Below are 57,671 nucleotides of genomic sequence, written 5' to 3'. Positions count from 1 at the left end.
GGTGACTTCGCGGTCGATCTCTGGCCTTACCGACGAGTCGAAGACCTTCACCTCTTCTGTCGGTGAGCCTTTTATGCCCGATAAAACATGCGTTTCCTTGATCATCGGAGTTTTGCCGGTCTCTCTCGCTATTTTCGCCCACTTCAGGAACATCTCATTCGTCGGCCAATTGCTCTCGTCGGTCGAATTGGGGATGCCATACCACTCATCGAAACCCTGATTGGTGGGATAGCGACCCTCTGCTTGGCCGAGGTTCCACTTGCCGAAATGGGCGGTGGCATAGCCCACATCGCTCAGCATCTCAGCCATGGTGTATTCCCACTGGGTCAAACCATAATTCACGGTTTGGAGCGGTACCGTACCGTTCCCCGTACGTACGGCATAACGGCCTGTCAGTAGCGCTGCACGGCTGGGCGTGCATTGCGCCTCGACATTGAAATTCAGAAGCCGCATCCCTTCAGTGGCCAGCTCGTCAATGCGCGGCGTGGCGCCGCCCCGGACAATACCCCCGCCGTAGACGCCAAGCTCGCCGTAGCCGAAGTTATCCATATTGATCAGAACGATGTTGGGTTTTTCCTGCTGTGCAAACGCACTCGAGGCTGCGGCGATGACGCAAGCCGAGGCCATCAGCCTCAGTCCCGTTCGCAAGCCAAAACGTCCAATCGCGTCACTTGTGGTGTCTGTCATGTGAGTTCTCCTTGTTCACATCGAGAGGAAAAAAGTGCCGGGACTGGGGCCCCAGCAATCGGCAACCCCTTATCCGCCCTTCAGATCTTCCGCATGCGCACGGGCTCCGACGGCTTCGATCGCAATGGCCTGCGCCTCATTGGCGACCAACTGGGCATAGGCGACCGCGGCAGCGGCATCCGCCTCTGCGTTTTCTGCGTTCCTCTCGGCCTTCGCCAGATCGTGTTCCGCTTTCCAAGCGTCCCATTTCGCTTTCTGCTCGGCCTTGTGGTTTTCGTAGTTCGACTGGATGCCGGACCACCACGCATTCATGCTGCTGTCGACCTCGGCAAAGGCGGTGTTCCAGTCCTGCTCGGCCTTTGCGTATTCCGCGCTCCACTTTTCTTTGAGCGCGTCGCGTTTGGCCTGTTCCTCCCGCGTATATTCATCAACGCGTGTTTCAACATTTTTCGCCTTCTCGGCGAGTGCGGCAAGCCCTTCAGAGAGTTTCATTTCTTTTCTCCTTTTAGAAATTGAATGATGGTCGAATCATCCCATTCGCCGGGGGTTGGTTTTGGTCCGACTGCGCCAAACGCACAGGTTTTAGGTCCGCGGGACTGGACCGCCAGCACAGCGCTGGCGGTCTCAACCCTGTGGCCTTATTCGCTGACCACTTCGACATCGCTAGGCTGCCATTCGCCATCGTACCAAGCCTGTTCGGGGCCATAGATGCGCCACAGCATGTTCCAACCTTTGCCGGGAATAGTCTGAATCCAGTTGTCCGCACCGTCCGGGCGTTCTGGTCCGAAGTAGACATCCCAAGATCCATCGTCGTTCTGCACGACAGCCTTATCGATGCTGGTGACAGCTGGGTAAGGGCTGTCGACCTGAAGCATGGACCGGGTCATGTTGTCGTAGACTGTGATGTCCCAGAACCGGCGGGCCGGAACATTTGGCGGCACATGCACGCGATACGTTTTTGCGCCGTCAAGTGGCGCGCCTTCGGCATCGCGCAGACCGATCACATATTGCGACCCAGCGCCGATCGGAGGTTTCACCATTGCTGGCGTGATGCCTGTCGCGTAAAAGTGGAACCGCACGCGCGAGTTGATCAGGCGGATGCCGTCATCAAGAAACTCGTGGCTGCCGCCGGCAAAGCCCCTTTCCCAGCTTTTGCTGTCCGGCCAGATGATGCGGTTTTCATCGCGATTGGCCCAGATGATCGAGCGCTGCGCGGCGGTGCCGACCGCCGCCGCCTCAGCCAGAATTTCCTGCATCCGCTCATCCGGTGCAAAAGGCTTGCCCTTTTCGATGCCGATGGACCGCATCAAGCCGAGGACTTCTTCGCTCCACGCAGAATTCGGCTCCTCCTGAACAATTTCGTTCACTTCCTCAAAGAACGTTGCGTCCTGCGCGTGCAGTGTGTTGACTTCTGTCATCGCCATATCGACCCAGTTCACTTCCTCGGGGTCTTCTCCCATCGGGTATAGGCGAAAATGGGATTTCATGTTGTCGACAACCGGATCAGCCTCGAAATCGGTCATAAAGCCGCGCATTGCGAGCCAATGACCGTAGGTCTCGGAATGGCGCACGATATAGCCTTCGGGCAGCTCGCCCTCATATCCCGGTGGCACCAGAAGGTATTTGCCGCCCTTGCCTTTGTCGGGTCCGGCGTTGCCAAAATCGGTCAGGTAATGGAACCAGGCGTTGTCGATGATGCCCAGAACATCCGGCGGCGTTTCCATGATCATCGGCCCGTCTTTCAGGTCGATCCACATGAAGGTGTAAATCACGGTCGTGTTGCCGGTCAGCAAGAGACCCTTTGAATCAAGGCGACCATGCCAATACATCATGGTTTCATTGTCAGGACCAAATTGGCGAAGGCCCTTACGGAATCCGGCCAACGACGCCGCTGGTGTGGTCATGATCATCGTCTCGACCGCGCGGCTGAAGTCCAGGTGATCCCATAGCGCTTGTGACGTGGCCGGGGTTGGAACACCGTCCACAAATTCCAGCGTCCCGATCCGCGTTTCCGTGCGATCCGGTGTAACGACGTTTGCGGGGATATCGGTTGTGTTCTGGTACGTGGGGCTCTCGGCCAGTGCCGGGGTGAATGCGAAAGCAAGAGCGCTTGCGCCGCACATCAGGGTCTTGATGGATTGATGTCTCATGGTGATCTCCTCAGTTGTGAAAGCCGACACCCCTGCGATCAGGCAGGGATCGATTCTTTCTTCAGACTAGGTTTTCCCTCCAAGCCGTTTTGGTCCGATCACGCCACCTGAACACTTAATCGTGCCTTTCAAAGCGGAAAGCTGAGCGTGAACATCACGCCGCCGCCCTCGACCCGGTTCTTGACATTGAATTCCTTGTAGCCCCGCAGGTTGGCAAATATCTCCTTGCCGCCTGCTTCAAAGATCCCGCCGATTTGCGGGCCGATCCCAAAGGTGCGGCCCTTGAAATCACCAAGGATGGCAGGCTGTCCGCTATCAGCCGTAAGCTGCTGATAGGCAAATCCGACAAGCCCCACATACATCTGCTCGGTGATAAACTTGGACGCGCCCAGATCGATGTGAAAATCGATACCGTTCTGGTAGTCCGTGTCGCTGTTCTTGAAGTTGTATGTCAGACCAGCCGTGGCCGAGAACTCCCACCCGGTTTCGGGGTTGAGAAAGGTATATGCACCGCCGATATCGATTGCCGCGTGCCCCAGTCCAAGATTCGATAGACGGTTCGGATCATAACTGCCTACCGGAATGCTGCCGGCGACATAGGCCATATAGTTATGCACGCCACGGTTCCAGAACAGTTGAGCAGTGGGATACAGATCGCTCATGCCTGTCACTTCATCCGACGCGGCCGCACTGACTCCGCCAACTGAAATATCCGCTGATACCTTGCTGCGGGCAGGAATGAACGCCAGCGAAAAACTGGGACGCCCGCCAAGAATTGTGGCGTCTGGTGTATAAGCCGGAACGATAAACTGACCGAAATAGTCAGCATCGACGCCGAGTTTCAGGTCGTTGCCAAAGCTCAGAGGTTCACTGGCACTCGCATTTGCCGAATACCAATAAGAGACCATCGCCAGAGACGCACCCGGCTCCGGAGCAACGGCGGCAAAGCTGCCGTATTGTCCGGGCAGCCAGAAACTGGTGCCGCCCTCGTCGGCCTTCGTGGATGATCCGCTTGTTGCATAAAGAAGCAAGGCAGCTGCCAGGATGGTCCATCGTGGAAAGCGAATGTCAGGGTTCATATGAAATATTTTTTCCTCCTCAAAGCCGGGCCGTGATTACGGTGGAACATCGCAAGAAGAGCCCAATGTTGCGGATCTCGCCGCTGGCGGTTGCCCGGCGGACCAGATCAATCAGGCAATATCCATCCACGCTCGCAGGCTGCGCGGTTTTGCCGAATTCAATTTCAGTCATGACGTCTATTCACCAGTTTGCTTTGGGGCCGGTCCTGCGACCGGCCCCAAAGTCACACCTCATTCCACCAGTTCAATCTCACCGGGTCTCCAGCTTTGATCGATCCAGGCCTGTTCCGGCCCGTAGATGCGCAGAGCGGCCCACCAGCTTTTGCCCGGAATGGTCTGCAACCAGTTGCCTTCCTGCCCCTTGGGGGCTTCGGGCGCGAAGTAGATGTCGTAGGATCCGTCGGCGTTGGTCTTGATGCCGTCGGTCTGGCTGCCCAGTGTCGGGAATTGCTGATCAGTCTGAAGCTGCGACCGGGTCTGCGTGTCGTACATCGTCAGCGCCCAGAAATCCTTGGCCGGAACGTCCTTGGGCATCGTCAGCTTGTAAGTTTTGGCTCCGTCCAATACCTGCTTTTTCGCATCCACCGCGATCATGGCGTAGTCTGATCCCTGGCCCGCAACTGTGACAGCCATGGCAGGCGAGACAACGATATAGCCAAAGTGGAACAACGCACGCGCCTCAAGGTTGTATGCCCCATCCTTCAGGAAGGCCGTGTCCTTGTTTGCAAAAGCCGTGATCCAAGCGCTGTCCTCGCCGTAGGTCATATTGCCGGGATCGCGCGGGAAATAGCTGATTGCACGGGCGGCGGTATTGCCGATGGCAGCCGCGTCGGTCAGGATTTTCTTCATCCGATCGTCCGGCGCAAAGGGCTGGCCTTTGACGATCCCAATCGCCGCCATCATACCTTTGGCTTCCGGCCCAAGAAACTCATCAGGCTCCCCCTGAATCAGATCATGAAGTTTCTCGAAAAAGCTGTAATCGTTGGGCACGATCACATTCATGACCTTGCCCGAAAGATTGATGAATTCTGTCTTCGGCGGACTGTCCTTGGCCGAAAGCGGATAGACTTTCAAAGCGTCGCGGATGTTCTTTGAAGCTGCGGCAATTGCTTTATCCAACGGCATTTTCTTGTCCAGATACCCACGGCTAAAGACCCAGACGCCGTTGGTCTCGGTCTGCACCACAAAATATCCGTCCGGTACGTCACCTGTGTAGCCCGGCGGCAATACCAGGTACTTGCCACCTTCACCTTTGTCCGGACCAGCAACGCCGAGATCGGTCATATAGCGGAAGGCCATGTCATCAAGAACGCCCAGCATTCCCTTTGGCAATTCGATCACGGTCGGCCCATCCTTGTCGAGCGCGAGGAACCCGACCGCGTACATGGTAGAGGTATTGCCCGTCAGCAGGATCGTCTTGGAATCCATCAGGTTATCCCAGATACCGATCTTGTGGCTCGCATCAAGGCCCATGCTCGCCTGACCTTCGCGCAGCATGTAAGCAGACATCATCGGGATTGAGTTGATGAAGACGTTGACGGCACGGGACCGGTCCAGAAAGTCATAACTCGCCGCAACACTGGCACCGTCTGGCACACCATCAAAGAACTTCATCGTTCCGATTGACGTATCAACACTGTCCGGCGTCGTGATCGACGATGGGATATTGGTAGTCATCTTCATTTGCGGGGCGTCGGCAAGTGCCGAAACGCTACTCAGCGCAAGCAGACTTGCGCTCAGCAACATGGATGTCCGTCTGAATGTTCGCATTACAATCTCCGATTTATTTTTGGGTCCGAACGAATCAAGCGACCGTTGGATGTGACCGTAGAATTGCCGATTCTGTTCGGTTTGTTTGGTCCGATCGCGCCACCAGACTGATCATGCGTGATAATGAAGCGGCGCAGTTTCAGGCGATGGTCGCAGGTTGAAAATCGACGGTGGGCCGTGTTGCGAAAAGGATGCCGCACAAGAGAAAACGGGCCGGGAAGACCCCGGCCCGCTGACACTGATCTCGTGGTTAATCCTATTCGACCAACACCACGTCATTGGGCACCCGGATCTTATCGCTGAAGACCTTGAGGGGACCGTAGAAGCGCGGCGAAACCAACGTCATTCGACCTTCTTGATCGGCGTCATCGGGAAGGTCTGGTCGAAATATTCCTGTTCGGGGCCATAGAGCCGCAGATAGACAAAGAAAGACTGACCCTCATTGGTCTGTACCCAGTTGATTTCCTTACCGTCCGGCGCTTGGGGGCCGAAATACAGATCAACCGACCCATCGTCGTTTGTGATAAGCCCCTCTGAACGCGAAGACCGGTCCGATCGTTTCTGTTCGTTGCGGATAATCAGACGGTTCTCCATGTCATAGACCGTGACCGACCAGAAATTGGCCGCCGGCGGATTCGGCCCGACCGTCAGCATGTAGTTCTCGCCACCCATCAGCGCGTTGCCGTCCGCATCGTAGTAGCCTCCCAGATAGGCCGAGCCCACGCCGGGTGTGCGTGACACCATGCCTGCCGACGTTGTCGTCGCCTCAAACCCGTAGGAGGCCCGCTCGTTGAACATCGAATAGGTCGGCAGATCGATGGCGGGGTTCATGCCGGCCATGGCGTCCTCGAACCCGGAGTTGTCGCCGTAGAGCGACGTCGGGAACATCTCGCGCGTCTTGTTGAACGAGATCGCCTGGGACATCGCCATGCCAACGTCGAGACCGGCCTGAAGGATCTCCTTCTGCGCATCCGTCGGGTTGAACGGCTTGCCTTTTTCGATGCCAAGGTCTTTTAGCCACGCATAAAAGAACCGATCACGGTCAGCCATCGGTTCACGCTGAACATAGGTGTTCACCAACTCCCAGAACTGTATATCGCGCGGCTGGGTATTAAGCGCGATCGCGTCGTCCGGTTTGGGTTCGTATTTGACAAACTTCGTATCCGGCGGATTGTCGGCGTCCGACAATTTATAGGCCTTCACTGAGGTCCTGAGGGCCTTGGCTTCGTCACCAGTCCCCAGAGCACGGTAGAAGTAGACCACCCGGAACGTATCGGACTGAATAATCGTGCCATCGAAGTCAATCTGAGCATTCTGTCCCGGCCCGACGAGCAACAGTTTTCCGGGTGTTCCGTCGATCTCGTGAATGGGCTGCATCCACGCGTTGTCCACCACGCCGAAGATCGCGCCGGGGGGCAGATCGACCACAATTGGTCCGGTTTGCGACAAATCCGAGAACCCGATGGTGTAAGGTGTTGTAACGTTGGCTGTCATGAAAGGATAAACGCCGTCATATCCGTCATAGAGGCCAAAGAAGATATCCTCGTCAGAGATATCCATGCCTTGAGAGGTTTTCAGGTTGGCATGAAGCGCCGGGTAGAGCTGCTCGAAATTCATCATCGGCATCGCCCAGGTGACAAGCTGGGTGGCGCGCTGTTCCAGAATCCGGCGATGCAGGAAAGCGGCGGTGTCCTTGGTGATCGTCTGTCCCTGGAACTGGAGTTCGCCCGCGTAGGTCATAGCGGTGGACATGCCGTCCTGCGCCAACACCGGTTGGGTGCCGGCCAGAGACATCAGCGCGAATGCGCCCGCGACGGTTGAGTTGAGTAACAGAGGTTTTCTCATTGTCTTCTCCTTGAAGGTTGATGCAGGACGACGCGTGATCTCGTCGTATTCTGCAAACATGGTATGTCGTTGCCGGGGCGCGTTTTGGTCCGATCGCGCCAAAAGAAAGGGCCGGAACATGTGCTCCGGCCCCGGTTCATTCGGTCACTCGACCAGTTCGATCTCGCCCGGCACCCAGGTCTTGTTCAGCCAAGGCTCAAGCGGGCCGTACATGCGCAGGATGATGAACCAGCTCTTTTCAGGAATGGTCTGGATCCAGTTGTTCTCCTGACCCTCGGGGGCCTCGGGAGCAAAGTAGATGTCCCAGGATCCGTCAGCGTTCTGCTGCATGTTCTCGTTGTAGCTGTCGAGCGCCGGGAACGTCTGATCGGTTTGCAGCATGGACCGAGTCTGCGGATCATAGACTGTCACTGACCAGAAATCCTTGACCGGAACATTCGGCGGCAGGGTCAGTTTGTAGGTCTTGCCACCGTCGAGGATCTCTCCCCCTTTCGCCATTCCGGCGATGCCGTAGTCCGACCCCTTTCCGGGTGCGGTGACGGCCATCGCGGGTGTCACGACCACAGCGTTGTAGTGCATCCACAGCCGGGAATCGTACCGGCGTGCGCCATCGACCAGGAAGGTCGAGTCCTTGTTGGCAAAGGCCATAACCCATTCGCTGTCTGGCCCATAGATCCGTTGGTCGCTGTCTTTCGGGACGACCGTGTTGGCACGGGCATAAGCGTTGCCGATAGCAATCGCGTCGGTCAGGATCGCCTTCATGCGCGCGTCGGGTGCAAAGGGCTCGCCCTTGGCGATCCCAAGTGCCGCCAGCAGCCCACGCGTTTCCGGATCATGTGCCCCGATGGGTTCTTCCTGAACAAGCTGGTTCAACATCTCCCAGTAGCTGTAGTCGTTTGGTAGAACGGCATTGTAGTCTCCGCGCCCCGACATGCCGATAAACTCCGGCTCCGGCGGGTTATCCGCCATCGACAGTGGATAGGTTTTCAGATTGTCCCTCACGCCCTGGGCCGCCTTGTCGACACCGTCGCTGATATAGGCGCGCATGAAGATCCAGTTGCCATAGGTTGCGGGGCGGACCACGAAATAGCCGTCGGGCACCTCGCCGTCATACCCGGGCGGCAGGATAAGGTATTTCCCACCCTTACCCTGATCGGGGCCGGCGATGCCAAGGTCGGTGACATAGCGGAACCACATGTCATCGACGACGCCCAGCATGCCCGGCGGCAGTTCGATCACTGTCGGCCCGTCATTGGCGAGATCAGTGTAGGTCCAGGTGTAAATCGTCGAGCTGTTGCCGGTCAGGAACAGCGACTTTGAGTCCGCCAGCTTGTCCCAGATCAGGATCTGATTGACCTTGGTGGCACCAATGTCGCGCTGGCCCTGTCGCATGGCGAACTGCGACACCCCGGGAACGGTCGAGACATAGGCCTGCACGGCGCGCGCACGATCCATGTAGTCATAGACCGTGTCGATCGTTTCTTCGGTCGGCACGCCGTCGAAAAAGTTGAGAGTCCCGATCGAGGTGTCCACGACATCCGGTGTCGTGATCTCCGGCGGAATATCCGTGGTCATTTTCATTTTGGGTGCTTCGGCCATCGCAGTTGTGGCCGCTAGGCAAACCCCCATTGCCGTTGTCAGAATTAGTCGCATATCGTGTCTCCCTTGAGATGATAAAAATGAGAAAGTTTCCCGACCCATACGAGGCTTCTGAGCCGGGAACTCTTGTCACACACCAATTAAAAACCGGCGCACAAATTCGTTTTGGCAGCAGCATCTTCAAAAATGCTCCGCGTTAGATTGCTAACTGCTGATAAGATTACATGCGATTCGACCGCGGTTTTGGTCCGATCGCGCCAAATCAGGCGACTTGTTCCCGCCCGATCAGCTCACGGCGATATTTGCCGGGGCTGATCCCGGCGATGCGACGAAAACTGCGTCCGAAATTGGACTGGTTTTCATAGCCAAGCGTCATCGCCACGTCGATCAACGGAGCATCTGATTCCGCCAACATCTCGGCCGCCATTTCGAAACGTGTGGTTTCGATCAGGTCCGAAAAGCTGGTTCCCGCTAGCTGGAGTTTGCGTTGCAGCGATCTTGGACTCACGTCCAGCATTTCGGCGAACGTGGATATTGGGTGGAGGCCGCCACGAAGGTAAGGGCGGATCAGACGTTTCATATTTTCTATCCCGTCCGGTTTCTCGGGGATGTTTGGCTCTGGCACGTGTGCCGCCCCGCAGGTCAGTTGGCTGGCCGCAAGAACCGCAGTTGGCACGACGATCGACGTGTGGGCCGAACGCGAGAGGAAACGTGTATTCGGATTCGCTTCGCGCGCGTCATCGCAGACGCTGAAATCAGACTTGAACCTTATCTCGTCAGGAGACCACATGTCGCCAGTGACACTGCGAATCGCATCAATTAAAACAGTGACTTGCGTCCATTCCGAGATAGGATCGTCCGGCCTATCAAGCGACATGGAGTCACAATAAATTTCGGCACTGCCATTGAATCCGGCAACGCCAACACGGACATTGGAATCTTCGAGCCTGATCAGGTTACTCAGGCAGTCGAGACGTGCCTTGACGGTGGGCAAGGGTCGCAATGCCGCCAGCAGTTCCGCACTGAAGTCCGACGCCGAAAACTTCTGAACCCAAAGCCAACCCAGATCGTCGATACCTTCACGGAACGCGCTTGTGTCGAGGAAATCCATGGCAAGGGTACTACAGATCAGATCGTCTGGCGTTTCCTCGACCATTGCCGGCAAGTGCGCCTTTTCCAACTCCCGGGTGACCGGGGCGCCAATGTCGCGCAGGACGTCAAGAAACGGTATGAGATACGCCGCTCGGCATGTTGCAATCTTGTCCATCTTTCCCCCCACCGGCTACTCCATTGCGGAGTGAGCCGGGTTATTCCTCAGAAACCGTTAGCGACCGAACGAGGGCCGTTTTGGTCATTTCGCGCCAAACTCAATTTTGGTTGATGTGGCGCACGCAGACCAAAACAAGCCCACAGGACGCTCTATGTTGGAGTGGTAATCTAACACTGTGGAGAGGCTACCGCTTTGATCCAGCGCAATCCAGCCAAAGTCGTCGAGATGGTCGAACAGGCCGTACGACATGCGCCAAAAAATGCGGATCCACGCATTGCAGAGGTTGCAGGTGCTGTGGGCTTGAGCGCTCGGTCTCTCCAGCGTCACCTTGCCCAACAGGGGACGTCGTTTTCCAAACTAATCGAACGTACCCGACGCCAGCATGCGCTGGAACTGCTGGTCCAAGACGACCTGAACATTTCAGAGATCGCACAGGCCCTCGGATACACAGACCCAAGCAATTTCTGTCGCGCATTCCATAAATGGACAGGCCAATCGCCCAAACGGTGTCAGAGCAAGTTGCTGGAGCAGGCCATGCCTGAGAGACCCAAAAGCTGACCCTGCTTTAGCAGAGCGATCGGCGTCTGGCCGCATAACGGTACACAATCCGCTGGTCTGCCAATTGCGAAGACTCCACTGAACGAAGTAGCGCGCTGAAAAGGTTTGCACAAAAATCACGAATTTTGGCGCGACATGACCAAAACCAGAGAAGGACTTCCTTCCTATCATAATCTGAGCGGTCGACTCCGCCGCTTGGGGACTTGGACACCAATCACCTTCAAAGCGATCGATGGACCAAGCAATGAGCCAGATGGCCTGAGGGATAAGACATGGCAATTTCAAGATTTCTGCTGGTGGTTTTTGTCGCGCTGTCCTGCACATCTCAGGTCACAGCACAGGAGGCGAACCAGGGAACCATAGCCAACGAGCTTGAGTCGATGCTGGAGAAGATCGACACCCCCAAAATCACGCCAATACGCACAGAAAGCCCGCGCAGTACTTTGCAGTCACTATACAACTTGCGCGACAACCTCGAAAACTCGTTGGGCGCATATTGGCAGCAACAGAACACCTCGAACGAGATACAGATTGTATTTGTGATCGGGCAAATCAGGGCCCTGATTGATCTGTCTCAAGTGCCACCGGCCACTCGCCGCGAGACCGGAACACAAACGGGTTTGTATCTTCTGGAAATCCTTGGGCGGGTCAAACCCATTGACGCCTCGGCCCTTCCCGGGCCTGACGACCTTGATGCGCAATCCACCACCGCATTTCGTCTGCCCGGCACACCCCTGCGCATCATTGAAATAGTCGAAGGTAACCGCGCCGGGGAGTACCTGTTTTCTGCGGACACGGTCCACAGCGCGCCTCGGTTTTTTGCTGGCTTGAAAACGCTTCCGCTTCGATCATCTCTGCCCATAACATCATGGGATGATACGAGCCGCCAGCTTTCCGGTCCATGGATCCCGACCGCCGGAATCGCGAAACTGCCAAATTTCATGAAGCGCTCTATTCTCGACACTCCGATCTGGAAGATCCTTTTAGTCATCTTGTTGTCTTTTGCGTCAGGCGTTGTCCTGCGCGTCTGGCATCGATTGTTGGTTGAATGGCTGACAGACGACCCGGTCAAAATTGTCCGTCTCAGGATCCTGAGCCCTATTGGCATAATGATTGGACTGCTCTGGCTTCAACACGTGTTTTCGTTTCAGGTCAACACCACCGGACGCTTCTTCGATCTGACTGAAACCTGCCTTCTTGTGGTGTTCTACATCGCTGCCACAGGGGGCTTCTGGACCATGTCCAGAGCCTTCTTCGAAACCGTCATAGTGGACCCGAGGCGCACCAATCGAAGCCTCGATGACAGTTTTATCCGGTTGGTGGGGCAGATCATCGGCTTTATCGGCGGCGTCCTGATCCTGGGGTACGGGGCTCATGAATTGGGCGTGCCCGTTCTCAGCATGATTGCAGGTTTCGGGATCGGCGGCATTGCCGTGGCACTCGCAGTCAGGCCGACGCTGGAGAACCTGATCGGTGGGTTCATCCTGTTCATTGATAAACCGGTCCGGGTTGGCGACTACTGCACCTTCGGCGATCAGAGCGGAACCGTCGAAAACATTGGCGTGCGCTCGACCCAGCTCCGTGCGATCGATCGCACACAGATTTCCATTCCAAATGCGCAATTTGCCGACATGCAGATCGTCAACTGGGCCAAATGCGACACGATGTTGATCAACGAAACTCTGGGCCTGCGCTTCGAGACGGATGCAGAGCAAATGCGGTATGTTCTCGCAAAAATCCGCGAGATGCTGCACTCACATCCACGGATAGAGGCCGAAACGATCCGCGTTCGGTTCATTGGGTTTGGTGAATCGTCCAAAAACGTTAATTTACGCATCTATGCCAAGACAAGGGAGTGGAACGATTTCTACTCTATCAGAGAGGACGTTCTCTTGCGGATTGATGATATCGTGGAAGCGTCTGGCACAGGCTTCGCGTTCCCGTCCCAGACGCTCTACTGGAGCCCTGATCCCGGCCTGGATAGCGAACGCACGGAACAAGCGCATCAGGAAGTCGCGACCTGGCGCAGGCGGAGGGAACTTCCGTTTCCACGCTTTTCCAGCACAGCGCTTGAAAGCCTTTCGGGCAAATTGAAATACCCGCCACCAGGTTCACCGGATTATTTCGCGACCGATGAGGAACTCGCCGAGGGCGGCGAGACGCTTTCGGCGGATGAGCCGCAAGACCCGGTTTCGGAAAGTAATCCGGACGAGAAATCCGGTGATTGAAACTGCGGATACGACGGCCCCGGGAAACGCGCCGGTATTGTAAGGACATAGGGGTCATGAAACTCGCTGCGGTCGAAACCAATGACCGCTTTCTTGGCTGCGGCTCAGAGCGCCTTTCTGCTGAACTGCGGCGACTTTTTTTTCTGCACGAGCGAAAGAGCCGATTTCAATCCGGCCGCATTGGGCGGTGGCCTCAACTGGTCGACGCAACACTTTAATCTTTAGAAAGAGATGGAGTGTTTTGAATGAAGTATCGTCGCAGGATTTACTATTCAGCTGAGCAGCGTGCCGAGATCTGGGATCGATGGCAACGTGGGGAGTCGATGAGTTCGATTGGGCGGGTCTTTGATCGCCAATCGTCGTCGGTATTTTCGGTCATCTCACCTACGGGCGGGATACGGCCGCCGGATCGCAGGCGTGGCAGTTCTGCATTGAGCCTCTCTGAGCGCGAAGAGATATCCCGCGGGCTGAGTACCAAGCAATCCTTGCGTGCGATTGCACGCCAGTTGCGACGTGCGCCCTCAACGATCAGCCGGGAGGTGCGGCGCAATGGCGGATCAGTCGGCTATCGTGCGTCTAGTTCAGATCAGGCTGCTTGGAACCGGGCTCTGCGTCCAAAGATATGCAAGCTGGCTTGTCACCCGACATTGGCCCGCGCAGTATCAGCAAAGCTACGGCGCAAGTGGTCTCCCGAGCAGGTTGCGGGTTGGCTCAAACGGGCGTTCCCGGAGGAGGCGCACAAACAGGTGTCACACGAGACTATCTATCGAAGCCTTTATATACAGGCACGTGGCGTTCTCAAAAAGGAGCTGCTGGCGCACTTGCGCGCAAAACGCACAGTCAGGCGTTCCCAGCATGCCAGCCTAAAGCGCAACGGTAATGGCCAGATTAAAGATGCTGTGTCCATCAGCGAAAGGCCTGCATCCGTCGAGGATCGCGCTGTTCCGGGTCACTGGGAAGGCGACCTGATTGGCGGATCGAAGAACAGCTATATCGCGACCCTGGTCGAGCGGCATTCACGATACGTGATGTTGGTGAAAGTCGCGAACAAGGACACTGAAAGCGTCGTCACTGCGCTGATCAAGTCGGCTCAGAAGCTGCCGCGAGAACTTTACAAATCCTTGACGTGGGATCGTGGCAAAGAGCTAGCAGATCATCCGCGCTTCACACTGGCCACGGATGTCGATGTCTACTTCTGCGACCCGCAGTCACCTTGGCAACGTGGATCAAACGAGAACACCAACCGGCTTTTGAGGCAGTATTTGCCAAGAGGAACCGACTTATCCGTTCATTCTCAGGCAAAGCTCAGCGCAATTGCAAGGCAACTTAACGAACGTCCTCGCAAGACCTTGCAATATCAAACCCCAGCAGAGAAGTTCGCTGAGTGTGTTGCATCGACCGGTTGAGGTCGCCGCTCTTTGCAGTCATTCGCTGCGGAGCGCACCAAGGTCCGGTTTTGGCCGGAAGCTGCCGTCTGCATCTTCGATGGTTTAGGTAAGTAAGGGCGGATTGCGGACCTTCGCTGCGCCATGCGTGGAGCATGCGAACCGGCTTTCACGGTTTTCACGACAGCATCGATCCCATCGATCAACAGCTACACAATGACTCCCTGTTGACGTGCTGTCGATGCGGCCATGTTGGTGAGCGCGCCAGAGCATTTATGCATAATGAGTGTGTGTGCAATTGCTGCGCGGTTTTCGCTCGTTACGGGAAAAGTGACGCCTGAGAGTGCAAGGTTTGGCAATCGTGATCGTCATGTACGCAGCTGCTAATTCCATATTATGCCGAAGCCATAGGACTGACTCTTCGTCGTCCGACTTCAAGAATGTGAAAGTAGCCAACTGCGGTGACTTTCGGAAACAACCAACGCTTCTTCGATGCATCCGCAAATTGAGCATTCAAGTTCCACGGGGTCATCTGATCCTCCCGAACTGGGCACAATTACTTCATGCGGCGTAACTTCTCCGATGCAACGGCATCTGGCATCGACAAATCTGGTTTTCATAATACTGCCTCCTGTTGGTGTGCCGTATGAATATAACAAAAAGGTTTCGCTGGAATTTATGCGAATGCACAGAGGCAGACCTCAAAGAGGCCTGAGTGAAATGCGGCTTATTCTACCCTTCCGGCACGTATTGGGAAGTCGACTCTGATATTCTGTAAAAGGGTTTTTCAACCAAATTACGACTTTGATCGCTTGGATCCGAGATTGCGGAAAGATGCCAGAATTGACGAGCTTGAACTGGAAAGTACCTCGGCGATGCGTGCGCTATTGATCCGCTGAGGATCGTCAATATCTTGTTCATGTAGTGTCGCGACTTCAGCCCATGGTGACCGATGCTGCGGTATGCACATTTCGACAATAAGGGCGGATTGCAGACTTTCGCCGCAAGTGCGAAATCGAAAGAGCAGTTCGAAGAAAGCGGACGCTCAGAGCATCGACCAGTTTTTTCTGTCGTGCAACCGCAGCGACAGTCGGCAGTGAGCCAATAGTTACAATCTTCTACGGCAAGGTGGACGTCAGCTTTACTCTGGCTCGTGTAAAGCGAACAATTCTTGTGGCCTAGAAACGCCTCAAAGCAAGTGTCGTCCGCAAGTACCGCGACCTACATTCCGGGTTTGCGAAGCTGGGCTCGGTTCCAAGGAAACCGAATCAAGCGCAAAAGTCGCCGAACTGCGTTGATCCAAACATCTTCCACCATTAACGTTTTAGGCCCGCCAACTGTAGGGGTATTTCGTTTCTCTGGCAGTGTGGCATGTAGCTATTTGATCCTAAACAAAAACCTCACATGGGCCCCCTATGTATTTGAAATTAAATAGTAATACTGTTGACTCTCCTTAATGTTGAAGCCACGCTTTAGGCAGCAAAATACAGGAGAGCGACTATGAAAAACAAACCACACCAAAGTAACGGACGCTGGTGGCGTGACACGCAAGTCGCTGACCACTTTGCGGTCAGCAGGCCGACTGTTTGGAACTGGACGAAAGATGTTCCGGGTTTCCCGCAACCCCGGCGTTTTGGGGTTCAAGCAAAACGGTGGGATAAAGTCGAGGTTTTGGCCTATGAGGGTGACGAACCGGGTTACTTGCAGTGACCAACCGCGAAGTACGAGTTCGATAAAGCACTCGCCTAGAAACCTGCCGAACAGCAACCGCCGTCAGTTGCCGCATCGCAGGGCCCAATATTTCCGAAAACAGCAACACCAAATAAAAGAACCCCCGCCGAAGTTCATCAGCGAGGGCTCTAAATGAAGATGCCGCTGCAGGGTCAAATTCAATCTCTGAGACGAGAAGAATAATTGACAGAGCGACGGCTTTAAACAAGGGCTCTGTTGCTATGAAAGACCACAAGACCTCCGTCGCTGATTTGGTAGGACGCGATCAAACAGGCTTAAAAGCCACCGGCGACGTCGTGACGATTTTGGAATGTCACGAACACATGAAACAATGCAAAAGTTTCGAAACCGGACCCGCCGGAATTGTTCTGATCCAGAATTACGATTTAACGAAAAACTACCGAACAACGCAGGCCGCCTTCGCCGACATTTCGGATCTTTTCCAAATTCTAAAAACGGTTTCGGCTTGCGACAGAAAAGCAATCATTCGCGGCGAACCGACATTCGATATTCGGGAAACCGGGTACCGGCCAAAAACAAAAAATCCGCAACCGGTCAGAGTGAAGGGTATACCGGCTTTAAACGCTGACCGGAATTTGGTCACCGAGCCGCCGACCTACAAAGACGCGCCGCGGCGCTGGCATGTGATTGACGCAGATAACATTGGCAGCGAATTTTGGCAGGGCCTGGACTTGATCCAAGACGCCGAAAGGATCGCGCGACGGTTCAGGGCCGGATTGCCGGAATGGCTCCGCGGAACGGCAATGATTGTTCAACTGTCCAGCAGTCACGGAGTCGAGCACTACGTTGTGCCGACGGACCCCGACGGGAATGTCGGCGAACCAGAACTAAAAACAGCGAAGCCGAAACTGCACTTATTTTATTTAACCGATCGCGCGTTGACGGCCGACCAAGGCGATTTGCTTGCAAAAGAAATCGGCACCGACCCAGCACCGGCACGCACGGTTCAGCATGTCTACACTGCAACCCCGGCATTTTTTGACACCAAGAATAACAGCGTTGCAGACCCGTTAGGCCGTGAACGGTGGTTTCTGTTGGACGGCGATGCACATGCCACTCTGCCGGGGCCGTCAGCGGCGATGTGGGAACACAAAAGCGGGATTGGTGGCGGTAAACGCCACTTCCGGACCTTTACTTCGACTGGGTTAACCAAGTTTTAGCCTAAAACTTCAGGCGAATCTGGGATGGAGGATAGTTTGGGGGGTTATAAGTTGTGATGTCTATATTATGAATTAAATTCAAATACTTAAAAGCCTTGGTGGCGGTGCTGTCAACCAATGCAAACCAGTCTAGGCAAGGACAATGAAGCTGCCCTTTATGCCATGCCCAACTGACGCCACTCAGCGAGAGCGGCAGCGCGGTTCAGCTTGAAATTGGCGCGTGAGTAGAGGTGGCGTTCCTGGTTGAAATGATTGTGGACGGATGAATGCACAGAGGAGAATTTCTGCAATGTTCGCGTTCGTCTGAAGCGCAGCATCGCTCGCTCTCTTCGTCGAAAAGGCTGATGTGAATTCTCGGCCCTGTTGTTCAGCCAGCGTCCCGTTTCCTGTTTGTCTGCGTTGCCGATGGCCTTCATCGCGGCACCGTAAGACCGCAGTAGATCGGTCACGATGACATATGGTGGACCATATCGTTTCATGGTTTTTCTGAGAAATTTCAAGGCGGCCTTACGACCCCGGCGCTTGGTAACATAGCTCTCCAGCACCTCGCCTTCGTGATCTACGGCCCGCCATAAGTAATGCGTTTCACCGTTGATCTTCACAAAAACCTCGTCCAGATGCCATTGCCAGTTCGAATGAGCACGAAGTTGCTAATTCCGTTTCTTTCGGATCTCAGCGGTAAACAATGGGCCGAACCGATTCCACCAAAACCGGATCGTTTCATGGCAAATATCAATACCGCGTTCGTGCAGCAAATCCTCCACATTTCGTAGTGAAAGTGGATAACGCACATACATCATAACCGTCAGGCGGATGATTTCGGGGGACGTCTTAAAGTAGCGAAAAGGGGACCGTTTTATCATCCGGCGACGCTAGGCGTCCCCCCTGCCCGCCTCAACCAGTTTTATTCTGACAGTGCCATCATTTCTCCTTTCTATTCTGCGTAGGCGTGGGTGAGGTCTTGCATGGGCCAGCCCGCTTTTGCTGCCGCGCCCTGATAGACGCTTTCCAGAAATTTCAGCAAGGCTGCAGATGGATCATCGGACAGACGCATGTCGTCATAGGTCAGAATAGCCAGCGCGCCGCCGTTCTTTTCGATCCATTCGGCCTCGACAGGCTGCAACGGTATACCATTCATGCCAGCGGGTTCTGGATAGGCGTAGCCATAGAAGGCCGCCTTTGAAAACGTGTCGTCGCCCGGCCAAAACCCAACCGAAATGACCTCGTGCGAATAGGCCTCTCGATCCGAGTTCGTGCCGCCCTCTAGCCGATGCGCACGGCCCGAGAAGCGTGTTGAGACGAGATCGAAGGAATGCCAGTACAGATGCACCGGCGTTTGCTTGCCCGTAAAGCGCCCGCGGAACCGCTCAAATATGTTGGCGATGGCGCAAATAGCTTTCCAGAAGTCCGTGACCGCCTGTTTGTCATAGGCACGCAGCGCGGTGTCTTGGGGAAAAGGGACGGTGGATTTATTTTCATAGGGCTTCACGACAATCTTGACCTCGATGCCAAGGCCCTTAAGAACTTGGAAGAGCGTGTTGTAAAACGCGGCCACGGCTAAACCAGCAACATCGAACTGCTCTGACGTGCCATCATTGCAGCTAACGATAATCTGGTGGTCCAGCATGTCGTAGAGGATTTCAAAACTGTCAGCGCCATGGGGAATGCGACCAGTCGTCAGGCCACGCACGGAAGGATAAAGCGTGACATGCCACCAATGGTTCTGCTTGGGATGGGCCTTCAACCGGATCTTCCCGATGATCTGCAGGAACAGATGCAGAGTGTCTTTGGTTTCGGACCATTTGTCGTAATCAAGGGCTGGTAGCATCGGTTTCTCCTTAGGGCAAATCAAAGACCAAGAGTTCGGCATCGGTCTCAGACCTAATCATACAGGCGTGGACGCCTTCAAATTGCAAGGCGTCACCACCCGATAGCGGTTCGTCCTCGATCCTCACCTTGCCGGAGACGACATGCAGAAAGCCGCCCCGACCAGGTGCCAGCATGTGTGAAACGGTTGCGCCCTCATCAAGGTAGGCACGATAAAGCCGCGCGTCGGAATGAAGTGGCAAGGCGCTGGCACCCCCAGCAACAAGCTCGAAGTCACTCGCTGATATGTTATGATCCAGCTTGGTTTCGGCATATCTTGGCGCGACCCCAGATTCTTTTGGGATGAGCCATATTTGAAGAAAATGCACAGGCTTTGCATCAGAGGCGTTCATCTCGGAGTGGGTCACACCAGTGCCTGCCGACATCAGCTGCATCTCGCCCGCGTTGATCACCGACCCGTTGCCGATGGAATCCTCATGACGCAGCGCGCCCGAAATCACATAGGTCAGGATGTCCATATCGGCATGTTCATGCGTGCCAAAGCCACCGCCGGGGATCACGCGGTCTTCATTGATGACGCGCAGATTGCGAAAGCCCATGCGGGTCGGATCGCTGAACCCACCGAAAGAAAACGTATGGAAACTGTCGAGCCAGCCCATCTGGGTGCGGCCCCGGTTCATGCGTTCATGGATCAGGGCCATCAGCGGTTCTCCGGCAGCGGCGTGAACTCTGCGTTGTCATCTGGTGGCAGTTGGAACCGTCCATGTGCCCAATCACCCGCGCGCCACGCCTCTTTCGCAGCGTCAATCTTGTCTTGCGAGGAGGCCACAAAGTTCCACCAGACATAGCGCGAGGAATTCATCGTCTCACCGCCCAGCAACATCAGTCGCGCGCCCTGATCGCCCGCTTTCAGCGTGATCGCGTCGCCTGGGCGGAACACCATCATACGGCCTGCTTCAAACACATCACCCGCAATCGTTACGCTGCCCGCAACGACATAGACGCCACGATCTTCGTGATTGTCAGGCATCGGGATCAGTGCGCCGGGTTGCAGGATCGCGTCGGCATAGAACATCTCCGAGAATGTCTTGGTGGGTGCTGCTTCGCCCCATGCGTTGCCAATGATCAGCCGGACCTCCTTACCTTCACCCTCAATGAAGGGCAGCGCCTCTTCTGCGTGATGTTCAAACCCGGCGTCAGTTTCTTCGTCCTTTTCCGGCAGAGCCACCCATGTCTGGATACCAAACAGGCTGCTTGCGCCCTTGCGCGTCTCGGCGCTGGTGCGCTCAGAATGGGTGACGCCATTGCCCGCAATCATCCAGTTCACCTCGCCAGGATAGATCATCTGGTTGTTGCCCAGACTATCACGGTGCTGGAATTCGCCTTTGTAAAGGTACGTCACCGTGGCCAGCCCGATATGCGGATGCGGGCGCACGTCGATGCCCTGATCCGTCAGGAACTCCACGGGACCCATCTGGTCAAAGAAGATGAACGGACCAACCATCTGTCGCTTGGGTGCGGGTAAGGCGCGGCGTACCTCAAACCCGCCCAGATCGCGGGCGCGCGGGATGATCAGCGTCTCGATCGCATCGATATCGCCTGCTTCAGGGCAATGGGGTTCAATTGTGGGGTTCCAGCTCATGACGGACCTCTCTGATTTTGTGACAATGGGGTGGGTTTGATTTTTTCAACAATGTCGGCACGATCCTCGGACGCGGTGAACAACGTGGTTTTCTCTTTCAGCCCGCGGATGTCGTCAGCTCGGACCTGATCCAAAATACTAGAAATCTCGCTCTTGGACAGGCCTATCTGCGATAGGACAAGACCACCACCGCTCAGCGCACACTCGGCAGTTTCCCCTATGACATGGGTTGCACCAAACCGCCACGCACCAGCACTTGTATCAATCTGCGCCCAAAAATGTCGCCGCGCATCTCCCAAAGACGTGCAGGGCGAAACTCAAGTCCGATCACGAAGAGAAAAAGAACAATGCCAAACTCTGCGAAATGCAAAAGCTCTTCGGGGTGATCGGAAAAGCTGAAGGACAGAAATGCGCCAGCAGCGACACCCGCCAGCAGGTAGCCAATGATCGTGCCCAATTTTAGCCATTTGGCAATGAGCACGAAGAAGCAGGCCAGTGCGATGATGGCAAATGCTTCAAGGAACCGCATTTCAAGACCGCTGAACTCAGGCATTTTGATCCTTTACCCTTGGCATGTGAGTGATCGAACATATTGGATTAACGTAATTAGCGCATTTGAGCGTGGGGCCTGTGAATGGGTCAGATTGTCTCGATCCAACCCTTTCGTCTGGTATTAGGCCGACACTGACTGCGGATGTAGAAACGAGGCTACCGCCTCAATCTCAGATTGGCGCAAATCATGACCACCCTCGTGCCAGACCAGCTGTGTCGCGCTGCCCTGTGCTGCGTAGTAGTCCGCCAGCTTTTGTGTCGTTGCAGCGGGGCCAATCGGGTCGCGCTGCCCGGCGGTGATCAGCACGCGTTTGCCTGCCAAGCTCGGCTGAGGCTTGGGGGCCCACGGTATCAGCGGGTGCATCAGGATCAGGTCGTCGAACAGGTCCGGCTTCTTAAAACTAAGTGCTGCAAGGATGTTCGCGCCATTCGAATAACCTATCCCAATCACGCGCGAGGGTTTGCCATCCGTGATCATTTCCTGCACGAACGCGCCCATCTTGGCGACACGCTCGGCCAGATCATCCATGTCATAGACGCCTTCGCCGGTGCGTTTGAAGAACCGAGCGGCACCCATCTCCGACACGTCCCCCCGAGGTGAGACAACGCCTGCCTCGGGGATCAGTTGTGCCGCAAGGCCAGAGAACTGATGTTCGTCCCCGCCTGTGCCGTGGAAGGTAAAGATTAGAGGCGCGCCGGGGACGGCGCGCTTCTCTGTATGGATGTAAGTCATCTTGTTTCTCCTTTCATTGCCTGCTTAAGCAGCAAGCGGGGGCAGGATAGCTTCAATGCGATCACGCAGTTGCTCATGCTGTGAAGGCAATTTAAGCGCCTCACCCAGATGGGCCGTGTCTTCGTCGCGGTCGAAGCCGGGTTCATTGGTAGCGATTTCGAACAGCACACCGCCCGGTGTGCGGAAATAGATCGCCCAGAAGTAATCGCGGTCGATCACGGGCGTGACCTGATAGCCGGTGTCCAACAATGCGCGCCGGACCTCCAGCTGGGCCGCACGATCCTCAACGGCGAATGCGATGTGGTGAACTGACCCCGCCCCTTGGCTGGCGTAGTCAACGCCCGGTAAGGTTTCCAGATCGATCACATCCGCGCCATTCCCGTTTGGGATGGCAAAGCGCTTAATGCCACCGGACGTGTCCACGGGTTGATAGCCCATGAAGCCAAGCAGGTCCGCCGTCGCGCCCTCATCGCGCAACCGCATGGAGGCTCCGTAAAAGCCCCGAATGGCTTCGTCTCCAGCAACGCTGCCACCTGTCCAGGGCGCACGGGTGTCGTTCTTTGCTTCAACCAGAGCAAACTGATCGCCGTCTGGTGCGTCGAACAACACACGTGTCTCGCCAAAACTCTCGTCCGAGTGGATATTGGCCACGGATTTGGCGGCAAGGCGATCTGTCCAAAACGCAGCACTGCCTTCGGGGATAGAAAACGCGGTTGTGCCGACCTCTCCGGTGCCGTGCTTTGCCTTTGGCATGCCGGGAAAGGGGAAGTAGGTCATAACCGACCCTGGCGTGCCGACTTCGTCCCCGTAATAGAGGTGATAGACGTCTGGCGCGTCGAAGTTCACGGTTTTCTTCACCCGACGCAGGCCAAGCGTGTCCGTAAAAAAGCGGTTATTGATGGATGCGTCACCAGCCATCGAGGTGACGTGGTGCAGGCCTTTGATTTGGTTCAACATAAGATGTGTCCTCGGTTTAATGTTCTTAAGGATAAGATAGCGATGGCGACATATATGATAATACGCAATAATAGGATGATATTATTGCGCAGGATGAAGGAATGGCTGGACAACTTGAACAGATCATCAGTTTTATCAGCGTCGCCGAACAGGGCGGTTTTGCCGCAGCGGGTCGTATGCTTGGCCTGTCGCCCAGTATCGTCACACGTCAGATTGCCGAACTTGAGGCAAATTTGGGTGTTCAGCTTTTTACCCGCACGACCCGTCATGTTGCATTAACGGACGCAGGGCGGCTTTACCTGGAACGAACCTTGCCGATATTGTCGGCTCTGAAAGAGGCGAACACCGCTGTAGTCGAACGTCAGATCGGGCTGTCTGGGCCGCTGACGATTACGGCACCCTTGTCCTTTGGGATGCGCGTGCTGCCGCAGATCATGTCGCAATTTCGCATCATGCATCCGAATGTCTCCGTAAACCTGCAACTGACGGACCGTTTTGTTGATATAGCGCGGGACGGGTATGACATGGCGTTGCGCATTTCTGGCCCTCCGACGGATCAATCGACCATCTGGCGCAAGATCTGTGTGGTTCCGCGTATAATTGCTGCATCGCCCGATTACCTTGCGCGTCGTGGCACTCCCGCGGCCCCGAAGGTACTGCAAGACCATGACTGCCTGCACTACGCCGAACGCGGGGGTAACGCCGTTTTGACGTTAGCGCGTGGGGAAGACACAGTGCAGGTCGCACTGAAGCCTTGCCTGACCTGCAACAATGGCGACACTTTGGTCCGTCTGGTCTGTAACGATGAGGGCATTGTTCTTCTGCCAGCGTTCCTGATGCAGGACGCGTTGGACGCTGGCGCATTGCAGCAAATCCTGCCCGACTGGAATGCGCCCGAAATTTGGTTGACTGTGACCTATCCAAATTACGAGATACTGCCAGCAAAAGTTGCTGCATTCACAGCACTCGTTGAGGCAGAAATGTCGTCCGAAATTTGATAGCTGCATAACCATTGGAAAAGTCGTTGATGACGGGTCTATTCGTCTGGTTCACCATAGACAGTTCCGACTCCGTTGCGGCAGGCCACTGGGAGAATGCAATCTGTAACATCGCTGTCTGATCGTCTCGATGATGTTGTCACCGAGCGCGCGCCATCCTTCAATCCTTTCGACGGCTTTCATCGCCTCTTCATTGCCCATGATACGGCGAAGGGTCTCGTTATCAACATTGACCAGAAGTGCGCTTGGTGCTGTCAGACGAATGCGAACCAGTCTCTGCAAGGACAATGAAGCTGCCCTTTATGCCGCACCGAGTTGACGCCACTCGGTGAGAGCGGCGGTTCGGTTCAGCTTGAAATTGGCGCGTGAGTAAAGGTGGCGTTCCTGGTTGAAATGGTTGTGGACCGAGGAGTGGACGGAGACGAATTTTTGCAATGTTCGGAGAGTCTGAAGCGCAGCATCGCCCGCTCTCTTCGTCGAAAAGGCTGATGTGAATTCTCGGCCCTGTTGTTCAGCCAGCGGCCGGTTTCCTGTTTGCCCACATTGCCGATAACCTTCATCGCGGCACCGTATGACCGCAGTAGATCGGTCACGATGACATATGGTTGACCATATCGTTTCATTGTTTTTCTGAGGAATTTCAATGCTGCTTTTCGATCTCGGCGCTTCGTAACGTAGCTTTCCAACACTTCGCCTTCGTGATCCACAGCCCGCCAGAGATAGTGGGTTTCTCCGTTGATTTTTACGAACACTTCGTCCAAGTGCCATTGCCAATTCGAATGAGCGCGAGGGTGCTGAACCCGTTTTCTTCGGATCTCCGCAGCAAACAACGGGCCAAACCTGTTCCACCAGAACCGCACCGTCTCATGGCTGATCTCGATGCCGCGTTCGTGCAGCAGATCCTCCACATTTCGTAGTGAAAGTGGATAACGCACATACATCATAACCGTCAGGAGGATGATCTGCGGGCTCGTCTTGAAGTACTTGAATAGGTCGGGTTTGGTCATCACTGGACGCTACGAAACCACCCTGCCCTGCACAAGCCAGTTCCCTATGACACTGCCCCAGTTAGCGAAAGCAAGGCCCGCCTCCTATTTCCAACCCTAACGAGACCATCCTCATGAAGGCCACCATGACAAAACGGAATCCCATCGATTTATCCGTTCGGCTAAACAATCCCACTGCTTGCGCTGCTCTGCCTTGGTCGCTTCTGGGCAACTTTTTCTCGGTAGCCAGCCGCCCGATATGCCCTAACCGGGTCAATTGCGCCGCCCGCCTCCAAACGTGCCATGGCGAGGATTGGTTCCACGTCAGTGCGGAAACCCTGTTTAAGGGTGTTCGATGCCATAAGAGCATCGTTATCATCTTGAAATCCTGAAAGAGCGTTGCGGTCGACCAACAGCGCTTGGGCATATGCGCGTTGCACTTCGGTGGCGGAGCTCATCAAGCTTTCGATGGGATCGGTCACGTTGTGGCTTTGGTCGAGCATGTGCATAGGATTGAATTCGGGATCAGCCTCAGCTTCGACAAGTTCGTTGAAGACCAAGAACAGCCGGTACGGATCGATGCTACCGGTATCGAGGTCATCATCACCGTATTTACTGTCATTGAAGTGGAAGCCGCCGAGTTTTCCAAATTGGTTCAGACGCGCCACGATCATTTCGATGTTCACATTTGGTGCGTGGTGGCCGAGGTCGACAAGGCATTTGGCTTGCGCTCCGAGTTGTTGGGCAATCAGTAAATTCGTTCCCCAATCCTGCACAACCGTTGAATAGAATGCAGGTTCGAACATTTTGTGTTCTGTAAGAAGCGTCCAGTCGGCGGGCAGTGCGTCATAGACCTGCTTGGCCGCATCAAGATAGCGCTCAAACTGACGCGTGAAGTTGGCTTGCCCCGGAAAGTTGGAACCGTCCCCGACCCAGATTGTCAGCGCTTTTGAGCCGAGCTGATCGCCAAGCTCTATGCATGCGATGTTGTGATCGATGGCTTGCTGGCGAGTAGCTGCGTCGGTGTGAGATAACGACCCGAATTTGTAACTATATTCCTGATCGGCTTGATCCTGAAATGTGTTCGAATTCATTGCATCGAACGTAAGTCCGACCTCTTCAGCCTTTGCATTGAGGTCTGACGCGGGTGCGTTGTCCCACGGAATATGCAATGAAACGGATGGTGTTGCGCTTGTCAGTTGGTGGATCACACCGCAATCATCGAGTTTGTCAAAAATATCGCGTGGCTCGCCTTCTCCTGGGAAACGCGCAAAACGTGTCCCGCCTGTCCCGACGCCCCAACTTGGTACAGCGACGCCATATGCAGCCACCTTTGCTTTGATGTCGGCGATCTGGATGCCTCGGCGATCCAAATGCTCCCCGAGAGTTTCATAGTCTGCTTGCAAATCCGCGCGTGCTTTGTCGTTGGACTGGGTGATGGAGTCTTGTTTGATCATCGAAATTTTCCCTTAACGCGTGAAGGCTTGGACGTTGCCAGAGTCTACATTGATGATGTTCCCAGTCGACTTTGATGAGAGCTCTGAAGCAAGGAAATAGGCAGCTTCGGCAATATCCTCAGGCAAGACTGAGCGTTTTAGCAAAGACCGGTCGCGGTACATTTCTTCAAGGCCATCCTTGTCAGTGCCATATGTCCCTGCGCGTTGATCAAGCCAATCACCTTCCCAGATTTTCGACCCCCTCAAGACGGCATCAGGGTTTACCACGTTCACGCGAATGCCATGCGGCGCACCTTCGAGAGCCAAACAGCGCGCAAGATGAATTTCCGAAGCCTTGGCCGTGCAATACGCAGCGGCATTGGGTGATGCGGCAAGACCATTCTTGGAGGCAACAAAGACAAGAGCACCCCCCATGTCCTGCACCTTCATCACTTTGAACGCTTCACGGCTTACAAGGAAATATCCGGTAGACAAAATTTCCATGTTGTTGTTCCACATGGCGAGGCTCGTTTCCTCAACCGGTGCCGAACTGGCAATGCCAGCATTTGACACAAGGATGTCAACGCCACCAAATTCAACAGAGGCGTTCTTGTAGGCCGCTTGAACTGCAGCCTCATCAGTAACATCCATATTGAGGTACCTAACGACATCAGCCGAGTAGCGATCAGTAAGGTTGTCGACAGTCTTGATAAGCGAAGCGTCATCGATGTCAGCGAGGATGACGCAGGCACCTTCTTTCAAATAGCGTTCAGCGGTTGCTGAACCGATGCCCCCTGCCCCGCCAGTGATAAGCGCGACGCGACCAGCCATTGATTTTGGCGCAGGCATGCGTTGGAGTTTTGCTTCTTCCAGCAACCAATATTCAATGTCGAATGCTTCTTGCTCTGGCAAGCCTTGGTATTGGGAAACACCGTCCGCGCCGCGCATCACGTTAATGGCGTTGACGTAGAACTCTCCGGATATACGAGCAGTGGCTTTGTCTTTTGCAAAAGTGATCATGCCAACGCCCGGTACAAGATAGACTACCGCGTTTTGATCCCGGATTGCAGGACTGTCTGGCTTCTTGCAGCGGTCGTAATAGGCCTGGTAGCCAATCCGGTATTCAGCGACTGCGGCCTTTAGTCCGGCCAAGGTTGCTTCTACGTTCGGTTTCGCGGGATCAAAATCTACGACAAGTGGGCAAATCTTGGTGCGAAGGAAGTGGTCTGGACATGATGTGCCAAGGGCGGCGAGACGCTGCATGTCTCTAGCGTTGACGAATTCTAACACGGTGTCGCTGTCAGTGAAGTGGCCGACCATATGGTGATGCTCTGACACCATACCGCGGATCGCGGGCATAAACTCCGCGGCGATTGCGCGGCGGTCTTTTTCAGGCAGGCTTGTATGTATCTGACCACCGAAGGTGTCTTGGCTAGTCGTTTGTTCCGCGAACCAATCAATGGCTGTTTGGATGACCTCGAGGGTTAATTCATAGCAAGTCTTTGCGTCGTCATCCCATGTAAACAACCCGTGGCTTTCAAGAACAACACCTTTGGCGTCTGGGTTCTTTTCGCAGAAGTCTGACAACCAAAGACCAAGTTCAAACCCCGGTTTTTTCCACGGCAGCCATCCGATGCTATCCCCAAAGATTTGCTGGGTGAGCGACTTGCTATCCTTAGCCGCTGCAATCGCAATGATCGCGTCCGGGTGCATATGGTCAACGTGTTTGCGTGGGACATATGCATGCAATGGTGTGTCGATAGAAGCAGCGCGCGGGTTTAGATTAAAAGTACAATGCGGCAGATAGCCGACCATCTCATCTTCGAACTCCAAACCACGATAGAGACCGCGCAGCGCGTTCAGCTTTTCCATATAAAGCGATGAGAACCCATCCATCTTGATCGAACCCAGATCACCGCCAGAACCCTTGACCCAAAGGATCTCAACAGTGTCGCCGGTGAGCAAATCTTTCTGCGCAACTTTTGCAGATGTATTGCCGCCGCCATAATTGGTGATTCTCTTATCTGCCCCCAGAAGATTGGATCGGTATAGCAAAAGCTCAGGCTCACTCATTCCATTGGTGCTAGACGCGTTCCATTTGTTTTCAAGGCGTTGCGCAGAAGTCGTGGGGCTCATTGGTGTCTCCATTGAGAGAAAGTGCATGGGGTCGAGTTCGCTTTAAGCTGACGCCAGGATGCGCGTAAGTCAATCAACTTCAATCATTAACGATCATGCTGCGCCGCAGAATGACGCCTTATGACAATTAATGATTGACTTTGATTGACGACTCACGCCACGTTGATCAACAATAGGGAGCGTCCGGATGCATGAAAAAGACCGTCACCGCGTAATTCTATCTGCCGTTCAGGACCGTTCATTGGTCACGGTTACGGACTTATGTTCGCTGACGGGCGCGTCCGAGGCGACTGTGCGCCGCGATATCAACACGCTTGACGATCAAAACCAGCTTCGCCGTGTGCGCGGTGGGGCCGAAGCGCTGACCACGCAGCCTTTTGTCGGTTTAGCTGGCCGGCCGTTTTCATACAATGAGACACAGAACATCGCTGAGAAGCAGGCAATCGCAGCCGCTGCGGTTGATCTATGTAAGGATGGTGAACCGATTATTATCAATGGCGGCACAACAACGTTCCAAATGGTGCATCCTCTAGCTTCGCGTCAGATGCAGGTCTTTACCAACTCCTTCCCTATCGCTGAACGTTTGTTGAAAAACACCAACAACACCGTCCTTCTTTCTGGTGGCGTGATCTACCGCGAGCAGAACATTATCCTTTCACCCTTCGACAACGACGTAACCCGCAATTTTTATGCGAAGCGGATGTTCATGGGTGCCCAAGGCATCGGTCCTTTGGGACTAATGGAGCAAGACCCGTTGCTGATTCAGGCAGAAGAGAAACTCATTGGCCAAGCTGAAGAACTTATCGTTTTGGTCGACAGTTCAAAATTCGCCAATCGCTCCAGCCTGATCCTTTGCCCACTCGCTCGGATCGACACAATCATTACCGATGAAGGCATCGATGACCGCACCGCGGCGATGCTTGAAGCGGCCGACATTACCCTTGTCGTCGTGCCAGTTGGCGCGGCTCAAAAAGAAGGGGCGGTATCTTAAACCGCCCAATCATCACCACTCCAGGGAGGAAACCATGAGTGTACTTAAGAAAGTAATGACATCTGCAGCGCTCGTTGCTGCGATGTTCGCGACGCCTGTAATGGCCCAAGACGATGTGCGTATTGCGATCGTCGTAAAAGCACTAGGCATCGGATTTTTCGAAGCTGCGGCAAAAGGCGCTGAAGAAGCGGCAGCTGAACTTGGCAATGTTGAGATCATCTATACAGGACCAACCGATACAACCGCTGAGGGCCAGATCGAAGTGATCAACGCCCTGATCGCACAGAACGTTGACGCGATCGCAATCTCCGCAAACGATACAGACGCTTTGGTTCCTGCACTTAAGAAAGCCATGAGCCGCGGCATCACAGTTATCAGCTGGGACTCAGGCGTTGCGGCAGACGGCCGTCAAATGCACCTGAACCCCTCTTCAAACGCTTTGATCGGCAACATGATCATCAAGATGGCTGCCGATCATCTTCCGGATGGCGGTGACGTTGCAGTTCTTTCAGCGACATCAACATCAACGAACCAGAACATCTGGATCGAAGAAATGAGCAAGGTTGTCGGCGACTATAACGGCATCAATGTTGTTGCGACTGTTTATGGTGATGATTTGGCCGACAAATCGTACCGCGAAGCGACTGGCCTGATGCAGTCCTTCCCTGATCTTGACGCAATCATCGCACCAACATCTGTTGGTATCGTTGCTGCGGCTCAGGCTGTTGTCGATGCGGGCAAAGTTGGCAAAGTGAACGTCACGGGCCTTGGTCTTCCATCTGAAATGGCTGGGGCCATCGAATCTGGTGCATCGCAGTCATTCGCAATCTGGAACCCAATTGATCTGGGTTACTCAGCAACAATGTTGGCCTATGAGCTGTCACAAAACGGCGTTGAAGCGGCACCCGGTGCAACCATCCCAATGGGCCGTATGGGTTCTTTGACGTTGGACGAAAACACCGAAGGCGCAATGGCTGACCCCTTCGTCTATGATGCAAGCAACATCGATGAATTCAAGTCGATCTTCTAAAACCTCTCGTCAAAGTTGGTCCGGCACAAGAACAGTGCCGGACCATTCCACTTCCACGACCTAAACGAGCCGAAAGTTGAAATGACCAAGCCAGATACGCCTGTCGTCTCAATGGACGCAATCACAAAGACTTTTCCAGGCGTGAAGGCGTTGGATGCTGTTCACCTCAACCTTTACCCGGGCCAAGTCACGGCTTTGGTTGGTGAGAATGGTGCCGGCAAATCCACGACGGTCAAAGTACTCACCGGAATTTACCAACCAGATGGCGGAACGATCCGCATTGATGGCTCACCCGTTGTGTTTTCGAACGCGAGCGCGGCCTCAAAAGCAGGCATCACCGCCATTCACCAAGAGACAGTTCTGTTTGACGAGCTGTCCGTGGCTGAGAACATCTACATCGGGCACGCGCCCAGAACGCGCTATGGCCTGATCGACAACGCAGAGATGCTGCGTTCCGCTTCTAAACTGCTTGAAGAAATTGGTGCGCCGTTTGATGCGCGCACCCGACTTCGCGATTTGGGCATTGCAAATAAGCACCTTGTTGCGATCGCCCGCGCGTTGTCCGTCGACGCCCGTGTTGTGATTATGGATGAGCCCACTGCCGCCCTTTCACACAAAGAAATCGAAGAGCTGTATGAACTTGTTGAGACGCTGAAGTCACAGGGCAAAGCAATCCTTTTCATCAGTCACAAGTTTGATGAAATCTTCCGCATTGCTGATCGTTTTACCGTTTTTCGGGATGGCGCATTCGTCAGTGAAGGGTTGATCGAAGACATTGATCAGGATGAACTCGTCAAACTCATGGTCGGTCGGTCGATCGATCAAATCTTTCCTCCACGTACAGCGACAGCGGCGGAAGAAGTGTTTCGGGTTGCCGGCTACGCACACCCAACAGAGTTTGCCGATATTGGCTTTGGTCTCAAACGCGGCGAGATATTAGGGTTCTATGGCCTTGTCGGCGCAGGTAGATCCGAACTCATGCAAGCGTTGTTTGGCATAACCAAACCATCAAAGGGCGTTTGCCAAATCAACGGCGAAATCTGCATTATCCGCTCGCCTGCGGACGCCGTGGCCAATGGCATTGTCTACGTTCCCGAAGATCGAGGCAAACAGGGTACAATTATTGGCTTGCCGATTTTCCAGAACATCACCCTGCCCTCAATCCGTCGCACCTCGCGGTCTGGCTTCATCAGACTGGCGGAGGAATTCAAACTATCGCGCGAATATGCCGAACGTTTGGATCTACGTGCCGCGTCTTTGGACCAGGACGTCGGCAACCTATCTGGTGGCAACCAACAAAAAGTTGTCATTGCTAAATGGCTCGCCACGCAGCCGCAGGTCATTATCCTTGATGAGCCAACGAAGGGCATTGATATTGGATCAAAAGCCGCCGTGCATTCCTTTATGACTGAACTTGCTGCTCAGGGACTTTCGGTCATCATGGTTAGCTCAGAAATACCCGAAATCATCGGGCTGTCTGACAGGGTCATTGTAATGCGCGATGGCCGTATCGCGGCCGAACTGGAAGGCGATGAACTCTCGCCCGAAACGCTCGTGCGCCACGCGGCCGGGATCGAAACCTCTCAAATGAAACAGGAGGCCTGAGATCGTGCAAAAACTTCTTCCCGTCCGCGAACTAATCCTTGCCTCTGCGATTGTCGCTTTGCTTATTTTGGTGGCTACTCGGTTTCCCGGATTTGTGGCTCCCGGCAATATGGCGAACGTGTTCAATGATACGGCCCCATTGATCATCCTAACCCTCGGCCAGATGGTCGTTATTCTAACCCGCTGCATCGACCTTTCGGTTGCCGCCAACCTAGCCCTGACCGGCATGGTTGTGGCGATGTTAAACGTTGCGATGCCGGGCCTCCCAATTCCTGTGATTATCGTTGTTGCAATGGGGCTTGGCGCAATCATGGGCGCGGTCAACGGCATCCTTGTTTGGAAGCTGGAAATACCGCCAATCGTCGTGACACTTGGAACAATGACGATCTTTCGCGGGATCATCTTTCTGATTTCGGACGGTAAATGGGTGAACTCGCACGAAATGAGCCCCGCATTCACAGCCTTCCCAAGGGCCGCGTTCATTGGGCTGCCCATCCTATCTTGGGCTGCCATCATTACGGTCATCTTCTTTGGCATCATGATGTCACGTACTGCATTCGGTCGGTCGATCTTTGCAGTCGGCGGCAATCCGAACGCCGCCGTTTATACTGGTATCAATGTTGGCAAGACCCAGTTCCTTGCATTCGTTTTGTCCGGCGCGCTGGCAGGCCTAACCGGTTATCTCTGGGTATCTCGATTTGCCGTGGCCTACGTGGACATCGCGGGCGGATTTGAACTCGAAGTCGTTGCTGCATGTGTCATCGGAGGCATCTCGATTGCAGGTGGTATCGGTTCCGTTGGCGGTGCGGTGCTGGGTGCAGTGTTCCTTGGCGTGATTAAAAACGCCCTTCCTGTGGTCAATATTTCACCGTTCTGGCAGCTGGCCATTTCCGGCAGCGCAATCCTGATCGCTGTGGCCTTCAATGCCCGCTCTGGACAGAACAAAGGCCGGATCATCTTGAAATCGGCGGAGGCTACGAAATGACCGATACAAACGTGACCGCCCGACAAATTCCCGACCGCCTTCACACCCGCGCGGCACGTATCCTGCGCAGCTGGGAGGCGTTGTTGCTCGCTGTAGCAATCGCCATTTTCGTCCTCGACAGCTTTGCTTCACCCTACTTTCTGAACGTCTGGAACCTAAGCGACGCGACGTTCAACTTTACTGAAAAAGCGATGATCGCCTTTGCGATGGCGCTTCTCATCATATCTGGCGAAATCGATCTATCGGTTGCTGCCATCATAGCGCTCGCCAGCACAGCGATGGGCATGGCTGTTCAATACGGTGCAGGCACGCCAGAACTTGTGGTCGTCGGGCTAACCGTTGGGCTTTTGTGCGGGGCCTTTAATGCGGTCTTCGTGACCATCCTCGGGCTGCCCTCGATTGTTGTCACAATCGGCACCATGAGCCTGTTTCGCGGCATCAGCTATATCATCCTCGGAGACGAGGCATACCGAGGGTATCCAGATAGCTTCGCTTGGTTCGGACAAGGCTACATCTATTGGGTTTTCACAGTGGAAATGGCTCTCTTCGTTGGGATCGCGATTATCTATGGGATCCTTCTGCACAAAACGAACTTTGGTCGAGCGGTCTACGCCATAGGGAACAACCCAACTGGCGCATTGTTTAGTGGCATTCGCGTCCAACGCGTCAAATTCATCTTGTTTCTTCTGACCGGCTTGATGTCCGGCGTCGCAGCCATTTGCCTGACCTCACGCCTCGGCTCGACCCGCCCCAGCATCGCTACCGGTATGGAACTTGAGGTCGTCACGATGGTCGTCCTCGGCGGCGTGAATATCCTTGGTGGTTCCGGATCGATCCCTGGCGTCGTGATTGCTGCGTTTGTCATGGGGCTCGTGACATTTGGCTTGGGCCTACTCAACGTCCCCGGTATCGTCATGTCGATCTTCATCGGCTTGCTGCTGATCGGGGTGATTGCTTTACCAAGGCTATGGGCCATGTTGGCATCACGGAAGGGTACGTCATGAATGAACGGCACGTTTTCAAAATGCAGCTCAACCCCGGGCAAACCGATGAATATAAACGGCGTCATGATGGAATATGGCCAGAGCTTGTCACACTGCTGCATGACGCCGGAGTGAGTGATTACAGCATCCACCTTGATGAACCGACAGGCCTGTTGATCGGTGTCTTGATCCGAACCGACCGCCACACAATGGACGATCTACCATCTAATCCCATCATGCAAAAATGGTGGGCGCATATGGCAGACATCATGGAAACTGACCCCGATAACGCCCCTGTCGCGACTGCGATACCTCGCGTTTTTCATATGCCATGACACACCCACGCCACATCGCAGTCATTGATATCGGCAAGACCAACGCCAAACTCGCTTTGGTTGATCTCGAAACCCTTACCGAGATCTCTGTCGTTACCCGCCCGAATGTTGTCATCAACGCATTCCCATGGCCTCATTTCGATACCGACGGGAATTGGTCTTTCATCCTTGATAACTTGCGCGAATTTCATCGTGAGCACCGTGTTGACGCGATCTCGGTCACGACACATGGCGCAAGTATCGTTCTGCTTGACCAGAGCGGCAACCTTGCTACGCCAATCCTTGATTATGAGCACCCCATTCCAGCAGAAGTCGAAGCACAATACGATGCCATTCGGCCATCGTTTGCATCGACGGGTTCACCACGGCTCGCAGGCGGTCTGAATGTCGGCGCACAGTTGCATTGGCAATTTTTGACTGACCCCAAGTTGTTGGAGCGCACGGCGCATGTCATCGGGTATCCTCAATATTGGGCCTATCGTCTTACTGGAGAAGTGGCCAACGATGTCACGTCTATCGGCTGTCACACGGATTTATGGTTACCCCACCAAGGAAAGCTATCAGAACTTGCGGCGACCCTTGGCATTGCCGAGAAGATTGCACCGGTCCGGAAATCGGGTGACGTTCTAGGAACAATCTTGCCCGAGATCGCAACCGCAACTGGTCTTGCGAAAGATACACCAGTCGTCTGCGGAATTCACGATTCAAACGCCTCCCTCCTCCCTCATCTCCTGACGCAGGATGGGCAGTTCTCAGTTGTGTCCACTGGCACCTGGGTCGTCGTTCTGACAGTCGGTGGTGACGAGGTCGTGCTCGACCCAAACAGAGACACGCTCATCAACGTCAACGCGTTTGGTGATCCCGTGCCCTCGGCTCGCTTCATGGGCGGGCGCGAATTTGACCTTATCCAAGGGGAACACCCTTTTGAGGCATCCGAACAAGATGTTGATACGGTTCTATCCGAAGGTATTATGCTCATGCCCGCAGTCGAAAATCTAACCGGGCCTTTTCAAGGCCAACACATGCGATGGATAGGCACGGAACCGCCCGAAGGATCAGGCTCACGTGCAATCGCGCTTTCCTATTACCTCGCACTCATGACAAGCACATGCCTGAAGCTAACTGGCGCAAGTGGCCCATCCATTATCGAAGGCCCGTTTGCCCAAAACACCCATTTCCTCGCCATGCTGTACACAGCAACTGGCCGCCCTGTCTTTGGTGTTAAGTCAGCAACTGGTACGAGTGTTGGTGCAGCACAGCTTTTTGGGAATTCAGTAACTGGCATCGCTGGTGAAATCACTCAAAGACCGGGCAACACAACCGAGCTTATCAAGTATGCTGCAGCCTGGCGAACTTCGGTTGGAAGATTGAAACAACTTGAAATTGGCTGATAGATCGCCTTGCGGAACAACACTCTCGCAGAGTAGTTGCTGCATACGCCGGACGGCCAATTCACCGTTGGACCGGATCGCTTCGCGGACCTCTTTCGGCATCGGTGGGCGTCCGGAGTAATTGCCACTTTGGCCTTTTACAAACGTCATTGCGTTCTCCTGTTTCAGCCCTGTTACCTAGCCGGATCTCAAACAACCCCACATGCGCGCGAAGTTGGTGTGTGTACGCGGTTTCCCCACCTCAACGCCGCAGCCCAATCAGGCGTCACTAGCAGCCGTTACGTATGTTCACTGTATGTTTTATATTGCTGTCGTGCTGTGGCCGTCAACAATTCCGCATGATTTAGCCCGTCAGTTAGATCCAAATAAACGCCAGCAAGGCTGAGTGCCGAGATTGGCTTAGGTCTGGACCTATAAACTACTTACAGCGGCCATTCGCTGCGCTTTGCACCAACGACTGCTATGCGAGACAAAACGCCAATTCGCTGCGCCTGCGCCAAAGTTCGCTATTTAATTTGGGACCAAATGAAAAGGCCCCACGAATTGCGGGGCCTTTTCTCCTACCGTTGCCGGGAGGTCCCGAGATTTGGTCTTAGTTCACCAGCTTTGCGTTGCATTCGCGGGCCATGGCGATAGCCTTTTTTGTCCCAGTCAGATCAATGACGAAAACGTAGTCGGTTTCCGGGAAAACGACCATCTCGTATTGCTGCTCAATGTCCTTGACGAACTGTGGAAGGTTGTTGGTGATATAGCCACCCGAGTAGCCTTTGGTGATGTTGCCACGCATCCCAGTCGCTTCCCCATAGTAAGTGTTTTCTCCAATCACGATAACAACAGCCTCTCTGTCGTCCTTCTTGAGATTGGTTTCACCTTTGGTGAAAACACCCAGATAGCCGAGGCTGCGGTCCTCGGTGAGGCCCATCTGAACGACGTTTTCAGCGCTGTCCACGGCTTCGATAAGGCAGGACATCTTGTCTTTGTCCGCAAAGATTTTCCAACCTTCGACTTCACCGTATTTTTCAAAAGTATCGGCACCAGCGGCTGTCGCAAGTGCCGCAGTGATGATTGCAGCTGCGGCAATCGATTTCATTTTGAGCATGGTATAAAACTCCTGTTTTGAAATTACGCCTTGGGGCGTCGATACTATTTATTCGTTATCCTATTCGTTATCCAGTCTCATTTTCGTCTCCAATTCTCTCGGCTTACCGTCTGGATTGCAGGGACTGTCCACGACCCATCGAGGATCTGTGGCTCCGGCTGGTAGCGGTCGCCCACGCCCGGCAATGTCAAGGTTGCTCCTACGCGATGTCAATGACCGCAGTGCTGTAACCGCCCTTAGTGTCGAAATGTGCATACCGCAGCATCGGTCAGTTTGGGCTCAAAGCTGCCGTTCGCCGCAACGCGCACCAACGACTGCTCTGTGGACAGAACAGCCGGTCGGCTTCCTTTTGTGAACGGCTGGTATCCGCGGTTCGCGACCAAGACGCACATCGATTGAAGCGGTGGTTGATAGTTTGCTGCGGGCGCGAACGGGAGCACGGGAAAAAGCTGACATCCAGGCCCGAGATAACCGACTGAATTACTCAGGTGACCGAGCCGAGCCCCAAAGCGGCAATCAATTATTTACAATTTGAGCAACGTGCGACAGCCTAGGCCAAGCTCAATCACAGGCAGGCAACGTTATGTCCACTTCTCGCATCTCCGGTTTCGCTAGGAACTTTGTCACTGTCATCCTTTTCTTGATTGGTTCAGCCGCTTTCTCGCAAAACGCCGTGTACGACATTGGCAACTATGTCAGGGATATCGAGGTATCCCAGAATTTCTACACAAGCGTCTTCGGGTTTGAAGTGGTTATGCGCTGGGACGAAATGGAGGTCAGCGAAGATGGTGTTGATTATAAAACTATTCCGCACAAAGGCGTATACATGAGAGATGATAACGGGACGCATCTTGAATTCATAGAAAGCGGAAACCCAGAAAATTACCGAGAGGTTCAAGAACCGATTAATCACTTCGCGATCCGTGTAGATGACGTTGAGCAAACCATTGATCGCGCGATTGAAGCCGGAGCTAAATTGGCAATCCCAGTCTCTCATATACGCATTGGCAGCCTAAACGTGAGGAGCGGGTTCGTTTTTGGTCCTGACGGGGAGCGCATTCAACTCGTTGAAATTTTGGAGGAATAAAGAATGACGGCTTCGTCCCACGTCTCGGTCGTTCGACCTGCCGACCACACTGATGCCTGACAGAACCCCTCAGATGACTGAGTCGAGCCCTTGGCAGCCGGATTGAATTCGCATCCTTCGCTCACGCAGCAAACCGGTTGTCCTGACCATTCCGATAATTTCGACGCACCACAGCAATGAATGTGGACGTTTGCCAAAAGTGCAGCGATGTAAGGGAGGCCTATTACCGCGTTGCAGACTTTTCTGCCTAATGCTGATAAAGGTCACGACCGAACCACATTGGTTAGGACGTGACCTGAGAACAGATTGGGAGTGTATTCACCTTGAAGCAGCTCAAACGCCCACTTTTACTCACTGTAAGTGCCGCCGCCGTCGCACATGTCGCAACAGTATCCCTTGCTCAAGATGCTGAGCCCCTGTGGGCGCACGCGCCGGATACAATCTCGTCTGAATGGAGCGCAGTGCTTTCCGCACTCGGCCAAGGGCGGGACGCGGCGGTGCCTTCCCCGGATGATGTGCAAGCGTGGCAAGCACTGCAGGACACCGACATTACCGCAAAGATCAAAGCTGCGGCACCGTTCGTTGAGGCGTTCAACGGCACGCTTTGGGATATCACACTTGGCGGCGTCCCAACGGTCGAAGTCACACCTGACAAACTGGCACGCAACGACAAGATCGCAGTTTACCTACATGGTGGTGCCTATGTCTTCAACTCCGCCAGAGGTGCGATCACCTCGGCGATCTTACTTGCTGATGAAACGGGTCTGACAGTCATGGCCGTAGACTACACTCTGGCGCCACATTCCAGGTGGCAAGAGACCACAGATCAGGTCCTATCCGTTTTCACCGCTCTTGATGAGCAAGAATTTGCGGCTTCCGATATCGTGCTCTACGGTGACTCTGCAGGCGGTGGCCTCTCGGCCGGCAGTGTCTTGAAGATGCGTGATCAGGGCATGGAAATGCCCGCAGCATTGGTTCTCTGGTCGCCTTGGGCCGATATCTCTGAGACTGGGGATAGCTATGTGACGCTCCGGGATGCCGAGCCGTTCTTCACATACCAGGACGTCCTCGGTCCTTCGGCTCTGGCTTATGCCGATAAAACGGACCACCGGCACCCTTACGTCTCTCCGGTTTACGGCGACTTTACAAAGGGCTTCCCGCCAACGCTTATCCAAGGTGGCATCAAGGAGATTTTCCTCAGCAATTTTGTAAGGCTCTACCAAGCATTGGATCAGGCCGGGCAGGTAGTGAAACTCGATCTTTATGAGGGGATGCCGCACGTCTTTATGGCGGCTTTGCCGAAATCACCCGAGTCAAGAGTTGCTGTTAGCAAAGCGGCCGATTGGGTGTCTGAGCACTTGCTCAATGATTGAATTGAACCGTAGGAAGCGAACTGGTTGAAAGCCAACAGCAATTAAGGCTGGAAATGAGCGCTTCGTTTGGGTCATGCGTTTGAACGGAGATATTCCGCTTACCGCGCATAGCGCCAGTTCGAGCGAGACGCAGCATTCGTCGTTATGGGCTTATTTTGTTGAAAAACTATTGTTGATTTGAGGTCCGTTCGCTGATTCAATTCTCCTATTCTGTGGGGGGAACTGCGATGTTGGGACCGAAGCAAGAGGCGCAAGGCGCGTTGTTCTACGAGTTCTCGCTTGAGGGTCACGTCCCGCAAGACCACCTGCTTCGATCCATCGACCGGTTCGTCGACCTGAGCAGCATCCGTGCCCATCTTGCAGATTTTTACAGCCACACTGGCCGTCCGTCGGTCGATCCTGAATTACTGATCCGTATGCTGCTGGTCGGATATTGCTTTGGCATCCGGTCTGAACGGCGTCTATGTGATGAAGTGCATCTGAACCTTGCTTACCGTTGGTTCTGCCGCCTCGATCTGAGCGATCGCGTTCCCGATCACTCGATTTTTTCCAAGAACCTACATGGGCGTTTTCGCGATAGCGAACTGCTGCGGCATCTGTTCGAAACAACCGTCGCGCGGTGCATCTCTGAAGGCCTAGTCAGCGGTCAGCGGATGGCGATTGATGCCAGCCTGATCGAAGCCGATGCGAACAAGCAGAACTCCACGCCGAAGGAAGAATGGGACGCAACGCACATCGATCCGGCTGATGCGTCGCGCGCCGTGCGCGAGTATCTCGACACGCTCGACGAGGCCGCATTTGGCGCTGCCAGCAGGGTCCGGCCGAAGTTCACCTCGCATTCGGACCCGGCCAGTCAGTGGACGGCGGCGCGGAAAGGTCCTGCTTTCTTTAGCTATTCCGGCAATTACCTGATCGACACGGATCACGGTGTTATCTTGGACGTAGAGCCCACCCGATCCATCCGGCAAGCCGAGGTTGGATCAACAAAAATCATGCTGACGCGGGTGAAAGACAAATTCGATCTGGTCCCGGATTGGATGATCGCCGACACCGCCTATGGCTCAGGCCCAATGCTCGGCTGGCTCGTTGATCGTAAGATCGACCCTTACATCCCGGTGAACGACAAGGCTGGACGCCCCGATGGCACGTGGATACGTACAGATTTCGACTGGGATGCCGAGAACGATCAATACATCTGCCCCGAGGGTCACGCGCTCAAGCAGTTTCACCGCAACTATTCTGATCCGAACCAGGGCCCGACGGGCAAAGGCACGGCGAAGTATCGTGCGCTGAAACTGACGTGTCAGGTCTGTCCCTCAAAATCGAAGTGCTGCCCCAACGCAGACGCCAGAGCGATCACCCGTGAAGAACACGAAGAAGCCCGCCAAGTTGCTAGGGATTTGGCCAAAACTGATGAATACGCGATTGCGATGAGGCTCAGGAAGAAGGTCGAAATGCTCTTCGCACACCTCAAACGTATTCTCGGCCTCGGTCGACTCCGATTACGTGGCCCATGCGGTGTAAATGACGAATTTCTACTCGCCGCCACCGCCCAAAACCTCCGCAAACTGGCCAAGATCTTTCCTGCACCGCAGCAAGCGCGAAAAACCTAACCAGAAAGGCGCTTGCACTGTGTTTCAGAGCTGACTTTCTGCGCTCGCAACACGTTGTTTTTCAACAGAATGGGCTCGTAGCGGCCTTACGCACCGGCAGAAATACCGCATTCAAAGCGCGTCTGAGAACGGCCATTCAACTCGATGCTATGATCTGGTCGTCAGCGCCGTGCTGACGTCTGGGCATGGAGGGAGGATTGGAGGGCATATTATGCCAAGAGTACAACTTCCAGCAGTGACCCCGAAGCGCAAAGCATGGAACAAAGGTCGGATCATCGGTCAGAAACGACCGTTGCTTCCCAAACAAGTATGGGCCATCCGCGCAAGGCTCGAATTTGCAGGTTTTCTTCGTGATCTGGCGCTGTTTAACGTTGCGATTGATAGCAAGCTGCGTGGCTGCGATCTGGTCAAACTCACCGTGATCGATTTGGTCAAAGATGATCGCGTTCGTGAACGGGTTTCGGTGATCCAGAGCAAGACCAAGAAACCAGTTCAGTTCGAACTTACTGAAAACACACGTGATACCGTCATCGCTTTGGTAAACACGTCAGGAGAAAGCCGGTGACCGCGCAGCTGATCTCAGACAGTGAACAGCCGAAATAGCACATTAGGCGATGCTACGAAGATAAGCAGAGTTTGAAGCAGGCCCGTCAGCAATGGCGGGTCTGTTTTGCGTCGACCAGCAGACCCTCGAATTGATCGGTTGTCTCGCTGGATGTCTCGCTGAATATTTCGCGCCTCGCGGGAGGCGCTCGCTAAGTTATTGATTTAATGGTGAACCGAGCAGGATTCGAACCTGCGACCCCCTGATTCGTAGTCAGGTACTCTATCCAGCTGAGCTATCGGTCCACTAAGCGGCGGTTTAGTAGCCAGCGGCGGGGTTTGCAAGTCCCTCTTTGGGAGAATTACCAAGACGCACAAAAGAGGTCGCCCCGCTAGACGGTGCCATTGCCTTTGGGCAGGACAATTCGGAAGCATGTACCAGCCTCGCCCGTTTCAGCCAGATGAAGCGTGCCACCGTGACCGCGCACCAGCTCGGCTGAGATGACCAGCCCCAAACCACTGCCGCCTTTGCGCGCGCCCCCTTGAAAAGGGGTAAACAGATGCTCTTGCGCCTTGGCAGGCAGGCCGGGCCCTGTATCTCTAATCTCAATCGCCCAATGCAGGTCTGTCTCTTCGGCAGACAGCGCAATCTCACCGGATGCACCATGGACCATGATCGCTTGGCGGGCGTTGCGGATCAGGTTGGCAAGCACACGGTGCAACTGTTCCGGATCAGCACGCACCATCATCTGGGGTGATATATCAACGGCAAAGCTCAAATCATGATCCGCCGCCGCCAAACGCTCGCTGTCGATGACATCCTCCGCCAACTCTGCCAACCGCACCATTGTCAGCGTCGGGCTTGGCTCTTCGGCCTTCCCAAAGGCCAACGTTGATTCGCACAAATGCACAGCCCGCGTAATCGAGCCAACAAGCTTGGGAGCCATCCGTTTGACCGTTGGGTCCTCGGACATCTCAATCCGGTCGGTAAACAACTGTGCGGAGGTTAGGATATTGCGCAGGTCATGGCTGATTTTACTCACGGCAGAGCCAAGCTGCGCAAGGCGTTCCTTTTGGCGCAGGGCCTGCGTCAACTCGGTCTGTAGGGACTTCAACGCTTCTTCGGCCTCGCGCAACTCGCGCACACCAGCAGTTGGGGTGATAATGCGCCGTGCGTCCTCAGGAGCCGCAGCATAGCGCTGCATGTGGCCTACAACGCCCTTGATCGGCTTAACCAAAAACACACGCATCGCGATGAACAGCAAAAAGGCGGTTACGATCGAGATCACCGCCGAAAGGATCAGGATGCGTATGCCGTAATCAAGCATGGCCGCGCGCATTGGCTGGCTTTCTACCGTGATTTCGATCAGCAGACCCGCATCTTGGGTAGGTGCGCCAATGACCCTGATCACTTCATCCTCGACATTCAGTAACCGCATCATTGCATCCCGGATCAACACCATCGCAGTGGCGTCGCGCAGGTCAAACGTGGCTGCTATGGCTTGTGGCATTGGGGAGCTCAACATCAACTGGCGCACCTCATTGCGGCGCAGCACCACGTTGAACACACCCGCGTTGCTCAGCAATTCGGCCTCGAGTTCCTCATCCAGCATGTCATCGGCCAAAAGCGCGAGCGAGGCCACCTGCGCCAATTCAAGCCGACCAAGCATATAGTCCTCGCGGAACCGCGCGATCGACGGCACAAATATCATGACTTCAGCCAACATCACAAAGATGGTGGTTAAGATTAGCAGTCTGCCTGAGAGGGAATTAAACATCTGACCCTACGGAATAAAACGCTGCACCAGCCCCACAACCCGTTTGACGATATCGTTTTCAAACAGTCGCGGGCTGAAATAGGCACCTGCTGCACGCTTATTAACTTCGCCGATGGTGGGATAAGGGGCAACCATTGCGGCAATCTGGCTCATCTTCATGCGGTTTGCCAGTGCCAGCGCCCAAAGACTGATCAACTCTCCTGCCTGATACCCAACAATCGAAGCTCCAACTGGCCGTCCCTTGACCACCATCACCTTGATAAAGCCCTTAGTTTTGCGTTCCGCAATCGCGCGATCGTTATGCGCGTAGTGAAAACGAACCACTTCTAGCGACGCGCCATGAACCTCTTTCGCCTGCGCTTCGGTCAACCCGACCTGCGCCAGCTCGGGGTCCGTGTAGGTCGCCCAAGGTATGTGGCTGATCTTTGCTTTAGAAGGCAATGCAAAGAGCATCGAGCGGATAATGACACCGGCATGATAGCCCGCCACATGGGTAAATTGCAGCCCACCTGCCACATCACCAATCGCATAAACCTTGCGGTGGGTCGTGCGCAGGGATGCGTCCACTTTGATGCCCGTTTTAGTCCGTTCAATGCCTGCCTTCTCGAGGTCCAGCTTGTCTGTGTTGGTTTTACGCCCAACGGCCATCAACAAGTGCGAGCCCTTAAAGACGCGGCCATCTTTGGCCTCCACTTCAATTGCGCCTGCTTTGCCGCGAATTTCTGCAGCCATCGCGTCCTCCGCAATCTCAACACCTTCATCACGCAGCGTATCAAGCACAATCGCTGCGAGCTCTGGATCATCCTTGCCCAACGCTTTGGCACCTTCGATCACGGTCACTTTGCAGCCTATGCGGATATGCGCCTGCGCCATTTCCAGCCCGATTGGTCCACCGCCGATGATCAACAAGTGTTTTGGCTTTTCGCGCAACTCGAACAGGGTCTCATTCGTCTCGAAGGGCACATTCTCAAGCCCCGGAATGGGCGGCACCAACGGCGATGATCCAGTCGCAATCACAATACGTCGCGCCGTGATTACAGTGTCGCCCGCTTGCACTTCGGTTTCTGAGATAAAACGGCCGAATTCTTGGATCACTGTCACGCCAAGGCCTTCAAAGCGTTCCACACTATCGAGCGGAGCGATCTGCGCAATGACATCGGCCACATGGTCTTTTGCCGCTGCATAATCCACATCGCCCGGCCCATCCGCGACGCCGTACTGCGCAGAATGTTGCTGGCCATACGCCGCCTTACCCGAAGCAATCAGTGCTTTGGACGGGACACAGCCATAGTTGAGGCAATCGCCACCCATCTTGTGGCCTTCCAGCAAAACCACATCAGCCCCCATCTGCACAGCCCCTGCCGCCACAGAAAGTCCGCCAGAACCAGCACCGATGATAAGGACATCTGTCTTGATACATTTCATTTCAGCAGGTCTTTCTTGCCAGTCACGGCCTTTAGAGCAACGGGCAGCAGCGACAACGCGCAAAGGCCCAAGATCGGCAGCAGAATATGCGGTTCAAAGATAAGGCCTAAGTTGGGCGTTTCACCCTTGGCAAACACCTCGCCCAACCCTGCCCCAACCGAGGTTAACACCAGCGAACCCGGAATGATCCCAATCACCGTCGAAATCACGAATCGCGACAGCGGCACGCCCAGAAATGCCGGAATCAGGTTTGCCACAAAGAAAGGAACCACCGGCACCAACCGAATGAAAAACAACATCGACCATTGGTTTTCGTCGATTCCATCCTTGATCTTGCGCACCATGCCCTCAGATGCGTCCATACGCGCCTTCAGTTTTTCGCCAAGACCGTAACGCGCCGCGAGGAATATCACCGTCGCCCCGAGCGACGCGCCCGCGATATTGAACACGGTGCCAAAACCCCAACCAAACAGAAAACCGCCCGTCAGCGTTGCGATCGCCGCACCGGGTAATGAAAACCCCACGATCAGGATATAGATCCCGATAAAGGCGAGTGCCGTTAGGACATAGTTGTTGTCCCGAAAGGCAATCAACGCTTCGCGGTTGTCGCGCAGTGCCTCAAAGCTGATATAATCGCCAAGGACGAACGCCCCGATAATCGCCACCACTGTAATGATCGCTATCGGCGCATAACGCGCCAAGGCGGATTTCTGTTCGGTCGGCTGTGTCATGTCACTCATTTTCTAGCTTTGGTCCCTGCGTCTGGGCAAAAAACAAGAGATGCTCTTTTTTCGGTCATTAGGACAGGGACTTCACGGGTGGTTGATCCCTTGTGTAGGCTAAAAGCTGGTTTGAAGGCCCCGCTAAGCTGATTGAAACATATGGGAGGTCATTTTGGGGAAATTGTTGCAAAGGATGCAATTTTTCACGCACATGGGGTTTGACTTGGGCCCCAGCCCGCTTTAGAGCACGGTTCTGAATTGAGGCGTGGAACCGATTCCGCGCTGTGACGTATTTGTGGAGATGGCGCGATGAAACGCACCTTTCAACCTTCTAACCTCGTGCGCAAGCGCCGGCATGGCTTCCGTTCGCGGATGGCAACTAAAGCTGGTCGCAAGATCATCAATGCGCGCCGCGCCCAAGGCCGGAGCAAGCTGAGCGCTTAATTGCGACTTAGATTGACGGAACCAACATGACACCGCCGGATCTCCCTTTGGAAGGCTTACCCGCCCCCCAAGAGGAAAACTCTCCGGCGGTGTCGTTGCGTTTGCAGGTTCTCAAGAATCGCAGCGATTTTCTGCGCGCCGCGCGAGGCAAGCGAGTAGCGAAAGCTGGGTTTGTCCTACAGATGATCGCCCGCCCTGAAGGTGAGGCACCGGGCATCCGCATTGGCTACACCTGTTCTAAGAAAGTCGGCAATGCCGTGGCGCGCAACCGGGCAAAGCGGCGGCTGCGCGAAGCGGCACGCCTTATCCTGCTGCAAGGTGGGCAGCCGGGTCATGATTATGTTTTGATCGGGCGCCGCGAAACAACAGCCACTCAAGCCTTTGACGATCTGCAAAGCGATCTGGCCCATGCGCTTGGTATCTTGCATGGGGCGTCAAAGTGACCCCGCTGGCCTTTATTCTGTCCTTACCCGTTCGGGCATACCGATTGGTGTTCAGCCCATGGGTTGGCCACAACTGCCGCTACCAACCGACGTGTTCGGCATATGCCCTAGAAGCGCTTCAAGAACACGGCGCGGTTAAAGGCGGCTGGCTTGCGGCGCGGCGTATCGCGCGGTGCCACCCTTGGGGCGGTGATGGCTACGATCCCGTACCAGAGCAAAAAAAATAGAGCACCGACATCCTTTTACGCATTCGTTCTTTCGACAAAGCGCGCGCGTGATATAGGGATAGCCAACCCCATCAAGGACCAAACATGCTCGATCAACCTCAGGATATTCACCCGCTCTTCAATGGCGCGCCTCAATCAACGGAATTCAAGAAACTCCGCAAACGTCTTGTGCGCCATACCCGCGAGGCAATTGAACAATACGGCATGATCGAGCCCGAAAAGAACGGCAAGAAACCGCGCTGGTTGGTGTGCATGTCGGGCGGCAAGGACAGCTATACGCTGCTGGCGATTCTGCATGAGCTGCAGTGGCGCGGACTGTTGCCCGTTGATATTCTGGCCTGTAACTTGGATCAGGGTCAGCCGGGCTTTCCCGCGACTGTGCTGCCAGAATTCCTCGAAAAGATGGGCGTGCCGCACAGGATTGAGTACCAAGACACCTATTCGATCGTGATGGATAAAACGCCCGAAGGTCGAACGTTCTGCGCAATGTGTTCGCGGTTGCGGCGCGGCAATCTGTACCGGGTCGCTCGTGAAGAAGGGTGCAGTGCCGTTGTTCTGGGCCATCACCGTGACGACATTCTTGAGACGTTTTTTATGAACCTCTTTCATGGTGGGCGTTTGGCAACAATGCCACCTAAGCTTTTGAATGAAGAGGGTGATTTGTTTGTTTACCGCCCCCTCGCCCATGTCGCCGAGGTCGATTGCGAGAAATTCAGCACCGCGATGAATTATCCCATAATTCCTTGCGATCTATGCGGGTCTCAAGATGGTCTGCAACGCCAGCAAGTCAAAGCGATTTTGGACGGGTGGGAACGCAACAGCCCCGGCCGTCGGCAAGTGATATTCCGCGCTCTTACAAATGCGCGCCCTTCGCATCTTCTTGATCCAGCGTTGTTTGATTTCACGGGCCTCGCCAGAAAATCTGACCAAATTTAAGTAAAGTAACGCAACTTACCCTGCCCGCGTTAACCTGCAGATGACCAGAGGACCGCTAGATATCTCTAACCTCAAGCGCGCTCTGCGCTGAGATGGGAGGCACTAATGCACTGGGCAGACACACTGAATTTGAAACGACTGCGCGCCAAACTGGCCGCGGTTTTGGCCGGACCTCCGGCATTGGCTTTCCTGCCTGCCATTTCACTTGCCGCCTTCTGGCTCGGAGGAGAAGCCGCACTCTTGGCTGTATCCGCGATCTTGCCTTTGACGTATGTGCTTGCTGGCGGGTTCGGCGGCGCGATTGGCGGTGTCCACATATCCAAAGATGCAATCGACGGATTATTCAGCCGGAGCGCGTTCGAAGATGTTTGTGACCAAAAATACGAGATCACCAGCGAGAAAGCGTGGCAATCAGCGACCTATTTCCTAGAAATCGACGACGATGTTCAGATCGTCGATCGTTACGGTCAACTCGCGGCGGATACAGTGATAAAACGCACGGCCGAGCGGCTCATAACCATGCTGCGCGATGAAGACAGCGTCGGCAAGATGGGAGACGCCCGGTTTGCGATCTGCGTCGCGCCAGTTCGGCACATGGATCTTGAGCTGTGCATCCAGATGGCGGGTCGCTTACAGACCGCACTCGAAGAACCGCTGTCGATTGACGGCACAACTATTTATGTCTCGGGCTCGGTCGGATTTTGCCAACACAGCCGTTCTCCAAAGAAAAACGGTGCCGCGTGGCTTCAAGCCGCAGCAACAGCGTTGCGAGAGGCACAACGCCATGGCCCAGCGGCAATTCGCGCCTTTTCAGACCAAATGCGCCGCGAGACACAGTGCCGCGCAGAACTGCGTGACGAAGTGGGCTTGGCGCTCGACGCTGGACATATCCAGCCTTGGTTTCAACCCCAAATTTCAACGGACACAGGCCAAATCACCGGCTTTGAGGCGCTGGCCCGCTGGAGCCATCCAAACCGTGGCATGATCGCCCCCCAGGAGTTTTTGCCGGCCATCGAATCCGCCGGCATGCTTGAGCGTCTCGCGGAAAAAATGATGTACCACTCCTTTGCAGCCCTCAAAGCTTGGGATGTTGCTGGCTTGGAGATACACCAGGTTGGCGTCAATTTTTCGGGCTCTGAGCTGAGCAATCCGCGTCTTCTAGAAAAAATCAAATGGGAACTCGATCGCTTTGATCTGACCCCGGACCGTCTGGCCGTCGAAGTGCTAGAAACCGTCGTTGCAAGTTCCCCTGACGATGTCATCACGCGAAACATCAATGCGTTGGGGGAACTTGGGTGCCGGATTGATCTGGATGATTTCGGGACCGGCCATGCATCAATCGCGTCGATCCGGCGGTTTGCCGTCAGTCGCATCAAAATTGACCGCAGTTTTATCATTAAGGCAGATCGCGATTCCGAACAGCAACGCATGATCTCCGCCATTTTGACCATGGCAGAACGGCTCGAGGTTGAAACCCTTGCCGAAGGTGTCGAAAGCGTTGGTGAACATGTACTTTTGGCGCAGCTGGGATGCGACCATGTCCAAGGTTTTGGGATTGGCAAGCCTATGCCATTTGAGCAGACGCTTGACTGGATTGCGGGTCACAATTCCAAGCTAGCCGATGTGCCTCGGATCATGCAGGGAAAACAGAAATGAAACTGGAACCCTCAATGTCCCCAAATAGGTCACGCGCAACTCCGCCAAACCCCGGATAAAGCCCGAATCCGCTTGACCTTTGGGGCTGTTCTCTGTTGAACCCACGCTGAACTCAAAGACATCAGGTGGCGGTCCCAATGGACGATCAGAACAAGAATCTAATAATCGCAACAGGGCTCAGCTTTATTGTGATCCTCGTTTGGTTCGTGTTGTTCCCGCCCCCAGAGGGCCCAGCTCCGCTAGCACCGTCGGAAACAGCGCAATCCACAGCTGAAGGCGACAGCCTTACAACGCCCGCAGCCCCCGTAAATAGCAGTGTTTCTACAGAAGCAACTGCCACAATAGAGCTGTTGGCCGAGGCCGTCGATACCGCACCTCGCGTACAAATCAGCACGGACCGATTGAGCGGGTCGATCTCTCTCTTGGGCGGCCGGATTGATGATCTTTCTTTGAACGATTACCGCACCTCAAGGGATGAGGACGCAGAAGTCGTAAAATTGCTAATCCCCGTGGGCGGGGAAGATGCATATTATGCCTTGCACGGTTGGGCCGCGAGCACCGGTCTTGACCCCGCTGCAGTTCCCGGACCCAACACTGAGTGGAGCGCACCGGACAGCGATGTGGTAAGTGTCGGCAACCCTGTTACAATGACTTGGGACAACGGCGCAGGCCTGCTCTTTTCCAAAGAAATCGCGGTGGACGAGGACTTTATGTTCACGATCACCCAGAGCGTGACCAACACGAGCGATAGCCCAGCGAGTATGGCCCCTTACGGTATTCTTGCCCGTCATGGTGAGCCGACAGACCTGAAAAACTTCTTCATTCTGCACGAAGGCGTCGTTGCAATGGGTGATGGCGAGTATTCGGAAATCAACTGGGACGATATGCCAGACTTCGAATTCGCCGAACGTGAAGGTGCGCGCGCGCAGGTCAAACAGATCACAGAAAATGGCTGGATCGGGTTCACCGACCACTATTGGATGGGCGCATTGATCCCCGCACAAGGCAGCGCTTTCAAGTCAGTGGCCAAATACGATGAACGTCGCGACATATACCAAGCCGAAACAGTCATGCCGACCCAAACGGTCGCACCTCAGGCGACCATCACTGCCGTCAGTCAGTTCTTTGCCGGGGCAAAGGAATGGGAAACCCTACGCAAGTATGAAGAGCAGGGCGTATATAATTTCATCGATTCGATTGACTGGGGCTGGTTCTCATTCCTGACCAAACCCATCTTTTGGCTCCTGCACCACCTGCACGAGCTGATCGGCAACATGGGCATCGCAATCATCGCTCTGACCTTGCTGATCAAGGCGATGCTCTTCCCATTGGCATATAAATCTTATGTCTCGATGGCCAAGATGAAAGAGCTTCAACCTCAGATGGAGGCGCTCAAGAAAGATTCTGGTGAAGATCGCCAGAAGATGCAGCAGGGCATGATGGCGCTCTATAAGAAGGAGAAGGTAAACCCCGCCGCGGGCTGCCTGCCGATCTTGCTGCAGATTCCGATCTTCTTCTCTCTCTACAAGGTGATCTTTGTCACGATCGAACTGCGCCAAGCACCTTTCTTTGGCCCGTTCCAAGACCTCAGCTTGCCTGACCCAACGTCGCTCTTAAACTTCTATGGGCTTGCACCCTGGGCTGGACCAGAAGCTGGATCGATCATGGCGCTGGCCTTTATTGGCATCCTGCCACTTTTGTTGGGTATTTCGATGTGGCTACAGCAAAAACTAAATCCGGCCCCCACCGATCCCACTCAGCAAATGATCTTTGCGTGGATGCCTTGGGTGTTCATGTTCATGCTGGGCAGCTTCGCCTCTGGCCTCGTGGTATATTGGATCGCGAACAACACAATCACCTTTACGCAGCAGTACCTGATCATGCGCAGCCAAGGCTACAAGCCTGACTTGCTGGGCAACATCAAAGGTGGATTTGGCCGCAAAGCCAAGTCTGACGCCGAAAAGTGATGGGGGTCTCTGGGCTTTTCCGGCATCCCCTGAAAAGCCATGGGCGCGAAGCGCTTGATCATGTGCGCCTGAACCAAGATCAGTCGATGCCCTTCGACCGGCTTTGGGCCGTCGCGCATGAGGCGGCAAAGGCAGACGGGTCAGAGTGGGCCGCCTGCCAGAACTTTAGCCGCGGATCAAAAGCCCCCAAACTTATGGCGATTAACGCGTCCCTCAACGAGGCGACGCAAACGCTGACCCTCACGCATCCTGAACGTCCCGATCTGACTTTCCGCCCCGACGACGATAGTGCGGCCTTCATTGACTGGGTTATGCCGCTGGTTCCTTCAGACCGCGCATTACCGGACCGCATCCTGCGACTGGACGGGCGCGGCTTTACCGACAGCGATTTTGCGTCTGTATCGCTGTGCTCCGTGGCATCCCACGCGGAGGTCGAAGATATTGCGCAAACCCCGTTGTCGCCGTTGCGGTGGCGCGGAAATATCTGGTTTGATGGCACTGCCCCTTGGGCTGAATTTGACTGGGTCGGAAGAGACATCGCAATTGGTGGAGCTGTCCTGCAGATCCAAGAACCTATCGTGCGTTGCCTTGCCACTACCGCCAATCCCGAAACGGGCCTACGTGACGTTGATACGCTTGCTGCGTTGAAAACCATGGACCATCAGCATTTTGGCATCTATGCCCGCGTCATCCAAACCGGCGATATCGCGGTGGGCGATAAACTGGAGCTAATCTGATGCAACTACCCTTCCCCGTCGTCGACGCCCCTGATCCGCAAGTCGAAGAACAGGGCCGCCTGCTCTTCGCCGGAGAGACCACATTTGTAAAAGGCGTGGTCGCGATGGACGGTTTGCCAGAACCGGACCGGATGGAAGTCTGCTTTGCGGGGCGATCCAATGTCGGGAAGTCCACGTTGATCAATGCGCTGACAGGCATGAAAGCGCTGGCACGGGCATCCAACACCCCCGGTCGCACCCAAGAGATCAACTATTTCACCGCCGGAGAAGAACTCTATCTCGTCGATTTGCCCGGCTACGGTTATGCTAACGCGCCACTGCCTGTGGTCGAAAAATGGCAGCGCCTGCTCAAGCAGTACCTGCAAGGTCGCCAAACCCTGCGCCGCGCCTTTGTGCTGATCGACGCACGCCACGGCGTGAAAAAGGTCGATGACGAAATAATGAGCTTGCTCGACAGTGCGGCGGTTACGTTCCAGGTCGTGCTGACCAAGTCAGATAAGGTCAAGGAAGTTGACCGCGAAAAGATATTGGATCAAGTGCGCGGCGCGCTCGCCAAACACCCTGCTGCCTATCCAGAACTGATCGTAAGCAGCTCGGAAAAGGGTTGGGGCATTCCCACCCTGCGTGCAGTGATTGCGACGCTGGAATAACAGCGAACGCCTGCTTATGATCGCCGCATAACAGGGGATCACAAAGAAGATGAGAACGCAGAGCATGAACCGCGATTGGGCCGCCACCGCCGCCACACTATCACAGGCCCTGCCCTATATGCAGCGCTACAACAATGCGACCGTCGTGATCAAACTAGGCGGGCACGCAATGGGCAGCGATGAGGCGATGGAAGAATTCGCCCGTGACGTCGTGCTTATGCGCCAGGTCGGCGTTAATCCCGTGATCGTGCATGGCGGCGGGCCGATGATCAACGACATGCTCAAGCGTCTCAATATCAAATCTGAATTCATCGATGGCAAACGTGTGACGGATGCGGCCACCATGGATGTGGTCGAAATGGTCCTATCCGGCCTCGTTAACGCCAAGATCGTGCAAGCCATCTCGCAACAAGGCGGCCGCGCGGTTGGCGTGTCTGGCAAAGACAGCGGCCTGATCATCTGTGAGCCAGAAGACCCTGCTTTGGGTCTTGTGGGCAAGCCCAGCCAGATCAACCCACGTTTACTGAAAGATCTAGCCGACAAGGAAATAATCCCTGTCATTGCCCCTCTTGGCATGGGCAAGGGCGGCGAAACCTTCAACATCAACGGTGATACCGCCGCAGGTGCCATAGCTGCATCACTTGCAGCCGACCGTTTACTGCTGCTGACGGATGTCGCCGGGGTCAAGAACGCCGCCGGAGAGGTCCTAACTGAGCTTACACCTGACCAAATCCGCGAGATGACAGCCGAGGGCACCATTGCAGGCGGTATGATCCCCAAGACTGAAACTGCGTTGCAGGCGATAAAGGCTGGCGTCCGTGCTGCTGTTATCCTTGATGGCCGCGCGCCAAATGCTTGTCTTTTGGAGCTGTTTACCGAGCACGGTGCCGGCAGTATCATCCGCCTGAGCTAAGCCTGTATCATTGCGCCAGAACATTTGTGCGATAGTCTCACCTGATGACACCTAAAGATATCCCTGCACGGGGGCCTAACCCGACGCTGGATGACATTTCCCGTTCTATCGGACCCAGCTGTTTGTTTGTTATGGGCACACTGGCCCACCCTACATCGCCGGAACAAACGATTGTCCTGATTGGTGCGGATCATTCAATGTGGCCGGTCTTTACCCTTTCGCCAGAATACACTGACACTGCGCGCAACCCGCTTGATCGTTGGTCCAAGCGCATTATCGGTGCCCTTGCAACCACGCTGAAGGCCGAAGCCGTCTATCCATCGGATGGACCTCCCTATGCACCCTTCATCTCATGGGCGCTCGCCTCCGGGCAGTTTTTTCAAAGCCCGACAGGGATGATGGTGCATGTCAAAGCCGGGCTGATGATCTCAATCAGGGCGGCGCTTATCCTCGACCAAGCCATTGATCCGGACAAACCGGCAGCAAACCCCTGTGACAGTTGCGCTACCAAGCCTTGTGTCACCGCCTGCCCTGTTGATGCGCTCTCTAATCAACACTTCTACGATGTCGCGACCTGCAAGGCCTATCTGCGCAGCACAGCTGGGGCCGACTGCATGAACCACGGATGCAAAACCCGCACCGCCTGCCCCGTCAGTCAGAGCTTCAACCGCAACCCCGCGCAATCAGCATTTCACATGCGCGCATTTACAGGAGTCTGAAATGAAACGCCTAATCTTGATGCGTCACGCCAAATCCGATTGGTCTGCTGGGTTGCCCGATATCGAACGGTCGTTAAACCCTCGCGGCCAAACTTCTGCAAAGGCTCTGGGGGATTGGTTGCGCACGCAAGGCCATATGCCGGGTGCTGTCTTGTGTTCAGCGGCCTCAAGGACCCAAGAGACCCTCGCGCGGCTCACATTGCCGGCCGACATACCTGTGGAGGTCACACGCCTGCTTTACCTCGCTGAGGCCGCAACGATGGCGCAGGTCCTGCGCGAAGCCACCGCTGACCGCATCTTGATGGTGGGGCACAATCCCGGCATCGCCGACTTTGCGGCCGCTTTGCTGACGGAGCAACCTGACCACGAACAATTTTCCCGTTACCCGACCGGGGCAACGCTCATTGCGGATTTCGATATCAAGGAATGGAATGAGCTTAAAATGCACAGCGGCACGACGGTAGATTTCGTCGTGCCGCGTGAGTTTTCTGGTCGTACTTAGTGGCCTAGGATCTGGCTGAGGAACAGCTGTGTCCGTGGCGACTGAGGGTTGTTGAAGAACTCTTCGGGCTCGTTTTGCTCAACGATCTGCCCTTCGTCCATAAAGATCACGCGGTTTGCGACCTGACGGGCAAAGCCCATCTCGTGGGTCACGCAAAGCATGGTCATGCCTTCTTCGGCAAGCTCGATCATCGTGTCGAGAACTTCCTTGATCATCTCAGGGTCAAGCGCCGACGTCGGTTCATCAAACAACATGATGCGCGGACGCATGCACAAGCTACGCGCAATCGCCACACGCTGCTGCTGACCACCTGACAACTGGCCCGGATACTTGAGCGCCTGATCCGGAATCTTAACCTTCTCAAGGAAATGCATCGCCGTTTCTTCGGCTTCTTTCTTAGGCGTTTTACGCACCCAGATCGGAGCCAACGTGCAGTTCTCAAGGATCGTCAAGTGCGGGAACAGATTGAAGTGCTGAAAACACATACCAACTTCAGAGCGGATTTTGTCGATGTTCTTGAGGTCAGAAGACAGCAACGTGCCGTCAACTTCGATCGATCCTTTCTGATGTTCCTCCAGCGCGTTCACACAGCGGATCAACGTAGATTTACCAGAGCCAGACGGCCCGCAAATCACGATCCGCTCGCCGCGATACACCGTAAGGTCGATATCACGCAGCACGTGGAAAGTGCCGTACCATTTGTTCATGTTGTTAATGCTAATCGCGACTTCATCGGATACTTGCATTTGTTTTGCTTCGGCCATTGTTTCAGCCCTTTCTTAACGATGATCTGTTGCGAGACGGCGTTCAAGCCACTGCGAATATTGTGAAATGCCGTAACACACGACAAAGAATAGGACGCCCGCGAACATAAACAGTTCCCAGTAAATGCCGCCCCAATCAGTCGAGGCAAGGATCGGCCCGCGGATCATACCAATGATGTCAAAGAGCGAGATCACCGAAACCAACGTTGTATCCTTGAACAATCCAACCGCGATATTAACGATACCGGGGATCGAGATTTTCAGCGCCTGCGGCAGAACAATCAACCGCATGGATTGCGCATAATCCAACCCCAGTGAATCGCCCGCCTCATATTGCCCTTTGGGCAAGGCGGCCAAACCACCACGGATCACTTCGGCGATATAGGCCGAGGAGAACATGGTGATCATGATCACAACACGCAAGAACAAGTCGACGCTCGATTCCGGTGGAAACAAATATCCCAACATAACGTTCGCCACAAACAACAAGGTGATCAGCGGAACGCCACGAATAAATTCGATGAATACCACGCAGATCCACTTGACGACAGGAAGGCTCGATTGCCGCCCCAGTGCCAATGCAATTCCGATCGGCACCGACAGAGACACACAGGTCACACCCAGCATCATATTGAGCATGAAGCCACCCAGATCACGGCTAGGCACAGCGCTAAGCATCGCGTTATCTGACGCACCCTCGGGAATGAAAAGTCCCCCGATGTACCAAACAACAATGGCCGCAGCGATGCCGCCAAAGAAACCTGCTGCAAAGCTCTTCTTGAGGAAATGGCTGTAGACATAATACCCGGCCACAAAACCAATCATCGCTAAGATGGGAACAAGGATTGTCCCACCCCAAATCAGCCAATAGGCAAGGAAGGGGTAAACAGCCGTAAAGAGCAAAAGTTTGCGCGGCAGGTCAAAGAACAACACCGGTGCCGCTGCGACAAACAACAGCAAGGTTGCCAGCGAAGGACGCCAGTAACTTTCGCTTGGATAGGTAAACCCAAACAGCAGCTGGTTCCAACGTTCTGTCAGGACTGAAAAGCAACCGCCTGTCGCCCCTTCAAGTACGTCGCGGCATTCCTTGAGGCTATCCGTGTTCCAAACGCCATTAATCATCCAGGGGAATGTGGCGGAAACGATCAAAAAGATCACATAGACAGCCGCGATCGTCAGCAAGGCATTAGCCCATGTGGCGAAAAGGTTAGTACGCATCCAAAGGACCGGGCCGCTTGCTGCCATAGGTGGATCCAACGGCGGCAACGCTGTTTCCCGGACGAAGGCGACGGATTGTGCATGTTTATCTGACATGGCTTAGCGCTCCTTCAGCTTGGTGGCATTGTTGTAGACGTTCATCACCATCGAGATCGTCAACGAAATGGTCAGATAGAACGCCATCAACAGCACCACACATTCGATCGCGCGGCCCGTTTGATTGAGGGTAATCCCGCCAAGGGTCCCTGTGATGTCGGCATATCCAACCAAAATCGCCAGCGACGAGTTCTTGGTGATGTTCAAATACTGCGAAATTAGCGGTGGAATGATTACCCGCAAGGCTTGCGGAAGCACCACAAGGCTCATCACTCGGCCAGACCGCAGACCCAGCGCAGCGGCTGCTTCGCTCTGGCCACGTGACACGGCTTGGATACCAGCACGAACGTTTTCGGCGATAAAGGCACCGGTATAAACCGACAACGCGAACCAAAGCGCAATCAGAGGTGCACCAATCTGAATGCCACCCTTAAAGTTAAAGCCCTTAAGCTCGGGGTAATCGAGACCAATTGGCGATCCCATGACAAAGAACATCAGGATCGTTGGGACAAAAAAGATTGCAAACGACGGCCATAGCATTGGAAGCAACCGGCCCGTATCGAAAAGTAACTTTGTCGCATAGCGGCGATAAGCAAACACACCGATGATCGACGCGATAAAGGTCGCAACCACGACCATTGATCCCGGTCCCCAGATAGGCGCAGGGATATAAACGCCACGGTTGGTAA

Annotated in this window: 51 protein-coding genes, 1 tRNA gene and 3 pseudogenes (2 of these 55 cut by a window edge); 28 read left to right on the top strand and 27 right to left on the bottom strand. The window is 54.7% G+C overall.

Going from position 1 to position 57,671, the window contains the following annotated elements; genetic code table 11:
- The 9 genes from C1J03_RS03705 to C1J03_RS03670 all read right to left on the bottom strand — a co-directional run.
- Nucleotides 1-687, bottom strand: partial view of an arylsulfatase gene (locus C1J03_RS03705; RefSeq protein WP_216825896.1) — the start only. 819 nt of this gene lie to the left of the window's left edge; the window shows 687 of its 1,506 coding nt (coding positions 1-687); it begins with the start codon at nt 685-687; its stop codon lies beyond the left edge, outside the window.
- A gap of 69 nt (nt 688-756) precedes the next feature.
- Nucleotides 757-1,179 carry a hypothetical protein gene (locus C1J03_RS03700; protein WP_114883814.1) on the bottom strand — a complete coding sequence of 141 codons (423 nt, stop codon included), beginning with the start codon at nt 1,177-1,179 and terminating at the stop codon, nt 757-759.
- Between the two features lie 146 nt (nt 1,180-1,325).
- On the bottom strand, nt 1,326-2,837 hold the full coding sequence (locus tag C1J03_RS03695; protein WP_216825895.1) for a DUF1254 domain-containing protein: 1,512 nt from the start codon (nt 2,835-2,837) through the stop codon (nt 1,326-1,328).
- 128 nt (nt 2,838-2,965) lie between these two features.
- Complete coding sequence (locus tag C1J03_RS03690) at nt 2,966-3,916, bottom strand: SphA family protein (RefSeq protein WP_114883812.1); 951 nt, start codon at nt 3,914-3,916, stop codon at nt 2,966-2,968.
- Nucleotides 3,917-3,935: 19 nt separating this feature from the next.
- On the bottom strand, nt 3,936-4,088 hold the full coding sequence (locus C1J03_RS25225) for a hypothetical protein (RefSeq protein ID WP_162798437.1): 153 nt from the start codon (nt 4,086-4,088) through the stop codon (nt 3,936-3,938).
- A gap of 59 nt (nt 4,089-4,147) precedes the next feature.
- The gene (locus C1J03_RS03685; RefSeq protein ID WP_216825894.1) at nt 4,148-5,686 is read right to left on the bottom strand and encodes a DUF1254 domain-containing protein; all 1,539 of its coding nucleotides are present in this window, start codon (nt 5,684-5,686) and stop codon (nt 4,148-4,150) included.
- 342 nt (nt 5,687-6,028) lie between these two features.
- Entirely contained in the window at nt 6,029-7,531 is a 1,503-nt protein-coding gene (locus tag C1J03_RS03680) for a DUF1214 domain-containing protein (RefSeq protein WP_216825893.1), read from the bottom strand.
- 144 nt (nt 7,532-7,675) lie between these two features.
- A complete protein-coding gene (locus tag C1J03_RS03675; protein ID WP_216825892.1) occupies nt 7,676-9,112 on the bottom strand; it encodes a DUF1254 domain-containing protein in 1,437 nt (478 codons plus the stop codon).
- 280 nt (nt 9,113-9,392) lie between these two features.
- Nucleotides 9,393-10,397 carry a helix-turn-helix domain-containing protein gene (locus C1J03_RS03670; RefSeq protein WP_114883807.1) on the bottom strand — a complete coding sequence of 335 codons (1,005 nt, stop codon included), beginning with the start codon at nt 10,395-10,397 and terminating at the stop codon, nt 9,393-9,395.
- A gap of 195 nt (nt 10,398-10,592) precedes the next feature.
- Here C1J03_RS03670 and C1J03_RS03665 point away from each other — a divergent pair, with 195 nt between their 5' ends.
- The 5 genes from C1J03_RS03665 to C1J03_RS03645 all read left to right on the top strand — a co-directional run bounded on the left by C1J03_RS03665 (nt 10,593) and on the right by C1J03_RS03645 (nt 17,483).
- On the top strand, nt 10,593-10,958 hold the full coding sequence (locus C1J03_RS03665) for a helix-turn-helix transcriptional regulator (RefSeq protein ID WP_114883805.1): 366 nt from the start codon (nt 10,593-10,595) through the stop codon (nt 10,956-10,958).
- A gap of 272 nt (nt 10,959-11,230) precedes the next feature.
- Nucleotides 11,231-13,186, top strand: coding sequence for a mechanosensitive ion channel family protein (locus C1J03_RS03660; protein ID WP_114883803.1), 1,956 nt, complete (start codon nt 11,231-11,233; stop codon nt 13,184-13,186).
- A gap of 245 nt (nt 13,187-13,431) precedes the next feature.
- On the top strand, nt 13,432-14,592 hold the full coding sequence (locus C1J03_RS03655; RefSeq protein ID WP_114883801.1) for an IS30 family transposase: 1,161 nt from the start codon (nt 13,432-13,434) through the stop codon (nt 14,590-14,592).
- A gap of 1,479 nt (nt 14,593-16,071) precedes the next feature.
- A complete protein-coding gene (locus C1J03_RS03650; RefSeq protein ID WP_114883798.1) occupies nt 16,072-16,281 on the top strand; it encodes a helix-turn-helix transcriptional regulator in 210 nt (69 codons plus the stop codon).
- 242 nt (nt 16,282-16,523) lie between these two features.
- Nucleotides 16,524-17,483, top strand: a complete 960-nt coding sequence (locus C1J03_RS03645) for a hypothetical protein (protein ID WP_114883796.1) — start codon at nt 16,524-16,526, stop codon at nt 17,481-17,483.
- Nucleotides 17,484-17,638: 155 nt separating this feature from the next.
- Here the strand turns inward: C1J03_RS03645 and C1J03_RS03640 are convergent.
- The 7 genes and pseudogenes from C1J03_RS03640 to C1J03_RS03610 form a co-directional block, all read right to left on the bottom strand.
- A pseudogene (locus C1J03_RS03640) lies at nt 17,639-18,346 on the bottom strand (IS6 family transposase).
- A 71-nt stretch (nt 18,347-18,417) separates the two neighbouring features.
- Entirely contained in the window at nt 18,418-19,311 is an 894-nt protein-coding gene (locus C1J03_RS03635) for a DUF5996 family protein (protein WP_114883794.1), read from the bottom strand.
- A 10-nt stretch (nt 19,312-19,321) separates the two neighbouring features.
- On the bottom strand, nt 19,322-20,011 hold the full coding sequence (locus C1J03_RS03630; RefSeq protein ID WP_114883792.1) for a pirin family protein: 690 nt from the start codon (nt 20,009-20,011) through the stop codon (nt 19,322-19,324).
- Entirely contained in the window at nt 20,011-20,952 is a 942-nt protein-coding gene (locus C1J03_RS03625; protein ID WP_114883790.1) for a pirin family protein, read from the bottom strand. Before C1J03_RS03625 ends, C1J03_RS03630 begins: the two co-directional genes overlap by 1 nt.
- A 217-nt stretch (nt 20,953-21,169) precedes the next feature.
- A complete protein-coding gene (locus C1J03_RS03620) occupies nt 21,170-21,505 on the bottom strand; it encodes a cation:proton antiporter domain-containing protein (protein ID WP_114883788.1) in 336 nt (111 codons plus the stop codon).
- Nucleotides 21,506-21,625: 120 nt separating this feature from the next.
- Nucleotides 21,626-22,237 carry an alpha/beta hydrolase gene (locus C1J03_RS03615; protein ID WP_114883786.1) on the bottom strand — a complete coding sequence of 204 codons (612 nt, stop codon included), beginning with the start codon at nt 22,235-22,237 and terminating at the stop codon, nt 21,626-21,628.
- 24 nt (nt 22,238-22,261) lie between these two features.
- Nucleotides 22,262-23,194 carry a VOC family protein gene (locus C1J03_RS03610; protein ID WP_114883784.1) on the bottom strand — a complete coding sequence of 311 codons (933 nt, stop codon included), beginning with the start codon at nt 23,192-23,194 and terminating at the stop codon, nt 22,262-22,264.
- A 101-nt stretch (nt 23,195-23,295) separates the two neighbouring features.
- Between C1J03_RS03610 and C1J03_RS03605 the strand changes: the two genes are divergently transcribed.
- The gene (locus tag C1J03_RS03605) at nt 23,296-24,192 is read left to right on the top strand and encodes a LysR family transcriptional regulator (protein ID WP_114883782.1); all 897 of its coding nucleotides are present in this window, start codon (nt 23,296-23,298) and stop codon (nt 24,190-24,192) included.
- Between the two features lie 300 nt (nt 24,193-24,492).
- Here the strand turns inward: C1J03_RS03605 and C1J03_RS03595 are convergent.
- The 3 genes and pseudogenes from C1J03_RS03595 to C1J03_RS03585 form a co-directional block, all read right to left on the bottom strand.
- Nucleotides 24,493-25,199 (bottom strand): annotated as a pseudogene (locus C1J03_RS03595) (IS6 family transposase).
- 161 nt (nt 25,200-25,360) lie between these two features.
- Entirely contained in the window at nt 25,361-26,635 is a 1,275-nt protein-coding gene (rhaI, locus tag C1J03_RS03590) for an L-rhamnose catabolism isomerase (RefSeq protein ID WP_114883777.1), read from the bottom strand.
- A 12-nt stretch (nt 26,636-26,647) separates the two neighbouring features.
- Nucleotides 26,648-28,750: a bifunctional rhamnulose-1-phosphate aldolase/short-chain dehydrogenase gene (locus C1J03_RS03585; RefSeq protein ID WP_114883775.1), complete on the bottom strand. Its 2,103-nt coding sequence runs from the start codon at nt 28,748-28,750 to the stop codon at nt 26,648-26,650.
- A 187-nt stretch (nt 28,751-28,937) separates the two neighbouring features.
- On the opposite strand from C1J03_RS03585, the gene C1J03_RS03580 reads away from it, so the two are divergent.
- From C1J03_RS03580 to C1J03_RS03550, 7 genes are all read left to right on the top strand, one after another.
- Entirely contained in the window at nt 28,938-29,741 is an 804-nt protein-coding gene (locus C1J03_RS03580) for a DeoR/GlpR family DNA-binding transcription regulator (protein ID WP_114883772.1), read from the top strand.
- Between the two features lie 34 nt (nt 29,742-29,775).
- Complete coding sequence (gene rhaS, locus C1J03_RS03575) at nt 29,776-30,771, top strand: rhamnose ABC transporter substrate-binding protein (RefSeq protein WP_114883770.1); 996 nt, start codon at nt 29,776-29,778, stop codon at nt 30,769-30,771.
- 81 nt (nt 30,772-30,852) lie between these two features.
- Nucleotides 30,853-32,376 (top strand): sugar ABC transporter ATP-binding protein, encoded by a 1,524-nt coding sequence (locus C1J03_RS03570; RefSeq protein ID WP_114883768.1) that lies wholly within the window; start codon nt 30,853-30,855, stop codon nt 32,374-32,376.
- Nucleotides 32,377-32,380: 4 nt separating this feature from the next.
- On the top strand, nt 32,381-33,361 hold the full coding sequence (locus C1J03_RS03565) for an ABC transporter permease (protein WP_114883766.1): 981 nt from the start codon (nt 32,381-32,383) through the stop codon (nt 33,359-33,361).
- A complete protein-coding gene (locus C1J03_RS03560) occupies nt 33,358-34,365 on the top strand; it encodes an ABC transporter permease (RefSeq protein ID WP_114883764.1) in 1,008 nt (335 codons plus the stop codon). Before C1J03_RS03565 ends, C1J03_RS03560 begins: the two co-directional genes overlap by 4 nt.
- On the top strand, nt 34,362-34,679 hold the full coding sequence (gene rhaM, locus C1J03_RS03555) for an L-rhamnose mutarotase (RefSeq protein ID WP_114883762.1): 318 nt from the start codon (nt 34,362-34,364) through the stop codon (nt 34,677-34,679). Before C1J03_RS03560 ends, rhaM begins: the two co-directional genes overlap by 4 nt.
- Nucleotides 34,676-36,070, top strand: a complete 1,395-nt coding sequence (locus C1J03_RS03550; RefSeq protein ID WP_114883760.1) for an FGGY-family carbohydrate kinase — start codon at nt 34,676-34,678, stop codon at nt 36,068-36,070. Before rhaM ends, C1J03_RS03550 begins: the two co-directional genes overlap by 4 nt.
- A gap of 592 nt (nt 36,071-36,662) precedes the next feature.
- Here the strand turns inward: C1J03_RS03550 and C1J03_RS03545 are convergent.
- The gene (locus C1J03_RS03545) at nt 36,663-37,169 is read right to left on the bottom strand and encodes a hypothetical protein (RefSeq protein ID WP_114883758.1); all 507 of its coding nucleotides are present in this window, start codon (nt 37,167-37,169) and stop codon (nt 36,663-36,665) included.
- Nucleotides 37,170-37,752: 583 nt separating this feature from the next.
- On the opposite strand from C1J03_RS03545, the gene C1J03_RS03540 reads away from it, so the two are divergent.
- The 4 genes and pseudogenes from C1J03_RS03540 to C1J03_RS03525 form a co-directional block, all read left to right on the top strand.
- On the top strand, nt 37,753-38,256 hold the full coding sequence (locus tag C1J03_RS03540; RefSeq protein ID WP_114883756.1) for a VOC family protein: 504 nt from the start codon (nt 37,753-37,755) through the stop codon (nt 38,254-38,256).
- 323 nt (nt 38,257-38,579) lie between these two features.
- On the top strand, nt 38,580-39,629 hold the full coding sequence (locus tag C1J03_RS03535) for an alpha/beta hydrolase (RefSeq protein ID WP_162798435.1): 1,050 nt from the start codon (nt 38,580-38,582) through the stop codon (nt 39,627-39,629).
- Nucleotides 39,630-39,856: 227 nt separating this feature from the next.
- Nucleotides 39,857-41,242 (top strand): IS1182 family transposase, encoded by a 1,386-nt coding sequence (locus C1J03_RS03530; RefSeq protein WP_114883752.1) that lies wholly within the window; start codon nt 39,857-39,859, stop codon nt 41,240-41,242.
- A 211-nt stretch (nt 41,243-41,453) separates the two neighbouring features.
- Nucleotides 41,454-41,786: pseudogene (locus tag C1J03_RS03525) on the top strand (integrase); the annotation flags it as partial.
- A gap of 228 nt (nt 41,787-42,014) precedes the next feature.
- Here the strand turns inward: C1J03_RS03525 and C1J03_RS03520 are convergent.
- From C1J03_RS03520 to C1J03_RS03505, 4 genes are all read right to left on the bottom strand, one after another.
- Nucleotides 42,015-42,091 (bottom strand) — tRNA-Arg (locus C1J03_RS03520).
- A gap of 86 nt (nt 42,092-42,177) precedes the next feature.
- Nucleotides 42,178-43,563 carry a sensor histidine kinase gene (locus C1J03_RS03515; protein ID WP_114883749.1) on the bottom strand — a complete coding sequence of 462 codons (1,386 nt, stop codon included), beginning with the start codon at nt 43,561-43,563 and terminating at the stop codon, nt 42,178-42,180.
- A 6-nt stretch (nt 43,564-43,569) separates the two neighbouring features.
- Nucleotides 43,570-44,988 carry a dihydrolipoyl dehydrogenase family protein gene (locus C1J03_RS03510; RefSeq protein ID WP_114883747.1) on the bottom strand — a complete coding sequence of 473 codons (1,419 nt, stop codon included), beginning with the start codon at nt 44,986-44,988 and terminating at the stop codon, nt 43,570-43,572.
- The gene (locus C1J03_RS03505) at nt 44,985-45,728 is read right to left on the bottom strand and encodes a TVP38/TMEM64 family protein (protein ID WP_114883744.1); all 744 of its coding nucleotides are present in this window, start codon (nt 45,726-45,728) and stop codon (nt 44,985-44,987) included. Before C1J03_RS03505 ends, C1J03_RS03510 begins: the two co-directional genes overlap by 4 nt.
- 291 nt (nt 45,729-46,019) lie before the next feature.
- On the opposite strand from C1J03_RS03505, the gene rpmH reads away from it, so the two are divergent.
- The 11 genes from rpmH (at nt 46,020) to C1J03_RS03450 (ending at nt 54,904) form a co-directional block, all read left to right on the top strand.
- On the top strand, nt 46,020-46,154 hold the full coding sequence (gene rpmH, locus C1J03_RS03500) for a 50S ribosomal protein L34 (protein WP_114883742.1): 135 nt from the start codon (nt 46,020-46,022) through the stop codon (nt 46,152-46,154).
- A gap of 26 nt (nt 46,155-46,180) precedes the next feature.
- On the top strand, nt 46,181-46,597 hold the full coding sequence (gene rnpA / locus C1J03_RS03495; protein WP_114883740.1) for a ribonuclease P protein component: 417 nt from the start codon (nt 46,181-46,183) through the stop codon (nt 46,595-46,597).
- Nucleotides 46,594-46,824 carry a membrane protein insertion efficiency factor YidD gene (gene yidD, locus C1J03_RS03490; RefSeq protein WP_114883738.1) on the top strand — a complete coding sequence of 77 codons (231 nt, stop codon included), beginning with the start codon at nt 46,594-46,596 and terminating at the stop codon, nt 46,822-46,824. The genes rnpA and yidD overlap by 4 nt, the downstream gene beginning before the upstream one ends.
- 84 nt (nt 46,825-46,908) lie before the next feature.
- Entirely contained in the window at nt 46,909-47,760 is an 852-nt protein-coding gene (gene ttcA / locus C1J03_RS03485; protein WP_114883735.1) for a tRNA 2-thiocytidine(32) synthetase TtcA, read from the top strand.
- Nucleotides 47,761-47,865: 105 nt separating this feature from the next.
- A complete protein-coding gene (locus C1J03_RS03480; protein WP_114883733.1) occupies nt 47,866-49,416 on the top strand; it encodes a putative bifunctional diguanylate cyclase/phosphodiesterase in 1,551 nt (516 codons plus the stop codon).
- Nucleotides 49,417-49,553: 137 nt separating this feature from the next.
- The gene (gene yidC / locus C1J03_RS03475) at nt 49,554-51,383 is read left to right on the top strand and encodes a membrane protein insertase YidC (protein WP_114883731.1); all 1,830 of its coding nucleotides are present in this window, start codon (nt 49,554-49,556) and stop codon (nt 51,381-51,383) included.
- Nucleotides 51,383-52,120 carry an MOSC domain-containing protein gene (locus tag C1J03_RS03470; protein ID WP_174234492.1) on the top strand — a complete coding sequence of 246 codons (738 nt, stop codon included), beginning with the start codon at nt 51,383-51,385 and terminating at the stop codon, nt 52,118-52,120. Before yidC ends, C1J03_RS03470 begins: the two co-directional genes overlap by 1 nt.
- On the top strand, nt 52,120-52,770 hold the full coding sequence (gene yihA, locus C1J03_RS03465) for a ribosome biogenesis GTP-binding protein YihA/YsxC (RefSeq protein ID WP_114883727.1): 651 nt from the start codon (nt 52,120-52,122) through the stop codon (nt 52,768-52,770). The genes C1J03_RS03470 and yihA overlap by 1 nt, the downstream gene beginning before the upstream one ends.
- Nucleotides 52,771-52,819: 49 nt before the next feature.
- Entirely contained in the window at nt 52,820-53,683 is an 864-nt protein-coding gene (gene argB / locus C1J03_RS03460; protein ID WP_174234434.1) for an acetylglutamate kinase, read from the top strand.
- Between the two features lie 44 nt (nt 53,684-53,727).
- Entirely contained in the window at nt 53,728-54,402 is a 675-nt protein-coding gene (locus C1J03_RS03455) for a ferredoxin (RefSeq protein ID WP_114883723.1), read from the top strand.
- Nucleotide 54,403: 1 nt separating this feature from the next.
- Nucleotides 54,404-54,904: a SixA phosphatase family protein gene (locus tag C1J03_RS03450; RefSeq protein WP_114883721.1), complete on the top strand. Its 501-nt coding sequence runs from the start codon at nt 54,404-54,406 to the stop codon at nt 54,902-54,904.
- Here the strand turns inward: C1J03_RS03450 and C1J03_RS03445 are convergent.
- The 3 genes in view from C1J03_RS03445 to C1J03_RS03435 are tightly spaced (at most 15 nt apart) and all read right to left on the bottom strand, a layout consistent with a single transcriptional unit that may run on beyond the window.
- On the bottom strand, nt 54,901-55,668 hold the full coding sequence (locus C1J03_RS03445; protein WP_114883719.1) for an amino acid ABC transporter ATP-binding protein: 768 nt from the start codon (nt 55,666-55,668) through the stop codon (nt 54,901-54,903). The two genes, C1J03_RS03450 and C1J03_RS03445, sit on opposite strands and share 4 nt — an antisense overlap.
- A gap of 15 nt (nt 55,669-55,683) precedes the next feature.
- On the bottom strand, nt 55,684-56,982 hold the full coding sequence (locus C1J03_RS03440) for an amino acid ABC transporter permease (protein WP_114883716.1): 1,299 nt from the start codon (nt 56,980-56,982) through the stop codon (nt 55,684-55,686).
- 3 nt (nt 56,983-56,985) lie between these two features.
- Nucleotides 56,986-57,671 carry the 3' portion of an amino acid ABC transporter permease gene (locus C1J03_RS03435; protein ID WP_114883714.1) on the bottom strand. Its footprint extends 529 nt past the window's final position, so 686 of the gene's 1,215 nt are visible here — the last part of the coding sequence; its start codon lies beyond the right edge, outside the window; its stop codon occupies nt 56,986-56,988.

The organism is Sulfitobacter sp. SK012, assembly GCF_003352085.1.
In the GTDB taxonomy this organism is placed as follows: domain Bacteria; phylum Pseudomonadota; class Alphaproteobacteria; order Rhodobacterales; family Rhodobacteraceae; genus Sulfitobacter.
Note: the sequence above shows the minus strand (reverse complement) of the source record. Positions and strands in the feature narration are given on the sequence as shown.

Excerpts from the sequence above, each read along its gene's own strand:
- rhaM (WP_114883762.1), top strand. The coding sequence starts at position 34,362 with ATGAATGAACGGCACGTTTTCAAAATGCAGCTCAACCCCGGGCAAACC.
- C1J03_RS03560 (WP_114883764.1), top strand. The coding sequence starts at position 33,358 with ATGACCGATACAAACGTGACCGCCCGACAAATTCCCGACCGCCTTCAC.
- ttcA (WP_114883735.1), top strand. The coding sequence starts at position 46,909 with ATGCTCGATCAACCTCAGGATATTCACCCGCTCTTCAATGGCGCGCCT.
- argB (WP_174234434.1), top strand. The coding sequence starts at position 52,820 with ATGAGAACGCAGAGCATGAACCGCGATTGGGCCGCCACCGCCGCCACA.
- C1J03_RS03580 (WP_114883772.1), top strand. The coding sequence starts at position 28,938 with ATGCATGAAAAAGACCGTCACCGCGTAATTCTATCTGCCGTTCAGGAC.
- C1J03_RS03635 (WP_114883794.1), bottom strand. The coding sequence starts at position 19,311 with ATGCTACCAGCCCTTGATTACGACAAATGGTCCGAAACCAAAGACACT.
- C1J03_RS25225 (WP_162798437.1), bottom strand. The coding sequence starts at position 4,088 with ATGACTGAAATTGAATTCGGCAAAACCGCGCAGCCTGCGAGCGTGGAT.
- C1J03_RS03645 (WP_114883796.1), top strand. The coding sequence starts at position 16,524 with ATGAAAGACCACAAGACCTCCGTCGCTGATTTGGTAGGACGCGATCAA.
- yidC (WP_114883731.1), top strand. The coding sequence starts at position 49,554 with ATGGACGATCAGAACAAGAATCTAATAATCGCAACAGGGCTCAGCTTT.
- C1J03_RS03685 (WP_216825894.1), bottom strand. The coding sequence starts at position 5,686 with ATGCGAACATTCAGACGGACATCCATGTTGCTGAGCGCAAGTCTGCTT.
- C1J03_RS03570 (WP_114883768.1), top strand. The coding sequence starts at position 30,853 with ATGACCAAGCCAGATACGCCTGTCGTCTCAATGGACGCAATCACAAAG.
- C1J03_RS03630 (WP_114883792.1), bottom strand. The coding sequence starts at position 20,011 with ATGGCCCTGATCCATGAACGCATGAACCGGGGCCGCACCCAGATGGGC.
- rpmH (WP_114883742.1), top strand. The coding sequence starts at position 46,020 with ATGAAACGCACCTTTCAACCTTCTAACCTCGTGCGCAAGCGCCGGCAT.
- C1J03_RS03585 (WP_114883775.1), bottom strand. The coding sequence starts at position 28,750 with ATGAGCCCCACGACTTCTGCGCAACGCCTTGAAAACAAATGGAACGCG.
- C1J03_RS03545 (WP_114883758.1), bottom strand. The coding sequence starts at position 37,169 with ATGCTCAAAATGAAATCGATTGCCGCAGCTGCAATCATCACTGCGGCA.
- yihA (WP_114883727.1), top strand. The coding sequence starts at position 52,120 with ATGCAACTACCCTTCCCCGTCGTCGACGCCCCTGATCCGCAAGTCGAA.
- C1J03_RS03540 (WP_114883756.1), top strand. The coding sequence starts at position 37,753 with ATGTCCACTTCTCGCATCTCCGGTTTCGCTAGGAACTTTGTCACTGTC.
- C1J03_RS03530 (WP_114883752.1), top strand. The coding sequence starts at position 39,857 with ATGTTGGGACCGAAGCAAGAGGCGCAAGGCGCGTTGTTCTACGAGTTC.
- rhaS (WP_114883770.1), top strand. The coding sequence starts at position 29,776 with ATGAGTGTACTTAAGAAAGTAATGACATCTGCAGCGCTCGTTGCTGCG.
- C1J03_RS03660 (WP_114883803.1), top strand. The coding sequence starts at position 11,231 with ATGGCAATTTCAAGATTTCTGCTGGTGGTTTTTGTCGCGCTGTCCTGC.
- C1J03_RS03610 (WP_114883784.1), bottom strand. The coding sequence starts at position 23,194 with ATGTTGAACCAAATCAAAGGCCTGCACCACGTCACCTCGATGGCTGGT.
- C1J03_RS03505 (WP_114883744.1), bottom strand. The coding sequence starts at position 45,728 with ATGAGTGACATGACACAGCCGACCGAACAGAAATCCGCCTTGGCGCGT.
- C1J03_RS03445 (WP_114883719.1), bottom strand. The coding sequence starts at position 55,668 with ATGGCCGAAGCAAAACAAATGCAAGTATCCGATGAAGTCGCGATTAGC.
- C1J03_RS03605 (WP_114883782.1), top strand. The coding sequence starts at position 23,296 with ATGGCTGGACAACTTGAACAGATCATCAGTTTTATCAGCGTCGCCGAA.
- C1J03_RS03655 (WP_114883801.1), top strand. The coding sequence starts at position 13,432 with ATGAAGTATCGTCGCAGGATTTACTATTCAGCTGAGCAGCGTGCCGAG.
- C1J03_RS03455 (WP_114883723.1), top strand. The coding sequence starts at position 53,728 with ATGACACCTAAAGATATCCCTGCACGGGGGCCTAACCCGACGCTGGAT.
- C1J03_RS03510 (WP_114883747.1), bottom strand. The coding sequence starts at position 44,988 with ATGAAATGTATCAAGACAGATGTCCTTATCATCGGTGCTGGTTCTGGC.
- C1J03_RS03675 (WP_216825892.1), bottom strand. The coding sequence starts at position 9,112 with ATGAAAATGACCACGGATATTCCGCCGGAGATCACGACACCGGATGTC.
- C1J03_RS03620 (WP_114883788.1), bottom strand. The coding sequence starts at position 21,505 with ATGCCTGAGTTCAGCGGTCTTGAAATGCGGTTCCTTGAAGCATTTGCC.
- C1J03_RS03670 (WP_114883807.1), bottom strand. The coding sequence starts at position 10,397 with ATGGACAAGATTGCAACATGCCGAGCGGCGTATCTCATACCGTTTCTT.
- rnpA (WP_114883740.1), top strand. The coding sequence starts at position 46,181 with ATGACACCGCCGGATCTCCCTTTGGAAGGCTTACCCGCCCCCCAAGAG.
- C1J03_RS03440 (WP_114883716.1), bottom strand. The coding sequence starts at position 56,982 with ATGTCAGATAAACATGCACAATCCGTCGCCTTCGTCCGGGAAACAGCG.
- C1J03_RS03695 (WP_216825895.1), bottom strand. The coding sequence starts at position 2,837 with ATGAGACATCAATCCATCAAGACCCTGATGTGCGGCGCAAGCGCTCTT.
- C1J03_RS03615 (WP_114883786.1), bottom strand. The coding sequence starts at position 22,237 with ATGACTTACATCCATACAGAGAAGCGCGCCGTCCCCGGCGCGCCTCTA.
- C1J03_RS03470 (WP_174234492.1), top strand. The coding sequence starts at position 51,383 with ATGGGGGTCTCTGGGCTTTTCCGGCATCCCCTGAAAAGCCATGGGCGC.
- C1J03_RS03680 (WP_216825893.1), bottom strand. The coding sequence starts at position 7,531 with ATGAGAAAACCTCTGTTACTCAACTCAACCGTCGCGGGCGCATTCGCG.
- C1J03_RS03515 (WP_114883749.1), bottom strand. The coding sequence starts at position 43,563 with ATGTTTAATTCCCTCTCAGGCAGACTGCTAATCTTAACCACCATCTTT.
- C1J03_RS03650 (WP_114883798.1), top strand. The coding sequence starts at position 16,072 with ATGAAAAACAAACCACACCAAAGTAACGGACGCTGGTGGCGTGACACG.
- C1J03_RS03690 (WP_114883812.1), bottom strand. The coding sequence starts at position 3,916 with ATGAACCCTGACATTCGCTTTCCACGATGGACCATCCTGGCAGCTGCC.
- C1J03_RS03550 (WP_114883760.1), top strand. The coding sequence starts at position 34,676 with ATGACACACCCACGCCACATCGCAGTCATTGATATCGGCAAGACCAAC.
- rhaI (WP_114883777.1), bottom strand. The coding sequence starts at position 26,635 with ATGATCAAACAAGACTCCATCACCCAGTCCAACGACAAAGCACGCGCG.
- C1J03_RS03625 (WP_114883790.1), bottom strand. The coding sequence starts at position 20,952 with ATGAGCTGGAACCCCACAATTGAACCCCATTGCCCTGAAGCAGGCGAT.
- C1J03_RS03480 (WP_114883733.1), top strand. The coding sequence starts at position 47,866 with ATGCACTGGGCAGACACACTGAATTTGAAACGACTGCGCGCCAAACTG.
- C1J03_RS03700 (WP_114883814.1), bottom strand. The coding sequence starts at position 1,179 with ATGAAACTCTCTGAAGGGCTTGCCGCACTCGCCGAGAAGGCGAAAAAT.
- C1J03_RS03450 (WP_114883721.1), top strand. The coding sequence starts at position 54,404 with ATGAAACGCCTAATCTTGATGCGTCACGCCAAATCCGATTGGTCTGCT.